Here is a 57,512-nt window from a genome sequence, read left to right on the forward strand (position 1 = left end):
ACACCCTGGACTTCACCGTGCGTGATGAAGCGGCCCTGCTGAGCAAGCTGGCCCACGACCATCAACTGGTCCCGGCACCGGATGTCAGCTACAAATTCGTCGGCCATGCGCCAGAAGGTTTCAACACTCGCCCGCTGGTGATCGGCTTTGGTCCGTGCGGTATCTTCGCCGGTCTGTTGCTGGCGCAGATGGGCTTCAAGCCGATCGTGCTGGAGCGCGGCAAGGAAGTGCGCCAGCGCACCAAGGACACCTGGGGCCTGTGGCGCAAAAGCGTGCTCAACACCGAGTCCAACGTGCAGTTTGGCGAAGGCGGCGCCGGGACGTTCTCCGACGGCAAGCTCTACAGCCAGATCAAGGATCCGCAGTTCCACGGTCGCAAGGTGCTCAACGAGTTCGTCAAGGCCGGCGCCCCGGACGAGATTCTCTACGTCAACAAGCCGCACATCGGCACCTTCCGCCTGACCGGCATGGTCGAGAACATGCGTGCCGAAATCATCGCGCTGGGCGGCGAAGTGCGCTTCGAGCACAAGGTCAGCGATCTGCTGATCGACGACGGCCAGTTGCACGGCGTCGAGCTGGCCAATGGTGAGCGCATCGAATCGCGCCATGTGGTGCTGGCCCTGGGTCACAGCGCCCGTGACACTTTCCGCATGCTCCATGGCCGGGGCGTGTACATGGAGGCCAAGCCGTTTTCGGTGGGTTTCCGTATCGAGCACCCGCAATCGCTGATCGACCAGGCGCGCCTGGGCAAATACGCCGGTCACCCGAAACTGGGCGCTGCCGATTACAAGCTGGTCTACCACGCCAGCAACGGCCGTTCGGTCTACAGCTTCTGCATGTGCCCGGGCGGCACCGTGGTAGCCGCGACCTCGGAACCGGAGCGCGTGGTCACCAACGGCATGAGCCAGTATTCGCGCAACGAGCGCAATGCCAACTCGGGTCTGGTGGTCGGCATCGATCCGGAGCGTGACTATCCAGGCGGCCCGCTGGCCGGCATCGAGTTTCAGGAGCGTCTGGAATCGCTGGCCTATACCCTGGGCGGCAGCAACTACGAGGCGCCGGCGCAATTGGTCGGCGACTTCATTGCCGGGCGGCCGTCCACAGCGCTGGGCAGTGTCGAGCCGTCCTACAAGCCGGGCGTCAAGCTGGTCGATCTGGCCGAAGCCTTGCCGGCCTTTGCCATCGACGCGATTCGTGAGGCACTGCCGGTGTTCGACCGGCAGATCAAAGGCTACGCCCTGCACGACGCGGTGCTGACCGGCCTTGAAACCCGCACCTCGGCCCCGGTGCGCATTACCCGTGGCGCCGACATGCAGAGCCTCAACGTCAAGGGACTGTACCCGGCCGGTGAAGGTGCAGGTTACGCCGGTGGCATTTTGTCGGCCGGCGTGGACGGCATCCGCATCGCCGAAGCGGTGGCGCGGGATCTGCTGGGCATCGAGGGCTGATTACATCGCTGTACGCTGCGCCTCACGGGCCTGACTCGGCGTCATACCGAAGCGGGCCTTGAAGGCGCGGGCAAAATGGGCCTGGCTGGTGAAGCCGTAGCGGTAAGCGACTTCACTGACATCCAGCCCGGCGCTGCGCCGCGCACTCAGTAGCTCACGGGCCTGCATCAGGCGCTGCTCCAGGATGAATCGACTGGGCAGCGTGTCTTCCAGGGCAAACAGCCGGGTCAGGTGGCGCGACGAAATCCCGACCTGTGCGGCCACCCGTTCGCAACTCAGGTCCGAATCGCTCAGTTGCGCCTGAATGCATTTCTTGGCCATCAACAGGTAAGAGGCGCTCAGGGCGTTGACGCGCCCCTGGCCCAGCTGCCCGGCAACGATATTGCCCAACAATTCGAACGCCTGCTCCTTGTACCCACTGGCATGCTCGCTGTCCGGACAGCGAAAAAAGGCATCGGTCTGCTCGCCCAGCGTGCGCAGCAACAGACGTTGCACGCGATTGTCGGCGGTGATTTTCAATGACTTATCAAAGTCACTGAGGCAGCGTTCGGCAAACTGCGCCTGTGGAATGTCGAAGATGAACTGCTCGCAGGGCCCGGAAAATCCGATCAGATAGGGTTTGTCGGTGCGGTAGATGATCAACTCGCCCGGTTCCAGCAACTGACAGTCGCCGTCCTGATAAAAGAATGAGCCGCTGCCCGTCACCAGCGCCACAAACACTGACTCTTTGGGTACCGTGCGGATCATCGAACGGTCGCGCTCGACCACATGCTGGTTGCCGGCAACCCGTGCCAGCCCCAGCTCATCGAGTTGCAGGTTGTCCTGGCGGCCTACAAAGCCACTCTCGCACCAGCTGTTGCATTTGAGCCCGACCAGCGAGGTAGCATTGTAGTTTTCCCAAAACGCCAGCCGCTGTGGCGGCGCGATACTTTGGGTATCGGCGTGTCGGATTTCGAGCAGTGCGCATGACGCCATCATTATTTTTTTCATGGGCGACGAATCTTCCGCAAAAGGTTCAACAAGGCAAAACCGGCAGGCCCTGGCCAATCATTAACATATGAACCTTGTACCTTGTCAACGCTTGGCTTACGGCTGAACGCACACGGTCGACGCGGTCCGAAAAAGGCAAAAAACCGGTCGGATTCGATCAAACCGACCGCCATCCTCCCGCTTAAAGTCGCCTTTGAATCACAACAACAATTCAAAGGAACCTGCCATGACTCACTCTGCCCCACGTGCGTTCGACTACATTGTGGTCGGGGCCGGGTCGGCCGGTTGCGTGCTGGCCAACCGGCTGTCTGCCGACCCGCAGACCACGGTCTGCCTGATCGAAGCCGGCCCCAGCGACCGCAATCTGTTTCCCGGCGCCTATGTGCGTACGCCCGCCGGCATCATTCGCCTGATCGCCAACCCCAAATGGAACTGGATGCACCAGTTCAGCGCCCAGAGCAGCAGCGGCGAGCGGGCGATCCCCTGCCCGCGCGGCCGGCTTTGGGGTGGCTCCAGCGCTATCAACGGCATGATCTACATTCGCGGCCACCGCAACGATTACGACCGCTGGGCCGCCGCCGGCAATCAGGGCTGGAGCTACGACGAACTGCTGCCGTACTTTCTGCGCTCTGAACATTTCGAGCCCGGCGCCTCGGCCTGGCATGGCCGGAACGGCGAACTGAACGTCGCTGACCTGCGCAGCCCAGGCCCGGTCAACCGGGTGTTCTTCGATGCCGCCGCCGAACTGGGCTGGCGCTATAACCCTGATTTCAACGCAGAAGAACAGGAAGGCTACGGCCCGTTTCATGTCACCCAGATCAACGGTGAACGTTGCAGCGCCGCACGGGCCTTTCTCTACCCGGCATTGCAGCGGCCCAACCTTACGGTGCTGAGTTCGACATTGACCCATCGGGTCATACTGCAAGGCCTGCGCGCCACCGGTGTCGAGATCAGCCAGAACGGCGCGGTTTCGCGAGTGCTGGCCAAACGTGAGGTAATCCTCAGTGCCGGCTCGATCAACTCGCCGCAATTGCTGCTGCTTTCCGGCATCGGCCCGGCGCAGGAGCTGGCGCGCCATGGCATTGCCCAGCAGCACGAACTGCCCGGCGTCGGCCAGAACCTGCAGGACCACCAGGATGTGGTGCTGATGTACCGCAGCGACAGCGACCTGAGCTACGGCCTGTCGGCCAAGGGCCTATGGCCGCTGGCGGCCTCGCCCTGGAAATATCTGACCAGGCGCCAGGGGCCGTTGACCTCCAATACCGTGGAATCCGGCGCTTTTCTGCGTCTGGCGCCCGACGATGAAGTGCCGGAGCTGGGCCTGATCGTCGCGCCGGCACTGAAGAACCAGCCGCAGCGGCTGGTGCCGGTCGGTCACGGTATCAGCCTGCACATTGGCGTCATGCATCCGCAGAGTCGTGGCCAGGTGCGCCTCAACTCTGCCGATCCGCACGACAAGCCGATTATCGAGGCCAATTTTCTCAGCCACCCCGAAGACCTGCGCAAGCTGGTGGCCGGCGTGCACCTGGTGCGCCAACTGGCCGATACCCGGGCTTTTTCGGCGCGGCTCCAGGGCGAGCTGGTGCCCGGTCGGCACGTCGACAGCCAGGAGCAGATCGAACAGTGGGTTCGACAGAACCTCGGCACCGTGTTTCATCCGGTCGGCACCTGCAAGATGGGCAACGACCCGTTGGCGGTGGTCGACGATCAGTTGCGCGTTCATGGCCTGCAAGGGCTGCGCGTGGCCGATGCGTCGATCATGCCGACCCTGACCACCGGCAATACCAATGCCGGGGCGATCATGATCGGCGAAAAGGCGGCGGACCTGTTACTGGGCAAGCCGGCACTGGCTCAGATACCTGCGCGCGCGATCCCCTCGGGCAACGGCGCACCGCGCTCGGCACTGGCAGCGACGGCCTTGATCAGCGCGTCCAGCTCAAAGCCCTGCGCCTTGAGCCAGGCTTGATCGTAATAGGTGCTGGCGTAGCGCTCGCCGCCATCGCAAAGAATCGCCACGATCGAACCCTGCTCGCCGGCCCGGACCATTTCCCCGGCCGCTTGCAGGGCACCGATCAGGTTGGTGCCGCTGGAACCGCCGACCTTGCGCCCCAGCCGCTGCGCCAGATAATGCATGGCCGCCAGCGACAAGGCATCCGGGACCTTGACCATGGCATCGATGACATTGGGCAGGAAAGAAGCCTCGACCCGTGGCCGGCCAATGCCCTCGATACGTGAGCCGTGGTCCAGGCGCAGGCTGCTGTCGCCACTGCGATACGCCTCGAAAAACACCGAGCGTTCGGCATCGGCGCACAGCACGCGGGTCGCGTATTGCCGGTAGCAGACATAACGGCCCAGGGTCGCCGTGGTACCACCGGTGCCAGGGCTGGACACCAGCCAGCTTGGCTGCGGGTAGCGCTCAAGGCGCATCTGCTGAAAGATCGACTCGGCGATATTGTTGTTGGCCCGCCAGTCGGTGGCGCGCTCGGCATACGTGAACTGGTCCATGAAATGCCCGCCGGTTTCACGGGCCAGACGCTCGGACTCTTCATGGATACGGGTCGGGTCCTGCACCAGATGGCTCTGCCCGCCATAGAAGGCAATCTGCTCGATCTTGGTTGTTGAGGTGCTGGCCGGCATGACAGCGATAAACGGTATGCCCAGCAGTCGTGCGAAATAAGCCTCCGATACCGCCGTGGAGCCGCTCGACGCCTCGATCACCGGCGCACCCGGCTTGAGCCAACCGTTACACAAGGCATACAGAAACAGCGAACGTGCCAGGCGATGCTTGAGGCTGCCGGTGGGATGGCTGGACTCGTCCTTGAAGTACAGATCGATTCCAGGCAGGCCGGGCAAAGGCAACGGAATCAAGTGGGTATCGGCGCTGCGCTGGAAATCGGCCTCGATAACACGGATCGCATCGCGAACCCACAGGCGGTTATTGCTCATTAATGGCACTCCCAAATGTATTACACATGATTCAAAGTAGCTGGCATGCCATGGCAAAGATTATTTTAGGAATAGTCCTACAACATCTGTAGATACAGCCGCGCAGTAATTAGCCCTGTAATTGTTAGACTTTCTGGCACTTTGGTTAATGCCTCCCAAGTCGGCACTATGGCGGTGCGCAGGAGTTTTAACGCCCTTCGTGTGAGCCAGAGCCTCGATTCCTGTTCATCACCTGCAGAGCGGTCCCATGCGCCATACCATCATTCGTTTTTTCCAGCTCGAAGCGGCAGGCGGCCTGTTGCTGATTGCGGCGGCGGCACTGGCCCTGATCATCAACAACTCGCCTCTGGCGTGGCTGTATAACGCCTTCCTGCAAGTTCCTGTGGTCGTCGGTGTTGGCGCCCTGCAAATCGCCAAGCCCTTGCTGTTATGGATCAATGACGGCCTGATGGCGCTGTTCTTTCTGGTCATCGGCCTGGAGGTAAAACGCGAAATACTCGCCGGTCACCTGTCAAAACCTTCGCAAATCGTTCTGCCCGGTGCTGCGGCCATTGGCGGCATGCTGATTCCGGCGCTGGTCTATGTGCTGCTGAACATGAACAACACCACAGCCTTGGGTGGCTGGGCGATTCCCATGGCCACCGACATTGCCTTTGCCCTTGGGGTGCTGGCCTTGCTCGGCAAGCGCGTACCGCTGTCGCTCAAACTGTTTCTGATGACCCTGGCGATCATCGACGACCTGGGGGCGATCATCGTCATTGCGCTGTTCTATTCCGGCGAGCTGTCGCATCTGGCACTCGGTCTGGCGGCCGCTTCGCTGGTGGCGCTGGTGGCGATGAACCGCCTTGGCGTAGTCCGGCTTGCGCCGTACCTGCTGATGGGTTTGCTGTTATGGGTGTGTGTACTCAAGAGCGGTGTGCATGCAACCCTGGCCGGCGTGGCGCTGGCGTTATGCATACCCCTGCGCAATGCGCGTAATCCTGCACGTGAGGCTTCGCCGCTATTGATTCTGGAACACGGCCTGCACCCGTGGGTCGCGTTTGCGATTCTGCCGCTGTTCGCTTTCGCCAATGCTGGCGTGTCGCTGGCTGGTCTGACACTGCAAAGCTTTACCCATCCAGTCGCCATGGGTATTGCGGCAGGGCTATTGCTGGGCAAGACCGTGGGCGTGTTCGGCCTGACCTGGCTGGCCGTGACCTGCGGGCTGGCCAGGCTGCCGGCGGGCGCCAACTGGGGTCAGGTGCTGGGGGTTTCGATTCTGTGCGGCATCGGCTTCACCATGAGCCTGTTCGTCGGCTCGCTGGCGTTCGAAGCAGGCGTCAGCCCGTATGCCGGCGTAGACCGCATGGGCATCCTGACCGGGTCGGTCCTGGCTGCGGTGCTCGGCTATATCGTAATGGCTCTGGCCGCGGCCAAACGGCAACCGTAACGGTTGCCGCCGACCTTTATCAATGGATGACGCGTATCAATGAGTGACGCGGCTGGTGCCATTGACGGTCATGACCCGAACGCGGTCGCCCACGCGGAAGATTTCGTTCTCTTCAACCTGCTGCACATAGGCACGCATGCCGCCGTCATCCTCACGCACGGTGATTTCCACGCCCTGGGTGCGGGTCAGGCCTTCTTCGGTCATCGAGCCAAGCAAGCCACCGGCCACCGCACCGATCACCGCCGCCACGACGCTACCGCGACCGCCGCCGATGGCGCTGCCGCCGACCCCACCGACCACTGCACCGGCGCCTGCGCCGATCGGGGTCTTGGTGCCTTCGATCTTGACCGGGCGCAGCGACTCAACGGTGCCCAGGCGCACGGTCTGTACCGCACGCGCTTCGCTACGAGAGTAGGAATCACCGGTCAGGTTTGAAGTACAACCGCCCAGAGTCAAGGCCATGGCCGTGAATGAAGCAACCAGCAGTGCAGACTTGCGCATAAGGGTATCTCCAGAAGAACCAGTCACCATTAGACTCCCGACCTGCGGTGCCCGTCACGGTGCTGGCTCGTGCATATCGAATTCATTCAGGCGTCATACAGCACACCCCCACACAGCGTATGACGGCTGCGCAGGTGAATAATTCACACGTCTTGAGCGGCCTGTCAGGGCGCCAGGCGCTCTCGAATCCAGGCATCATCCTGTAAACGATAGTTCAAACGGTCGTGCAGGCGGCTGGGTCGTCCTTGCCAGAACTCGATACGGTCGGGCACCAGACGGTAACCACCCCAATGCTCGGGACAATGCGGCAAGGTGTCGAGAAAACGCTGTTCGGTGTCGTGCAACAGGCCTTGCAGTTGCTCACGATCGGCAATCACCTGGCTTTGCGGCGAAGCCCAGGCACCGAGGCGGCTGCCCATCGGGCGCACTTGATAATAGGCATCGGACTCTTGAGCACTGACCTTGGCCACCCGCCCTTCGATGCGTACCTGACGCTCCAGGGTCGGCCAGAAAAAGGTCATGGCGGCAAACGGCTGCGCGGCCAGTTGCTGGCCCTTGGCGCTGTCGTAGTTGGTGAAGAAGGTGAAACCCTGACTGTCCAGCGCCTTGAGCAGCAGCACGCGGCAATGCGGTCGACCGTCGGCATCGACCGTGGCCAACGTCATTGCGTTAGCCTCCACTGGCGCCTGTTCGGTCTTGACCGCCTCAGCGAACCATTGATGAAACAGGGCAAAGGGTTCGCCCGGAGCCTGGGCTTCGGTCAGGCCATCACGGGCATAATCGCGGCGCATATCGGCCAGGGAGGAAGTCATAGGCAGGGTTCCTTCGAAGCAATCCAAAGCCTGGCAGTTAAGCACAACCGCTTGGCAGCGGGTAGTTCGAACGCAAACAGCCCAGGCCCGCAGCCCTCATGCAGAGAGTGCGGACCTGGGCTGTCTGTCAACTGATAACGGGCTCAGTTACTCGCCTGGGCCTTGGCGGTATCAGTTTTCTTGGCGGTGTCTTTCTTGGCCGGTGTTGCAGCCTTTTTGGCAGGGGTCGCCGCTTTCTTTGCGGTCGTTGCCTTTTTAGCGGTTTCTTTCTTGGCCGGTGTGGCCTTTTTCGCCGCTGGCGCTGGCGCAGCAGCAGGCTTGACGTCCTGCACAGCTACCAGTGTCGGCGCGACCGCCGGCACTTCGTAGCGGCTCATCAGGGCGCGCATGGTGTCTTGCGGGGTCAGCAGAATTTCGACGCGGCGGTTAAGCGCACGGCCCTGAGGGCTGTCGTTGGCGGCACGAGGCATCACCGAACCCATGCCACGGTTGCTCAGGCGGTTACGCTCCAGGCCACTGAGGCGGAAGATCGCGGAGATCGACTGCGCACGTTCCTGGCTGATTTTCTGGTTGGTGGCCGCCGCACCGGTGGTGTCGGCATGGCCCAGAATCAGAACAGCGGTCTTCGGGTCGGCTTCGACAGCCTTGGCCAGACGGGTGATCGGCCCCAGGCTCACCGGCAGCAGCATGGCTGGACGATCAGGGTTGAACGAGCTGTCTACAGGAGCGGTGACGATCAGCAGGTCTTCGCGGCGCTCCATCTGAAAGTTGCTGTCCTTGATTGCCAGGCGCACACGCGGCTCGTATTCGTCGAGCCAGGCCTGAGTGATCTTCGGGTCCGGCATCGGCAGAACCTTGGCTTCCTGCGGCTTCTCGGCGCTGTCGCTGCTGCCGAACGGCCACCACCACTTGCTGTCGGTTTCGGACTTGGCCACCAGGGCCGGTGCAGGTTTGGCGGCAGGCTTGGCCTCAGGTTTTTGCGCAACCTTGTCGGCTGCCTCCTGTGGTTTGGCGTCGGCCGACGCCTCAGAACTGAATGGCCAGTACCAAGGGCCTGCTGCACTGGCGGATCCAGATTCGGTTTTGGGCGTTTGGGCACAGCCGGTAACGGCGATGCACAGGGCAAGAACGAGGTATTTATTCGAGGACATGGCAGACCTACAGCAAAAATTGATCAGACAGAGGGACGCAGGAGCGTCCATATAACACGCAACGGGACCGCGTTGGAAAAAGAAACCGTCCTGCGGTTCAGGTTCGGCCACATTAACTGACAGTCGGTAATTAACAAGCACTTATACGCGATAGTTATTGCAAAGACTCACGCAGCACCGCCACCAGCTTTTGTGCTCGTGGGTCCATCAGCACATAAGGGCCCAATGTGTTGGTGACAAAGCCAAAAGCGACGTCGTAATCCGGGTCGGCAAACCCCACCGAGCCCCCTGCTCCCGGATGACCGAAGGCACGCGGCCCCAGGCCATAGGTGGCATTGGCGACGCTGGGCTGGTCGAGCATGCAGCCCAGGCCAAAGCGGGTCGAGGTCAACAACGTGCGGTCCTGGCCCAGGCTGTGTTCGCGGGTCAGCTCGTTGAGCATGTCCGACTCCAGCAGGCTGCCATCGAGCAGGCCGCTGTAGAAGCCGGCCAGGCTGCGGGCATTACCATGCCCGTTGGCGGCCGGTTGCTGGAAGCGGCGCCATTCGGGTTTGTTGGTGCTGGTCAGGATCGACGGCGGGTTGGTGAAAGCGCGGGCAGTGATCGATTCCGGCTCACGCATCGTGGCATGCAGCAAACGCTGCGCGGCTTCGTCGCCGACATTACCTTTGCCACGGGCGATATGCGCCACCCGATGAAACTCCTCATCGGCCAGACCAATATGAAAATCCAGCCCCAACGGTTTTGCTACGCGCGCCACAATGGCATCGCCCGGCAGACGACCGTCAGCGCGGCGCAGCATCTCACCGACCAGCCAGCCATAAGTGATCGCGGCATAACCGTGACCTTGGCCGGGCGTCCACCACGGGGTTTCGGCGGCAAGAGCGGCAGTCATGGTTTCCCACTGATACAGCGCCTCGGCCGGCAGGCTGTCACGCAGTGCCGGCAGGCCGGCCTGATGGCACAGCAACTGGCGCAAGGTGATCGAGCCTTTGCCGGCAGCGGCGAATTGCGGCCAGAGCCGGGCCACCGGCTCGTCAAGCTCAAGCTTGCCCTCGCTGACCAGTTGCAGGGCGGTCACTGCCGCAAAGGGCTTGGTGCAGGAAAACAGGTTGGCAATGGTATCGCTGTGCCAGACCTCGCTGCCATGCTGGTCGGCGGTGCCGGCCCACAGGTCGAGCACCGTCTGGCCGCCGACCTGGATGCACAAGGCCGCGCCGCGCTCCTGAGGATCGTCGAACAACGCCGCAAACGCTTCGCGAACGGCTTCGAATTCAAGCTCGAAATGACCCTGGATTTGCAACGGCTGGCTCCTGTTGGATAGAAAAAACTGGGCTGCATTGTTCCAGCCTTCACAGGCTTTGTGAACCTCAGGAAATCTCGCGATGAAACGGCGGCAATGCATTGAGAATCGCCTTGCCATAGCGCTGGGTAACCACACGCCGGTCGAGCAAGGTGATCGTGCCGCGGTCGGCTTCGGTGCGCAGCAAACGCCCGCACGCCTGGATCAGGCGCAACGAGGCGTCGGGCACGGCGATTTCCATGAACGGGTTGCCACCACGCGCCTCGATCCATTCGGCCAGCGCCGCTTCGACCGGGTCGTCAGGCACCGCAAACGGAATCTTGGCGATCACCACATGCTCGCAATAGGCTCCCGGCAAGTCGACGCCTTCGGCAAAACTGGCCAGGCCGAACAGCACGCTGGACTCGCCGCTGTCGACCCGCGCCTTGTGCTTGTTCAGCGTCTCTTGTTTGGACAGGTTGCCCTGAATGAACACCTGCTTACGCCAGTCGCGCTCCAGACCGTCGAACACGTCCTGCATTTGCCTGCGCGAAGAGAACAGCACCAGACTGCCGCGCGAACCTTCGACCAGGCTCGGCAAGTCGCGAATGATCGCCGCAGTGTGCGCCGGCGCATCCCGAGGGTCGGCCTTGAGGTCCGGCACGCGCAGCACGCCGGCATCGGCATGGTGGAACGGGCTGGGCACTACGGCCGTAACAGCATCGCGCGGCAAGCCGGCACGCATGCGATAGCGGTCGAACTTGCCCAGTGCAGTCAGGGTTGCCGAGGTCACCAGCGCCGCATAGGCGACGTTCCACAGGTTACGCCGCAGCATCTCGGCGGCCAGGATCGGGCTGGCATTGACTTCGATGTCGAACAGCGCGCCGCTGTCGGCCAGCGTCAGCCAGCGCGCCATGGGCGGGTTGTCTTCGGGGTCTTCGGCGGTGAACGCCGTCCACAGCTCCCAATTGCCCTCGGCGCGGGCCAGCAAGCTGCCGAACAACGGGTACCATTCTTCAGCCTGGTGGCTGGCAATACCAATGCTCACCTCGCCGTCCATGCCTTCTTTAAGCAGGTCGGTCAGACGCGTAAACAGGTCGTTGAGGCGTGAAAAACCCTTTTTGAGCTCGATGCCGATGTCACGAATGTGCTCCGGAATCACCCCACCGATAAAACGATGGCGCGGCCGCTCGCGGCCTTCCATGTCTTCGCCGGCACGGAAATCGGCCAGTTGCTCGCAGGCAGCGAACATGAACTGCTGCTGGCCCTTGATCTCGCGGGCCAGCTCTGGCACCTGTTCGATCAGGCGGCCCAGGTCACCGGGCAGCGTGTGCTGGGCCAGCAACTTGGTGAGGTTCTTGGCGGTCTGCTCCAGCCAGTCGGCGGTGGAGCGCAGCCGTGTGTAATGAGCGAAGTGACCGATGGCCTTGTCCGGCAGGTGATGGCCTTCGTCGAAGACATACATGGTGTCGCGCGGGTCGGGCAACACCGCACCGCCACCCAGTGCCAGGTCGGCCAGCACCATGTCGTGGTTGGTGACGATCACATCGACCTTGCCCATGCCTTCGCGGGCCTTGTAGAAGGCGCACTGCTGAAAGTTGGGGCAATGGCGGGTGGTGCACTGGCTGTGGTCGGTGGTCAGGCGTGCCCAGGTCTGGTCTTCCAGCTCCTGGGGCCAGCTGTCGCGATCACCGTCCCATTTGTTGCCGGCCAGCTTCTGCAGCATGCTGTGAAACAGCTTCTGGCTGACTTCATCGACTTCGATCCTGAAGCCTTCTTCTTCGAAAAGCTGGGCAGTGGCGTTGGTCTGGTCGCCTTCCTGCAACAACATGTCGAGCTTGGACAGGCACATGTAGCGCCCGCGCCCCTTGGCCAGGGCGAAGCTGAAGTTCAGGCCGCTGTTGCGCATCAGGTCGGGCAAATCCTTGTAGACGATCTGCTCTTGCAGGGCCACGGTCGCGGTGGCAATTACCAGCCGCTTGCCCGCCGCCTTCGCCGCCGGAATCGAGGCAATGGCGTAGGCCACGGTCTTGCCGGTACCGGTGCCCGCCTCTACCGCCACGACCGCAGGGTCGCCCAGGCGCCGGCCTTCGTCGTCGGTTTTTACATCACCCAGCACCTTGGCCACCTCGGCGATCATCAGACGCTGGCCATAACGCGGCTTGAGGTTTTTGGCTTCCAGAAAACGCGAGTACGCGCCCTGGATCTGGGATTTGAGTTCTGTGGTGATCATTGGCTCGAATTCAGACGCAGCCTAAAAAGGCTGGATAAATTTTCAGTGCTTGCGAGTGGGCGCTATCATAGCGCGCTATTTTCAATCGCGCAGAACGCGCATTGGTAAAAAACATTACAGCCGACCGAACGGTATCCCTGGAGTTGCGAATGACTGCTTTTGCCTCTGTCTACACCCTGCACGTGCTCGCCGCTCTGGTCTGGGTGGGCGGCATGTTCTTCGCCTGGATGATTCTGCGCCCGGCCATCATTGCCGCCCTGCCTGGCCCGCAACGCCTGCAGCTGTGGGTCGACGTGTTCCCGCGCTTCTTCGTCTGGGTCTGGGCGGCGGTGGTGGTTCTGCCGGTGAGCGGGGTCGGCATGGTCCATCTCACCTACCCCAGTCTTGAGCTGGCGCCGCGCTATGTACAGGCGATGATGGGCCTGTATGTGGTCATGGTCGCGCTGTTTTTGCGCATTCATTCGTTGCAGTTGCCGGAACTGCAAAAAGCCGTGCAAGCCCAGCAATGGGCCGAAGGCGCGGCCGTGCTGGGGCGCATTCGCCGGCTGGTGGGCGTCAACCTGCTGATCGGCCTGGCGGTGGTTGCCATCGCCGCCGCCCGGCCAACGTTTTAAAACCGCTGCACATTCACCGTGCCCGCCGGCCCCGCGACACCTGCCTGGCCGGCCTGACCCGACTCGCCGGCCTTGCCGCCATCGGCGCGATAGACGATACAGCCTTTGGAGTCGCCGCCCTTGCCGGCTTTACCGCCGCTGCCGCCAGGCCCGCCGGCGCCGCCGTCGACATTGACCTTGATCCGCTCGGCGGCAAAGGCCAGTGGCAGCTCCAGGCGCACCTGACCGCCGGGCGCACCGTTATGGCCATTGCCGCCAGCATCGCCGTTATAACCGCTGCCGGCCTGGCCCCAGGTGCAGCCCGGCGCCTGGCCGTTGGCGCCATCGAGGCCGACAAAGCCCGGCGCACCTGCACCGCCGCGCGCATCGACCGACAGCAACTCGGCGTCCAGTTGCTGCACACGCAAGGTCAGGGTGCGGCCCGGCATGGCCGGTTTTTGATAAGTACCCGGCGCACCACGGGCGGTGATCTGACTACCCGCTCCGAATTGCCCATGGGCCACCTGCACGTTCAGCGGCTGGGCGCTGGGCACGATGGCGATGCGCGCTTCGTGGCCGAGCAGCAATTGCCCGACCTTGAGCTCAGTGACACCGCCCGGCACCAGCAACGTGCCGTAATCGGCCACTTCCAGGCGCTCGACCTGCAAACTGGTGCCGTTGGCCGGCAGGCGCATCAACGAGTTGGGTTGAACCTGAATGTTCTGGGCCATGGCCAGAGGGCTGCACAGGGCAGTCAGCAACAGCAATTTACGCATGACGGGTCTCAAGGTGACTGCGGCCGATGGCCTGGATATGAAAGATACCGAACAGGATGATCTTGCCGCGATCGCGCCAGGGATGTTTGCGCCCGCGCAGGCTGCCAGTGAAGAACACGACTTCGAGCACATGCACCGCCAGCAGCAAGGCACCGGCCATGGCGATCAGCACATCGAACGGCGTCGGTGTATCAATGACCGCGTTGCTCAACACCACCGCCCAGAACCCCAGCGTCAGTAGTTTGCCCAGCCCCCACAACAGCTTCATATGCCCTCCTGGATCGTTGTTTTGCATGCAATTACGCGCTTTTCTCAGCACGCACAGTAACGCCAAGCATCAGCACTATGCCAGCGTCGAGAAATGATTGAGTGTTTGCACCAGACCATCGGCCTGGCCATGACGGCCAGACCGACAAGGACAGCAGAGGGATCAGCGGTTGATCTTGATTTCTACGCGACGGTTCTGGGCACGGCCATCGGCGGTTTTGTTATCGGCCACCGGACGGGCTTCGCCTTCACCACTGACCGAGACGAACGAGCTGCGCGGGATGCCCGAGCTGATCAGGTAGTCGGTCACCGAATGGGCGCGACGCTCGGAGAGTTTCTGGTTATAGGCATCGCTGCCGACACTGTCGGTGTGGCCGGTGACGCGCAGTTGCACGTTGGGCGCTTCGTTTTTCAGGCGGCTGGCGACTACGTCCAGACCATTGCGGTCCGAAGGGGTCAGGCGTGCCGAGTCGAACTCGAACAGCACTTCCTTGTTGATCACAATGACTTCTTCGCTCGGTGGTGTCATCGGCGCGACCGGGACCGGCTCAGGTGCTGGCGGTACCAGCGGGCAGCCGGTGGCATCGACTGGCGTACCTTTTGGTGTATCCGGGCATTTGTCGACGCTGTTCATGACGCCGTCGCCATCATCGTCGCCATCGCCGTGCACCCAGCAATACGCGCCGGCCATCACGCCGACCGCGCCACCCAGGCTGGCCGCCACGGCCGCCGTCTGGAACGCACCCGCCGCCGCACCACCCAGGAAGCCGCCAGCGGCACACTTGGGCCAGTCGGTCTTCTGCAAACCGGCACAACCGGTCAATACGCTGGTTACCAGAATCAAAGGTACAGCTGTCCGAAACATGGTCATTATTCTTCACTCCCATGGGGCGGCGGTTCTGCCGCTGATGCGACGGCACTTTGCCATTGCGCTAAGGTTTGTCTGTCGTGAATTCAAGAAGGTTCACCACCCCGAGCATTTAAGTTCACGAACCGGTGATCTGCTTGCCGATTAGGGGTTTGGCCCCGTATTTGCTCAGCGGCTAAGCTGCTTGAGATAGACTGCACAGCCGTTGCATCGGCCTTCACGAGGATTTTTGATGACCGCAGGTTTCTCTACCCGCACGCCCCAGCAAGCGCTGGCCGCCCTGCTCGACCGCTATGCCCCGCAGCGTCTGCTGCTGATCGGCGCCCACGACTTCCCGGCGTTGCAAGCCTTCCGCGAGGCACACCCAGGCACCGAAGTTGCCCTCAGCGCCCCGGGCCTGCTGCCCGCCGAGCTTGCCGCACAGCGTTTCGACCTGGCTGTGGTCATCGATTGCCTGGAACACATTGCGCGCCGTGACGGCTTGCAGTTGCTGGGCGGCATCCGCAACCTCAATGCCAGCCGCATCGCGGTGCTGGCCGACCTGGCTGCGTGCGGCTGGCAGGAAACCGACTTCTTCTCGCTGGCCCTGCAAGCCAGCGAACGCTTCGCCCGCGATGAACAGGTGCTGACGCTGTTCACCTACGATTTGCGCGAATACAAACAGGTGCCCGACTGGCTGAACGCGAAGTTCTGGGCCAACCCGCAAAACTTTGGCAAATACTGGTGGTGATTGAATGAGTAGTACAACTTGCCCCTGTGGCAGCGGGGACCTGTTGCTGGCCTGCTGCGACCGCTACCACGCAGGCCTTGCGGCCCCGTGTGCCGAAAAACTGATGCGCTCGCGCTACAGTGCCTATGTGCTGGGGCGGGTGGATTATTTGCTGGCGACCACGCTGCCGGCGCAGCAACCTGGCCTTGACCGTAATGCCATCGCCCAATGGAGTGCGCAAAGCACCTGGCTGGGGCTGGAGGTGGAAAATACTGAAGTGCTGGGCGGCAAGCCCGAACACGCCTTTGTGACCTTCACCGCCCGCTGGCACGACGAAAGCGGCGAACACAGCCACCGCGAACGCTCGGCCTTTGTGCAGAATCAGGGCCGCTGGTATTTCATTGACCCCACCGTGGCGTTCAAGGCCGGGCGCAACGACAGCTGCCCGTGCGGCAGCGAACAGAAGTTCAAGAAGTGCTGCGCGGGGTATGTGTAAACCAGGCCCGACAGGGTTTTAGGGCCTGGTTCATCCCGAATCAGAACTCCAGTTGCGCCGAGAAAGTCACGGTGCGCGGGTCGCCCAGGTAGCTGCTGTTGAGCCAGTATTCCTTGTTGGTCAGGTTGCTGACGTTCATGCGCAGGGTCAGGTCGTTCTGCGAGATGTTCATGCGATAGCGGGCACCGGCGTCGAAGGTGGTGAAGGCTGGCAGGTCGTAGTCGTTGGCCACGTCGGTGTATTGCTTGCCGGTGTAGAACGCTCCGCCGGTCAGTGCAAGACCCGGTACCGGACTGAGGTCGTACTCGGCGTAGACCTTGGCCAGTTGCTTGGCGACGTTGGTCGGCACATTGCCGTCGTTGGCCGCGACACCGGTTTTCTTGACCTTCGGATCGAGCAAGGTAAAGCCACCGACCACAGTCAGTTCAGGAATCACCTTGCCGGTCACGCTGAATTCCAGACCGTTGTTTTCCTGACGACCATCGACCACATACACATTGCCGCCGGTGGTGTAGCCGTTGGGTTTCTCGATATTGAACAGGGCCAGGGTCAGCAGGGTTTCGCCGAGGGTGGCCTTGGCGCCGATTTCATACTGCTCGCTGACTTCGGGTGCAAAGGTCTGGCCGGCGTTGACCGTGCCGCTGGGTGCCACACCGCCGGTTTCCAGGCCTTCGATATAGGTCACGTAGGTGGTCAGCCACGGCAGCGGCTTGTAGACCAGCGAGATGTTCGGCGAGGTTTCGGTCTTGTTGTAGCGCGTCTCGGTTTCGGCGCTGCCGAAGGCCTTGGCGTACACGAACTCGTTGGCGTAGGTCTTGATCTGGGTGTTGGTCACGCCAAGGATGGTCGACCACTGCTCGTTGAAGGTGATGACATCGCCGATCAGGAAGTTGTTGGTTTCGGTGACGTTGGCCAGACGCTGGTCGCCATGGCCGATGTAATACGACGGCTTGCCGACTTGCGGCCGCTGGCTGAGCGGAATCTCACCGACCGGCGAGGTGTATTGCGGGCCTGGATAGGGAATATGGTCCTCATACTGGCGCTGGCGCGAGGTATTACCCTGATAACCCGCCGTCAGCTTGTGGCCGATAAAACCGGTATCGAACGCTGCATCGACGAACAGATAACCGGATTTTTCTTCGGTATCGATCGGCGCAAAGGCATACAGCGGCTGCGAGTAGCTGCCGGCGCTATAGACCGTCGGGCCGGTGTAGGTGTTTTCGCTGGTGTACTGCGTGGCATAGAACGCACCGCGCAGGGTGAAGGTGTCGTCCAGGCGCCACTTGCCGCGTACACCGGCCTTGTCGCTTTCGAAGTCGGAGAACGACCATTTCTGGCTATACAACTCATCGTTTTTCAGCGACGAAGCACTCGGGCGAAGCCCGCCGTTGCCGAAGTACCAGTAGCTGCTCAGGCCGCGTTGCTCGGTTTTCTTGTGCGAGGCATCGAACTGGATCAACAGGTCGTCGGTGACGTTCCAGTCCAGCGCCAGCGAGAGCATTTCGCGGCGACGCTTGTTCATGTCGATGGCGGTTTCGCCGTCCTGGGTCAGGACGTTGACGCGGTAGGCAAGCTTGCCTTCGCTGTCGATCGGACCGCCAAAGTCGCCGTGCAGGTAGTAGTTTTCGCCACCGGCATTGCCCAGGGTCACGCTGTTGTAGCGCTCGTAGGTCGGGCGCTTGAGCACGTAGTTGACCAGGCCGCCCGGTGAGGCCGGGCCATACAGGAAGCCGGTCAGGCCAGTGATGACCTCAAGCTGCTCCTGCTCTTCCAGGTAGTTGTTGCCGTCGGCGCCAGTGGTAAAGCGCAGACCGTCATTGGCCACGTTAAGGTTGCCGGCGCTGCTGAAACCGCGAATGTTTACCGCACTGGCGTAGCCTGCGCTGGTTGGCGAGTACATCTGGGTGAACGGGTTGTGCTTGATCACATCGTCCAGCGAGGTGGCCTGAATATTCTTCAGCAAGGCCTGGGGCATGACGCTGATCGAGTACGGCGTGTCTTGCAGCTTCATGCCGCCCAGCGCGCCGACGTTGCTGACGTTCTCGCTGCGATAACCGACCGCTTCGCTGCCTTCGCGAGCCACGCTGTTGGCGTTGATATTGACGTCGGAAAGATTGACCGCCCCGTCCTGAATGACCATCAGCGTGTACGTGCCGGCGCCGCTTTGCACCAGTTGCAGGCCGGTGCCGCGCAAGGCTTCTCGCAGTGCTGCGGGTGCATCGAACTGGCCTTGTACTTGCGCACTGCGCTTGCCGGCGACCAGTGCCGGGTCCAGGCTCAGGGCCAGGCCGCTCTGGCTGGCGATCTGGTTCAGAGTGCTGGCCAGGGTGCCGGCCGGAATATCGTAGGCACTGACACCCGCGGCCAGGCTGGCGGCCATTAACGCAGTGCTGGCCAACGGGCTGCCGAGGGCAATGGCGACGGCCAGTAAACCTGGGCGCAGGAAGGTGTCGAGAGAGCGGGACATGGGGACAACTCCGGAAGGGAATGTAAGTCGATGCCCCTTTAGCCGTACGAAAATTCCAAAGTGACAGGGCCTGTTGAAGTTTTTATTCAGGCGACCTGCCGTTGCGCGCCCATCAGTCCAATTGCTGTCAGCTCAACTTGAGATGGGAAGTATCCGGTGGCGGGCCGGCCGGCGGCTTTTTCGCCTGCCCCATGTCACTGCCGGCCGGCGCCAGGCTCAGACCTGTCAGGTCCAGTCGCGGAGCATGGGGGGCGGGTTTGGGGTCCTGCATGTCGCTACCGACCTCGGCCAGCGAAAGGGCCGGCGCATCGACACTGACAAACGCGGCCATGTACACGTCGCGTGGCACCACCTGCAACCGTCCGTCGGCTGGCGTGGCCTTTTTCAGCCAGTTCGGGGCATCGGGCGGCGGCGCCAGCTCGACCTCTTCTATATCCGGGTGCATGTCGAGCATCTCGACCCGAGCACCGGCGCGCTCCAGGGTCGAGCGGTATTTTTCTGCCGCCAGCGCATCGAGGTTGTTCTTGAGCACCAGCCGGCGCCCGGAAAACAGCAGCGCCATGCGCTGGGCATCGGCCTGAAACAACCGCGCCAGGTTGGCTTTGACCTTCGCAGGCTCGGCGCCGTCGACCACCTGGCCGCTGAAGACTATTTCGTAAAGGGTCATTCTGGGCACTCTTGCAACATGTGGCACGAGTATGGCGCAGCCCTTGCCGGCCGAACAAGCTGAGGGGCCAGGCGGTCTAGACTCTGGCAAGATGCCTTGAACGGAGCACATCATGGCCACCCCAAGCGCAATGAACAGAACAGTATTGATCGCCTTTTTACTCTGCGGGCTCAGCGGCTGTTCAAGCTGGTGGAGCCACGCCGACTGGCAGGAACCCCGTGTGCGCCTGCTCAAGGTCGAGGCGGTCAAGGTGCGCCTGTTGCAACAGGACATGCGCCTGTATTTCGAGATCGACAACCCCAACGACTCGCGCCTGCTGGTACGCGCCCTGCGCTATACGGTGGTGCTGGGCGACATTCCGCTGATCGACGACGAAGTCCGTGACTGGTTCTTTGTCGCCGGCCATAGCCATGAAATGCTCGTGGTGCCGGTGCGCACCAACCTGTGGCGCTACGCCAAACCCCTTGCCGAACGCCTCAAGCACCGTGACCAGCCGATCCCCTACCGCCTCGAAGGCAAGCTCAAGACTGGCTTGCTGTTCAGGGACAGCGTGCGTATTGGGCTCGAAGGCGAGATAATGCCCGCCTCAATGACGGAGTACCCCAAATGAACCAGCCCCATGTCCATGGCCCTGATTGCAACCACGACCATGATCATGACCATCATCACCATGACCACGGTCATGTCCATGGTCCGCACTGCAACCACGCCCCTCAGGAGCCGGTGCGCAACACCCTGAAGGATGTCGGTCGCAACGACCCTTGCCCGTGCGGCAGCGACAAGAAGTTCAAGAAGTGCCACGGCGCGTGATACGCCCCGCTTCTATTTGACGGCCTGCCTTGCAGGCCGTTTTCATGTGTACAACTGCATGGAGCCTGCAATGATCGACCTGCACTACTGGATCACCCCCAACGGCCACAAGATCACCCTGTTTCTGGAAGAAGCCGGCCTGCCGTACAGGATATTTCCCGTCAATATCAGCAAGAACGAGCAGTTCAAGCCATCGTTTCTCAGCATCGCTCCCAATAACCGAATTCCGGCCATCGTCGACCACGCGCCCGCCGATGGCGGCGACCCCCTGAGCTTGTTCGAGTCAGGCGCCATCCTGCTGTACCTGGCCGAGAAGACCGGGCGCTTTATCGCCCAGGACCTGCGCGGCCGTCAGGAAACCCTGCAATGGCTGTTCTGGCAGATGGGCGGTCTGGGCCCCATGGCTGGGCAAGCCCACCATTTCAATCGCTTTGCCGCCGAGAAAATTCCTTATGCCATCGACCGCTACGTGAGCGAAACCGCGCGGCTGTACAGCGTGCTCGACAAGCGCCTGGCCGACCGTGCGTTTGTAGCAGGCAATGATTACAGCATTGCCGACATGGCGATTTATCCGTGGATCGCGCGGCACACCTGGCACGAGCAGAAACTGGAGGACTTTGCGAACCTCAAGCGCTGGTATGACAGTATTTCCCGGCGTGACGCGACCCAGCGGGCGTATGCGTGGGTGGACAGGATCGACACTCTGTAGAGCCTTCGCGGCTGAAGCCGCTCCTACGGGGGGTGCGCCGCAGAAATATTCCGCAATAAACCCCGCCTCCACGCTTGCGTGTCGCAGGTCTGCTCTCTAACGTAGCGACCTTTGCAGTTGCCTCGCACGCCGGAGTTTCGCCATGGCCTCGCCCGCCTTTTCTCGTTCGTTTTCCCGTTTCGGTACCGCCGCCCTGGCCACCGGTTTTCTGGGGCTTGTCGGTTGTCAGCTCAACGGTGGCGATAGCTCGACCCTGTTGCCGGACACCGGCACTTTTGCGCTCAAGGGCCTGGCGCAGAACGTCTCGGTGCGGCGCAACCCGCAGGGCATGGCGCTGATCGAGAGCAGTTCGTTCCATGACGCGCTGTTCACGCTGGGCTATGTGCACGCCGGCGACCGCATCGGGCAGATGCTCAATATGCGTTTGCTCGCCCAGGGGCGGCTGGCCGAAGTAGTGGGGGCCGAGGCGCTGCCGGTCGACCGGTTGATGCGCGCGGCCAACCTCAAGCGCAGCGCCAGCGAGCTGTACAAGGCCTCGTCGCCGCGCCTGCAACGCTTCTTCGAGGTTTATGCGCGTGGCGTCAACGCCTACCTGTTCCGTTACCGCGACAAGCTGCCGGGCGATCTGGCCGGCTACCGCCTGGAATACTGGCAGCCCGAAGACTCGGCGCTGATCTTCAGCCTGCTGAGCTTCAATCTGTCGGTCAACCTGCAAGAAGAACTGGCCGCCTTGGTACTGAACCAGAAAGTCGGCGCCGACAAGCTGGCCTGGCTGCTGCCGACCTACCCCGACGAAGCCTTGCCGGTGGCCGAGGCCGAGAAGCTAAAGGGCCTGAACCTGGCAAGCCAGGCGACTGCGCTGAACGATTTGAGTCGGGTGGCAATGCAGCTGTCCGATTTCAACCTGCTGGGCGCGGCGGCGTCGAGCAACTGGGCGGTCGGCCCACAACGCAGCCGCAGCGGCGCCAGCCTGCTGGCCAGCGAGCTGCAAGTGCCAGGCGGCCCGGCGTCGGCCTGGAGCGTGGTGCAGATTCGCGCGCCCAAGTATCAGGTTTCGGGCGTGACCCTGGCCGGTCTGCCGCTGTTCTTGAGCGGTTTCAACGGCAAACTGGCCTGGAGCATGGGCAACCTCAAGGGCGACAACCAGGACCTGTTTCTGGAAAAGCTCGGCCGCGACAACAATCGCTTGATGTATCAGGCCGACGGCAAGTGGCTGCCCGCTGCCAGCCATCAGGAAACCTTCCTGGTCAAGGGCAGCCAGCCGGTGCGTGAAACCGTATACGCCACGCGTCACGGCGTGTTGCTGGATGCCGGCCAGTCGGCCAATGCATTGGGTCTGGCCCTGCAAATGCCTGACTTCAAGGACGACAAAAGCCTGGATGCGTTCTTCGACCTGTCGCGTGCCGGCACGGTCGAAAAAGGCTTCGACAGCACTCGCGAGATCCGCGCCATCGGCTTGAACATGGTCTTCGCCAGTGCCTCGAACATCGCCTGGCAAGTCACCGGCCGCTACCCCAACCGCCGCGACGGCCAGGGCCTGTTGCCGTCGCCGGGCTGGGACAGCCGCTACGACTGGGACGGCTTTGCCGACGCCATGCTGCACCCGTATGACCAGGACCCGCGCCAGGGCTGGCTGGGCACCGCGAACAACCGCGTGATCCCCAAGGGTTACGGCATGCAATTGTCCAACACCTGGGGGGCGCCGGAACGTGCCGAGCGCCTGAGCGAGGTGCTCGCCAACGGCAAGCACGACAGCCGCAGCAGCATTGCCTTGCAGTACGACCAGACCACACCGTTTGCCGCCAGGCTCAAGCAGATGTTCGAGGCACCGGGCATGGGCAAGCCGCTCAAACAGGCCATCGACGCCCTGCCCGAAGCGGACCGCGCCAAGGCCCGTGAAGCCTACAGCCGCCTGATGGCCTTCGATGGCAAGCTGACCGCCACCTCGGCCGATGCCGCGCTGTATGAACTGTTCTTGCAGCAAAGTGCGCAGCAGATCTTTCTCGACGAACTGGGCCCGGCTGACAGCCCGGCCTGGAAAGCCCTGATCAGCCAGTCCCGCTCGGCGTATTCGGCGCAGGCCGATCACCTGTTGGGCCGCGATGACAGCCCGTTCTGGGACGACATCCGCACCCCGCAAAAAGAAGACAAGCCCGCCATTCTGGCGCGCAGCCTGGCGGCCGCGATGACGGCGGGTGAAAGCCAGTTGGGCGGCGACCGCAAGGCCTGGCAATGGGGCAACCTGCACCGCTACGACTGGACGCCATCGCGCGACCCACTGACGCGTTATCTGGGCGGCGAAGGCAACTTCCCGCGCGGCCCGGTCGCGACCGGCGGCGACACCACGACGCTCAACGCCACAGCGTATGCCTGGGGCCAGAGCTTCGACACTCAACCGGTTGCCAGCCTGCGTCTACTGGTCGACTTCAGCCAGGCTGAACCGCTGCAAGCACTGGTCAGCACTGGCCAGTCCGGCAACCCGGCCAGCCCGTATCACGCCAACAGCCTCGACGCCTGGGTCAAGGGCCAGTACACCACCTTGCCGCTGCAGCAGCAAAACTACGAACGCGGCTACGGCAAACAGCGTCTGACCCTGACCCCGGAGAAATAATCCCCAGGCAAAAGCGGCGGGCGTTTCCGAAAACAGGGAACGTCTGCCGTCCTGCAAGGCTCTAACCCGCAGATCCCTTTTGCCAATCGAGCCTACTCAGCCATGAAACTGCTTAGCAGGATGACTTCTGGCGAAGCCGCGTCTTCTCACTGTGACTTTCTTGCCCATGGCGGTGAAGTCGCAGCCTTGCTGCAAAACGGCGCCCTGACCGGCTCGCCGCTGGGCGCACCCGGACGATGGCCGGACACCCTTAAAACCCTCATGACCACTGTGTTTCCGGTGCAGGCGCAAATCGTTGTGTTCTGGGGCCCTGAGTATGTCGCGCTGTACAACGACACCTACGCGCCCACCATCGGCAATAAACACCCGGCAGCGCTGGGGCGTCCGGCCATCGAGCACTGGCGTGAATTGTGGGACGACCTGGAGCCGCTGCTGCGCGGCGTGCGCGAAACCGGCCAGACCTTTTCCGCCAAAGACCGGCCGTTTTATATCGAGCGTCACGGCCGGGGCGAAACCGTCTGGTTCGATGTGTCGTATTCGGCAGTGCGCGAGGCCGACGGTTCGGTCGGCGGCGTGCTGTGCATCGTCACCGAAACCACCGAGCGGGTGCAGTTCGAGCGGCGCCAGGCTTTTCTGCTTGAGCTGGGCAAGCTTCTGCCCTCGATCACCGCCCCCGAGCAGATCGAAGCCACCGTGCTCACCCGGTTATGCGAAACCCTGGGCAATGCCCAGGCCTTTCTTGCCGAAAGCCACAGCGCCGATGACAGCCTGTTCCCGCATAAACCCTCGTCAAACACCGGCCCGTCTTCGCCCTTGCGCCTGGACGCTGCGCAACTCGGGCAATTGCTGGCCGGCAAGAGCGTACTGGCAGACAGTACAGGCACTCCCGTTTCGCGCCTGTTCGTGCCGGTGCTGCGCCACGGCCAGCTGGAAGCGGTGTTGAGCGTGCAGCGCAACGGTTCAGCAGGCTTCGACAACCACGAAGTCCTTCTGGCCGAAGAAGCCGCTCAACAGGCCTGGCAGTGGATCAACCATGCCCGCGCCGAAGCTGCCTTGCGTGCCAGTTCTGCACAGTTGTCGGCAATGTTCGACCAGGCCGGTGCCGGCATCGCCGTGTGCGACACCGCCGGTGCCATCGTGCGCGCCAACGATCGCTACTGCGAGATCGTCGGCCGCAGCCGCGAGGCGCTGTTCGGCCTGCATATCGAAGACATCACCCACCCCGAAGATGCTGCGCTGCATACCCTGAGCGGTGGTCGCAACCTCGACAACATGACGCCCTTCGTCATCACCAAGCGTTATACCCGGCCCGACCGCCGCCTTGTATGGGTACAAAACCACATCACCCCGCTGCGCGACGATCAGCAGCGTTTCAGTGGCCTGCTGTGCGTATGCGTGGACATCACTGCGCGAATCAACGCTGAAGCCAGACTGCGTGAACTCAACGAAAGTCTTGAGCAGCGCGTGGCCGCCACACTGGCCCAGCGCGAACAGGCCATCGTGCAACTGCACGAGTCGCGCAAGCTGGAGATGGTCGGCCAGCTCAGCGGCGGCATCGCCCATGACTTCAATAACCTGCTGACCCCGATCATGGCCTCGCTGGAGCTGATCCGCCGCCGCTCGCCCGACGCGCAGGCCACCCGCTTGCTCGACGGCGCGTTGCAGGCCGCCGACCGGGCGCGCATTCTGGTTGGCCGCTTGCTGACCTTTGGCCGGCGACAGGCGCTCAAGCCGCAGGCAGTGGTTTTGCACACGCTGGTCAGTGACATGAACGAGCTGATCCAGCGTTCGCTAGGGCCGATGTTCGAAGTGGTCATCGATATTCCCGAGCACTTGCCGGCCGTGTTCGTCGACCCGCATCAACTCGAATTGTCAGTGCTCAACCTGGCCGTCAACGCCCGCGATGCCATGCAGGAAGGCGGGCAACTGAGCATTACCGCGCAACGGGCCACGGTTGCTGACGAGCAGATCAACAGCCTGAGCGCAGGAAACTATGTGCAACTGGTGGTGGCCGACAACGGTAGCGGCATGAGCCTCGACACCCTCAAACGCTGCGTCGAGCCGTTTTATTCGACCAAGGGCGTGGGCAAGGGCACCGGGCTTGGGCTGTCGATGGTTCAGGGCCTGGCACTGCAATCGGGCGGCGGTTTCGACATTGCCTCCCAGGAAGGCCAAGGCACACAAGTCATGCTCTGGCTGCCGCTCAGCGACGTGCCCGCTACGGTCGAGACAGATGAACCGACCTGCGCACCTGTCGCGCCCTGCCCGGCGCATGTATTGCTGGTCGATGATGAAGACCTGGCGCGCTACGCGACCGCCCTGCAACTGCGTGACCTGGGCTATCAAGTGACCGACACCGACTCGGCGCACCAGGCGCTGCAGATGATCGCAGCCGGCTTGCGCCCTGACCTGCTGATCACCGACCACGCCATGAGCGACAAGACCGGCGCGCAACTGGCTGCGGAAATCCGCCAGACCATCGCGCACCTGCCGGTGCTGATCATTACCGGCTACGCCAATCTGAAACCCGGACAGGCCGAGGACTTCGTCGTATTGGCCAAACCGTTTCGCCGCGACGATATCGCTGCGCGGGTGGCGCAGTTGGTTCAGCGTACGGATGAATGACGATCTGGCCGGCCATCAATGCGCCAGCCAGTTTCTATAAAACCCAGTGTCGCGATGTTCTTGTCCTTGGTCTCGAACATGATGTTGAAACGCTCGACGGGCTATGAGTCACGACCTCGATCAGTTTTTCACGAGCCACCTGGAGGGTGGCGCTGTTCATCCAGCGCAAGGTGATGGCCAGTGGATTGAATGGCCCTACAGATTTTTCCATAAACCTTGTAAGACTTGCTCGTTAATCCAGCAGAAGCCTTCTGACGCTCGTTGACAGAAAAAACGCCCCATCGTGTAGGCAATCGACACAGGCCAAGCGCCTGCCGACATATCAGGCCGTTACTCGTAAAAAAGACGCTGCATAACGCAAATTGATACCCACTTCAGAAGTGCTCTCGACTTGTTAAGATTCCGCCTTTTTTGCCCCGAACCTGGCACGTCGAAAATGGAATGGCAAGACCTGATCGTCAACGGAAAATCTTACAGCATGGCTCGTTTGCAGCCATTCGTGCGGGTCTACGCCATTGCGGGCGAGCAAGTCACAGTCCGATTCGAGTTTGGGCTTCACTGTTTTACGGACGACAAAGGCAGCGGTGAGCAGATTCATCACAAAGGAGAAATTCGCTATTTTTCCCTGGATCGATACGAATGCAGTCAACAACTAAATAACTACATTGATCGTCGTTTTTTTGAAGGATGTGCAGTGCCGCATAACAGTAAAAAAGGCGGTAGACGCTACTTCTGCCTTGATCTGCATGACTATGCAATTTTCTTTTCCATCAGCAAGCCTCAGGGCACCACCAATCGACTGAGAATTTTCGTCATCTCGGCATATGAAGTTGAACAGTGGGGCAGGCATTCTCTGCCCAAGGGCAGGCCGTTCAACGTGCGATACATATTGGAAAAGAGAAACAAAGGCGAGTCCGTATAACAAAAAAAGCCCCAAGGCTTGCGCCTTGGGGCTTTTTTTTGATTTCTGCATCGGCCTTTTCTTTCAGCTGTCGCTTATCCCGCTCACTGGCTGGGAGGACTTGCGTCCCGAAATTGACACCCCTTCAAGGAAGGTTCCGGTCTGTGTCAACGGCGCCAAGACTATCAAGAACTCCCCTACAGTTCAACGATTGCCTGGAGCCTTTGTGTTTCTCTTGGCACCAATGGGCGTAAAACGCTCGCCCAGCCAGCACTGGATCGCCGGTTTCTGATAAACGCACGTGCATCCGCATGGCTGTAGAAAGGCAACAGGTCGCTGCTCAAGCGCAATTGGGCATCCAGATTATGATATGCACGGTTTAATACAGCGCATTCATCGGGAGGCACCATGTCCATCTCCATCTACTACAGCGCCAAGCGCAAAACACCCCTGAGCCCCGCCGAGATCGCCGAAGCCACGGAGATCATTGGGCGTTTTAGCGTCGATCAGTCAATTCTTGATTATCTGGCCAGCGGCGAAGGCTTGAACTGGGAATCGTTAGACGTTCAGGTCAATCGCATGGCCGACGTTTTCAGCGGCTCGACCAAGCTGCCCGACAATACCGAAGACGCCACCTGGGTCGGCGTGCAGCACTGGTGCCAGTGCCTGAGCCATTTACGCAGCGCACTGCCTGATTGTGAATGGCGCGTGGCGGTCGAGGATCATGAAATCCATTGGGACGCTGCGTTATCGGTGTATGACCCCAGCCGCTAATCGTATTTGAAATCCACGCTGATCTTCGCGCTGTCCAGCGGCAGGCTGACCTGGCACTGGCTCCAGGGCTGGCCGTCGGCGTACAGGCCATTGACCATGAAGTATTCACGCAGCCGGGCCAGCAGCACCAGAATATCGTGGTCGGTGCGGGCATTGGGCGGCATGAACCACTGCAGTTCGCCGTGCTCGTCGAGGTAGTTGAAATGCAGCCTGGCATGGTCGGCTTCATAGGAAACCCAGGCGTCCAGATACGCCACGCGGGCGTTCTTGGGCACTATGGCGAGCAGAATCTCACCCAGTTCCTGATAAATGTCGTCGTCCCTGTTCATGCATCACCCGGTTCATTTTCACGAAACGGTCAGAGGCGGCAAATGCGTAAAAGTTTCCTTCTTTAAACATATCGGCTGATTCACGCCCGGTATTTAGCGAGCATGCACCATTTGATTTGAGAATAATTACCATTTATCTTGCGCACATCTTTAGGGGCCTCTATTAGAGGGAATGCGCCGGTGGGTAACGATCATCTCGGGCTTTTATACGCAGAGCACAACAGCTGGTTCAAGGGCTGGTTGTATCGCCGGCTGGGTTGCGGCGCCCAGGCGGCGGACCTGGCGCAGGATACGTTCGTGCGTATTCTGCAGGCGCAACGCAAGGCCAGCGAGCCCCTGAGCCTGGCTCGGCCACGGGCTTATCTGGCCACCGTCGGACGGCGTCTGGTGTATGACCATTTGCGCCGTCAGTCGCTGGAGCAGGCGTATCTGGACATGCTTGCACTGATGCCCGAAACCCTGGCGCTGTCGCCGCAGGAGCTGTGGCAGATGCGCGAAACCCTGGCCGAGCTGGATGCACTGCTCGACGGCCTCAAGCCCATCGTGCGCACGGTATTTTTGCTCGCCCAGCTTGAAGGGCTGAACTATGTAAAGATCGCCCGCCAGTTGAATATCGGCGAGCGCACGGTCAAGCGTCATATGGCCCAGGCGTTCGAGGCCTGCATTCTGTTCGAGTGGGAACGCTGATGCCCGCCCATGAGTCGCCTATCAGCCGTGAAGTCGCCAAACAGGCCGCGCACTGGCTGATGCTGATGCACGACGGCCCGCTCAGCGCCAGCCAGCAGCAAGCCTGCGAGCGTTGGCGCAGTGCCGAACCCGAACATGAACGCGCCTGGCAGCGGGTGCAGCGAATCCAGCAGCAACTCGGCGTGCTGCCACCGCACATGGCCATGGGCACCCTCAATCGCCAGCGGCGCCAGACCCTCAAGACTTTGCTGGTACTGGCCGCCGTGCTGCCGGCCGGTTACCTGGGGTATCGGGCCACGCCGTGGCGGGAATGGACGGCGGACTACCGCACCGCTGTGGGCGAGCGCCGGCAGATCGAACTGGCCGACGGCAGCCTGCTCGACCTGAACACCGATACCGCCATCGATGTGCAGTTCAGCGCCGATCAACGCTTGATCCGCCTGCTGCGTGGCGAGTTGCTGATCACCAGTGGCGCTGACCGTAACAGTCCCGTGCACCGGCCATTACGGGTGACCAGCCAGCACGGCCAGATGCAGGCGCTGGGCACTCGTTTCAGCGTGCGCCAGCTAGAGGCGCAGACCCGCCTGGCGGTGTTCGAAGGCCAGGTGCGCGTCACGCCGCTAAGCGCTACGCCTGCGGTGATCGGCGCGGGCGAACAGGTCAGCTTCAATGCCAGCGGCATCGGCCCTAAACAGATAGCGTTTGAGCAGGACAACCTGTGGAGCAAGGGCCAGTTGATCGCCGACGACATGCCGCTGGACAACTTTCTGCGTGAGCTGAGCCGCTATCGCCCCGGCCTGTTGCGCTGCGACCCGTCGGCACGCGGGTTGCGCATCAGCGGCGGCTTTCAACTGGACAACACCGACGCCATTCTCGCCGCCCTGCCGACCACCTTGCCGGTGCAGGTCGAAAGCCGCACACGCTATTGGATTACGGTAAATAAAAAATAACTGGCCCCTTTTTCAGGCTCGTCAGTCCTTTGATTTAAATCTGCAAACATAATCGAAGGACACACTTCATGCGTCACCAATCGACCTCATCGCCTACGCCGCCTGGCAAGCACCGCCTGCTCGCCTTGTGCGTATTCGCCGCAGCGCTCAATGGCCTGCCTGCTGCCAGTTGGGCCGCACCACAAGGCAACGCGCATCCGTACAGCATTCAGGCCGGCAGCCTGTCCCGCGCACTGGCGCAGTTTGCCGCCGAGTCCCGGGTGACCGTGCAGTTTGCGCCGGAGCTGACCCGTGGCCTGTCGTCGAGCGGTCTCAATGGCAGCTTCAGCGTCGAGCAAGGCCTGGCCACGCTGCTGGCCGGCTCCGGGCTTGAAGCGGTGCGCTTGAGCGAGGGCGTCTACGGCCTGATCAAGCGTGCGGGCGCAGGCGATGCGCTGACCCTGGGCGCAACGAATATCTCTGGCGCAGCCGTCGAGTCGGCGTGGGGGCCGGTCGATGGCATCGTCGCCAAACGCAGTGCCAGCGGCAGCAAGACCGACAGTGCGCTGAGCGAAATCCCGCAGACCATCAACGTCGTCACTCAGGACGAGATCAGCCTGCGCGGCGCGAAAACCGTGACCGAGGCGCTGCGCTACACGCCGGGCATGACCGTGGGCGGCTTCTCGGACCGGGTGAAGATTTTCGACGAACCGACCTCGCGCGGTTTCTCGCCCACCCCGCTGTACATCGATGGCCTGCACCTGCCCTACGGCGGCGGCAGCACCGGTGGCTCGCTGCAAATCGACCCGTACACGCTGGAGCGCATCGAAGTGCTCAAAGGCCCGGCCTCGGTGTTGTATGGCCAGAACCAGCCCGGCGGCATCGTCAATATGGTCAGCAAACGCCCGACCGCCACGCCGCTGCATGAAATCAAGCTGGGCGGCGGCAGCTATGACCGCAAGTACGGCGCCTTCGATATCGCAGGTCCGCTTGATGATCAGGGCGAGTGGCTGTATCGCTTGACCGGTGTGGTCAACGACAGCGGCTCGTCGATCGACTACGCCGATCAGAATCGCCTGCTGCTGGCGCCGAGCCTGACCTGGCAGCCTGACGAGCGCACCAGCATTACCCTGTTCGCCCAGTACCAGAAAGACCGCGACACCCCCGAAGCCCAGGGCTTGCCGGCCTACGGTACGCTGTACAACACCCCCAACGGACGGATCAGCCGCTCGTTGTTCATCGGCGAACCGGGCGTCAACAAATACGACCGCGAGCAGTTCGTGGTCGGCTATGAAGCTGCCTTTGAGCTCAACGATATCTGGACCCTCAGGCAGAACGCCCGCTACGCCTACGTCGACGACCGCTATACCGCGCCGCTGCATGGTTATGCGTTCCCGACCAACCCGGTCACCGGCCTCAACGACCGCAGCTACCAGACCCGCTACGGCGTCGACTGGGCGCAGACCAACAAGGTCTACGGCATCGATAACATCGCCCAGGCGAAATTCAACACCGGCGCGCTGGAACACACCGTGCTGCTGGGCCTGGATTACTACCATTTCAACTCGCAGTTTCTGGGCCGCTACGACCGCAGCGGTGCCGGCATCGACCTGTACAACCCGGTATACGGCAGCGCGTTCAACTTCACCGCGCCTTACCGCTGGGACAACACCATCCGGCAGACCGGCCTGTATGTGCAGGATCAACTGCGCTGGAACAACTGGTTCCTGACCCTGGGCGGTCGTTACGACGTCGCCGAAACCGATAACAAGGCGCCGCTGGCCGGCACCCACAGCAACGTCAAGGACGAGAAATTCACTGGCCGCGCAGGCCTGGGCTATCAGTTCGACAATGGCCTGACGCCGTACATCAGCTACGCCGAGTCGTTCTTGCCACAAACCGGCACCGACGCCGGCGGCAGCCCGTTCGAGCCCACCAGCGGCAAGCAATACGAAGCCGGGATCAAGTACGAACCCAAGGCTATCGATGGCTTTATCCAGTTGTCGGTGTACCAGATCGATCAGGAAAACATGCTGACCAACGACCTCAGCAACCCGATGTTCAGCATCCAGAGCGGCGCGGTACGCTCACGCGGCGTCGAGCTGGAAGGCAAGCTCAACGTCACTAATAACCTGCGCCTGATGGCGGCGGTGTCGCGCAACCAGAATAAATGGCACAGCAGCAACGACGGCCGCGAAGGCCGCACCGTGGCCTCGCGTCCACCGCTGACCACCTCGGCGTGGGTTGATTACAGCTTCGACGCCAGTGCGCTGGCAGGTCTTGGTGCCGGACTGGGCGTGCGCTATGTGCGCGGTAACTACGGCTCCGATTACGCCGAAGATGCGTTCCAGATTCCGTCGTATACCGTCTACGACGCGATGCTGTCCTACGACCTGGAAAAATCCCCGCTGCATGTCAAAGGCGTCGCCGTTAAGCTCAATCTGGAGAACCTGACCGACAAGAAATACGTCAGCAGTTGCGGCAGTGACCTGGACTGTTACTACGGCGAGAGCCGTACGTTGACGGCGGATGTGACTTACAACTGGTGATCGGCCGGCAAACCGGAAATCATCACAAAACATAACGATTCCTATTTACTTCATGCGCGCCGCCTCCCTATCATCCACCGTCTTGCGTCGTACCGGCGCTGATCGATAACCATGGAGGCGTGCTCATGGAGTGGAACGGCATCAATCTGCGCTGGGCCTACACCGACCTGTTGCTGGGCCTGAGCCGCCGGACCCAATGCGTGCAGCGCGCCATGGATGTGCTGCACGACGCCTTTATCCGCTTTGTGCTGGTCAGCCAGCGCACCGCCATCGAGCAGCCCCACGCTTACCTGCGCAAGGTCGCGCATTCGGTGCTGACCGATCACTATCGCGAGGCGGCACGCTATTACCCGTTGCCTGAAGGCGAAGGCCTGCTGGAACCGTGGATTGAACAGAGCGGTGATGCCGGTTTTGCGCCGTCGCCCGAGCACCTGGCCGATCTGCAACAACGCCTGAGCGCCTTACAGCGCATTCTCGACTGCCTGCCGCCACGCTGCCGCGAGGTTTTCTGGCTGGTGCGCATCGAAGGTCATAAACAGGCAGATGTCGCCCGCATGCTGGATATTTCCCTGTCGATGGTCGAACACCACCTGATCCGCGCCCTGCTCGACCTGCGCAAGGCCAAGGCGCTGCTGCAACCATGAACGACCGCAGTCACCAGGCCGCACGCTGGTTTACCCGTCTGCTCGACCTGCCCGCCGACCACCCCGAGCGACTGGCCTTCGCCCGCTGGTTGGCCGAAGACCCGCGTAACACGACCGAGTATCAGAGTTTCAGTGAGCTCTGGAGCGACTTTTCCAGCACCGGGCAAACCCACACGCTGGCCGGTGCCATGGAACGTGTGGGCCGCCGACGCTTCATGCGTGGTGGCCTGCTGGGCCTGTTGCTGATGGGCAGCGCGGCCGGCTGGCTGACGTGGCGTCAGCGCTACGGTGTGCAGCAGCGTTATTTCACCGGCATCGCCGAGCAACAGCGCCTGGCCCTCGACGACGGCAGCCAGGTATTGCTCGACGCCGACAGTCGCCTGCACGTGCGCTACAACGCCAGCACCCGGCAGTTGTACCTGCTGCGTGGGCGGGCGATTTTCGATGTGCGCCGCGACACCGGCCGGCCCTTCACGGTGGACGCGGGGCTGGCGCAGATCACCGTGCTGGGCACCCGCTTTGTGGTCGAGCGCTTTGCCGATCAGGTACAGGTCAGTGTCGAGCATGGCCAGGTAAGGCTGAGCAACGAACACACAGCGTTGCTGCTGGGCACCGGCCAGGTCGGGCGCTGCACGGCCAATGGCGAACTGCAACGCTTGAGCCGTTCAGCAGCGGCAGCGTTCAGTTTTGCCGAGGGCAGCCTGAGTTTCGAGGCCGCCTCGCTGAGTGAAGTGGCCGCCGTGCTGTCGCGCTATCGTCGCCAGCCCTTGCAGGTTAAGGGTCAGCCGGCGCAGCGCCTGAACGCCGTGGTGCGCCTCAACGACATCGAAACGTTTGTGCAGGCGCTGCCGGAACTGGCGCAAGTGCAGTTGCAAACCCGTGACGGAGTGACCTGGCTGGTGCCACGTTAAACGTGTCGTTATAAAAATCTGCGACACGGCATCAGGGTTTTTCTCGCGGTGGCGTCAATGAGTATCAGCCCACTAAAACGAGAAACACCTGCCATGCTTCACGCTCCGTTCAAGGCCCTGGCGGTCGCCAGTACACTCATGTTCGTGGTCCAGGCCCAGGCCGCCAGTCTCGACATCGACTTGCCAGCCCAGGCATTGAGCCAGTCGTTGCACCAGTTCAGTCAGCAAGCCGGTATCAGCCTGGCCGCCGATGAACAACTGGTCGCCAACCGCCGCGCGCCGGCCCTCAAGGGCAATTTTGAAGTCGAGACCGCGCTGCGCCAGTTACTGGGCGGCAGCGGTCTGATCCTCAAGCGCCAGGGCGACCTGTGGCTGGTGCTGGCACCGGCCTCCTCCAGCGCGGTACAACTGGATGCAACGACTATTTCCGGGCTTGCCGGTGAGTCGGCGTATGGGCCGGTGGACGGTTATGTGGCGACCCGCAGTGCGACCGGCACCAAAACCGACACGCCGATTCTGGAGATCCCGCAGGCGATCAACGTGGTGACGGCCGATCAGGTCGAGACGCAAGGCGCGCGTAATCTGTCGCAAGCGTTGCGTTATACACCGGGCCTGGACACCGGTGGTTTTACCGAACGCAATGTGATTGCCGATGAAATCTCCAGTCGTGGCTTTGCACCTACGCCGCTGTATCTGGACGGCGCCTACCTGGCGTATGCCGGCAGTCTCGGCGGCGCGCCGCAGATCGATCCCTACACGCTGGAGCGCATTGAAGTGCTCAAGGGCCCTGCTTCCGTTCTGTATGGCCAGAACCAGCCGGGTGGCCTGATCAATCTGGTCTCCAAGCGCCCGGCCACCGAACAGCGCACTCAGGTCAAACTGGGCACCGGCAGTTACAGCCGGGTCAATGGTGCTGTCGATACGCGCGGGCCGCTCAATGACGCGAGGGAATTCTCGTATCGGCTGATCGGCGTGGTCAAAAAGGGCAATGAGCAGGTCGAGCACGCGCACAGCGAGCGCATGCTGCTGGCGCCGAGCCTGACCTGGGCGCCCAATGAAGAGACCTCGCTGACCGTGCTCGCTCACGTTCAGCGTGATGACGGCGCGGCCGATTATCAGGCCGTGCCGCGCATCGGCGCGCTGGAGCGTGGCCCCAACGGCCAGCGCATCGACCGCGACTTTTTCTCCGGTGATTCGGCCTGGAACGACTACAAGCGTGATCAATGGATGGTCGGCTACGACTTTAGTCATCGCTTCAATGATGAGCTGAAGTTTCGCTCCAGCGCGCGCTACATCGACCTGAACGACCGTTACAAAGGCTTCTACCTGCGCAGCTTTGTCAGCGAAGGCGACGTGACCGATTACACCCAGGCCAATCGCGTCAAACTCGACTGGCAACAGCACAACACCACCTACACCGTCGATAACAACCTGGAGTACACCTTCAACACCGGCGCCCTGCAACATACCGCGCTGGCCGGTGTGGACTACCGCGAGTTCACCCGCAAGTACCACGGCTACAACGCTTACAACGTCTTGCCGATCAACCTGTACGGTGCCAACAATAACTACGACACCAGCAGCCTGCTGCCCACGCTGGACACGCGCTGGGACAACAGCGTCAAACAGGTCGGCGTGTACCTGCAGGACCAGATCAAACTGGACAACTGGATACTGACCCTGGGCGGCCGGCATGACTGGGCCGAAATCGACAACAAGGACCTGGTCGCCAGTACCGTCACCGAACAGCGTGATCACAAGTTCACCGGCCGTGCGGGACTGACCTATGTCACCACGTTTGGTCTGGCGCCCTATGTCAGTTTTTCGCAGTCCTTCGTGCCGACGCTCGGCACCCAGGCGCCAGAACGCGGCGGCAAAGCCTTCGACCCCACCGAAGGCGAGCAATACGAAGCGGGTGTGAAATACCAGCCGCTGGAACGGACGCTGATCACCGCCTCCGTGTTTCAACTCAAGCAGAAGAACGTCCTGACCGGCGACACCCTCTACCCGCAGTACTCGGCAGCGTCTGGAGAGGTGCGCACGCGCGGCGTCGAACTGGAAGTCAAATCCAGTATTGCCAACGTTGATGTACTGGCGTCGGCCAGTTACCTCGACTCGTTCTACACCAAGACCACTGACGACACGAAGGGCAACCGCAACGAGACACAAGCACCGGTTTCAGCGGCCTTGTGGATCGACTACCACTTCACCCAGGCCGTCATCAACGGCCTGACCTTTGGCGCCGGCGCCCGCTACACAGGACGTAAACAGGGCGACGCCGCCAACAGCTTCGAAGTGCCGGGCTTTGTGGTCTATGACACGACGGTGAGCTATGACCTGGGCAAAGCGTCCCCCGACTTGCGCGGCATGCAAGCTCGCCTGAACGTGCAGAACGTGTTTGATCGTGAGTACGTATCAAGCTGCAATTACTCGTTCGGCTGCTATTACGGCCAGGAACGCGTGGCCGCGCTGGAAGTGTCGTACGACTGGTAACATGCCCCGCTGCGATCATCGATAAGGATTCTTCAATGCGCCTGACCATGAACTGGCAAGCTCTTGAACATCAGTTGTTCGACTCGGCGCGGCAGGTTCTACAAGCGCATCTCGATCAAGGCGAAGGCCCGCTGTATGCCGCCGCCTTTCATGCCAGCTATCGCGAAGAGGATGCAGTGCTGTCACTGCCCTCCTTCGCCGCCAACAGCCTGCAAGCCCTCGAAGAAAACGATCCTGACCCGCAGGATCAAAGCTTCAGTTCGGTGAAATGGAACCCGGCGGACTGGCAGTGGGACTGGGATGTCGATGACTACGCCAGCGCAGAACTGATCGCGCTGGATGAGCCGCTGCAAGCCTTTGCCACTCGCGCGGGCGCTGGCGAGTGGCGCAGCGCCGAGCGGCGTTTCCTGGTGACTGTGGCACGGGCCGCGCGGGCGCTGGGCAAGCATTTCAGCGGGCATCCGGGCGTGACCGAACACTTCGTGGTGATCTTTCACGATTTTGGCGGCGATATCGCGCTGGCCAAACGCAGTATCAGCCGTGAGCAGTTTGAAGCATTGTTCCCGGTTGAACTGGACATCGAGAACACGCTTAAACACGTCAGTACGCTGCCGTTGCCTGAGCAGGCGGCGTTCTATTTAAGCCGCTTGCACCGCTTTGACGGCGTCTCCTGCGAAGTCGCCGAGCCTTGGCTGATTGCACATGGCAGCGTGGCGCAAGCGGGTTTGCTCGAGCAATTGAAGCACCACAAAGAGGCTACATCCGCCGCCCGTATTCTGGGCCTGGCAGGCTGTGCCGATCCGATCGTGATCGATGCCCTGCGTCAACAAGCCCTGCACACCGACCAGCCGCCGTTGCGCAACTGGTGCGCTACATCTTTGGGGTATCTGGGCGATTACGACTGGCTGATCGAGCAAGCGGCGGACATTGCTGTCAGCGGCTTTTGCGCCAACTTCGGCAGTTTCCGCTCGCGAGGTGCACACCCGGTGGTGCTGGACCCAGCGCCACTGCAACGTTTGCTGGAACAACGCCCGGAACTGAGGCTGGCGATTGAAGAGGCACAGGCACAGACCTGAGAAGCGCCTGGCTTCTCAGGTTTGCAACCCTGCCTTACCAGCGATACCCCACCGTGCCATACACCGTGCGTTGTTGCCCGTACTGACAGCCCACGTCGCTATAGCAGCCGGTCACATAGCGTTTGTCGAACAGGTTGCTGGCGTTGAGCGAGAGTTCGGCGCCATCGAGCCTGGCGTCGAGCTTGCCCAGCTTATAGCTGGCTTGTGCGTCGACCACCGTGAAGCTGTCGACCTTGAAGCTGTTGGCCGTGTCGCCATAGGTGCTGCCGACATAGCGCGTGCCGGCGCCCAGGCTCAAGCCATTGAGCGGGCTGCTCTGGAAGGTATAGATGCCCCACAACGAGGCCATGTGCTCGGGAACCCGGAACGGTGTATTGCCTTTGTTGCCGGCCTCGGAGCGGGTGACTTCGACGTCATTCCAGGTGTAGCTGCCGATCAGGCTCAGGCCCTGAACAGGCTCGGTACGCGCTTCCAGCTCGATACCGCGTGAGCGCACTTCGCCTTCCTGGCGGCTGAAACCGGCGACGGTTTCGGTGTAGTTCTGGCGGGTCAGGTCGAATGCGGCAAGGGTGTACAGGCTGTTAGCGCCGGGCGGTTCGTATTTCAGGCCGATCTCGTACTGGCGACCCTGCTCGGGTTTGAGCGGGGAGCTGTCAGCGGTAAATCCGGCCACCGGCAAGAAGGACTCGCTGTAGCTGATGTACGGCGCCAGGCCGTTATCGAACAGATAAAGCAGGCCAGCACGGCCGCTGAAGGCTTCGTCGGTGAGGGTCTGCGGCGAGCGGGCGTCGTTCTGGTCCACGGCCTGGTCGTAGCGACCACCGAGCAACAGCACCCACTGGTCAAACCTGAACTGGTTCTGCAGATAAACACCGGTCTGCTTCATCTTCTGTTCGTAATCGGCAGAGCTGAACGGCAGGAACGTCAGTGGCTGGCCATAGACCGGGTTGAACAGGTCAAAGGTTTGCAGCACGAAATCCAGCGTCTGCTTTTGCTTGAACACGCCGTCGTTGTAGTCGACACCTGCCAGCAGCGTGTGCTCGATGGGGCCGGTGGAGAAGTTGGCCTGGATCTGGTTGTCCAGCGTGAACAGCCGGCCATTGCCACTGCGCTGATCGTTATAGCGCGAGAACTGATCGCCGGCCGGGCCAAAGATCGCCAATTCAGAACTGGCCTGGCGATAGTCGCTGTAGCGCAGGTTCTGGCGCACCGTCCACACCTCATCGAAACGATGCTCGAACACATAACCCAGCGAGGTCTTCTCGTTGGTCATGAAGTCATAGGCGCTGTCGCCCACATAGGTGTCGCGGCCCAACCGGCCCCGTGCATCACGATTGAGCGTACCGGCAGCCGGCAAGGCGTTGGCGAAGTTGCCGGTCTGTTTCTGATACTCGGCCAGCAGGGTCAGTTCGGTGTTCTCGTCGGGCCGATAGCTCAGCGACGGTGCCAGAAACTGCCGGCGATTGGTGATGTGCCCGGTCTGCGCATCGCCTTCACGCAACAGCCCGGTCAGCCGATAGCTCCAGACGCCTTCGTCGTCGATGGCATCTCCCAGATCCAGCGCGCCCTGGCGGTAATCATGATTGCCGCCTTGCAGTTGCACCTCATGCAGCGGTTGCACGGTGGGACGCTTGGAGATCAGGTTGATCTGCCCGCCCGGATCGGCCGCGCCGTACAACACCGAACTGGCGCCACGCAGCACTTCGATGCGCTCCAGGCCGTAAGGCTCCGGCGCGTCCCAACCGAGAAAGTTGGGCAAAAACGTGCGCGTGCCGTCGCGCAGCATGCGCCCGGTGCCTTGCTGAAAACCGCGGATGGTCATCTGGTCGGTGACGAACTGCGGCCCGGCCAGCTCGGTATTGATGCCGGGCGTATAGCGCAGTGCCTGGGAAACGGTCTTGGGCTGCTGGGCCTCGATCTGCTGGCGGGTCACCACCGAGACCGAATACGGCGTTTCGACCAGTGCGGTGTCGGTCTTGGTGCCGGCGGTACCGCGCTTGGCCACATAGCCGTCTTCGGCGGTCACGGCACTGTAGGCCTGGCCACCGATGGTGGTGACCGGCAATTGCAGGGTCGAATCTTCGCTGACGGCCAGCAAGGTCACGTACGGCCCGTCGATGCTGTAACGAATCCGGGTACCGGCCAGCAACTGGCGCAGCGCTTGCTCCGGTTCCATCTGCCCGGCCACCTGACGGCTGCTCAGGCCGATGACCAGGTCCTGGTTATAGATGATTTGCAGGCTGGCCTGATTGCTCAGCAGGCTCAGGGCCGAGGCCAGGGACTGGGCCGGAATGTTCAGCGCCAGAGGTTGCGCCAGCGCCGGCGTGGCGGCGGCCAGCATACTGCCCAGCAAGGTTGCGCCCAGGCTTGCCGACCAGCGCCGCTTGAATGTTTGCTTGTCCATGATGCTCCGAAGGTCTTGTCGTTATGCAGATGCCGGACCGACGAATGGAGGAGCAAAACGTTCAGAAAATAGTGGGTAGATCTGTAGGAGTCGCTTTAGCGGCGAACAGGCCCGACAAGCCGCACGCCTTCATGCTCGCGGATGCTGAGCGGCAGGATGCGTGGCAATTCGCTGATCAGCCGCTCCAGGTCGGCTGTCTTGTACGTGCCGCCCAGGCGTAACTCACCCAGGGCATCGTCGTTCAACTGCAAGGGCCGCGTCAGGTAGCGGTTCATCATGGGCACGGCATCACGCAATGCCGTGGCGTCGAACATCAACCGGTCGCTGCGCCAGGCCTGGGATGCGACAGGGTCGACCCGGCTGACCTGCGCGGCGGCTCCCTGGCTGAAACGGGCATGCAGCCCCGCCGTCAATTCCACCGGGGGCTCGGCGGCTGCGGAGTGAGGCGTGACCAGGACCCGGCCTTCGCTGACCGTGACCGTGGTGGCCTGTGCTGCACTCCAGATATTGAAATGGGTGCCGGTGACCCGCACCTCGGCGTTGTCGGTGTCGATCACAAAGGGCCGTTGCGCATCGCGTGCGACATCGAAGAATGCCTCGGCATCGTGCAACTGCACACGCCGCTCCTGCCGGTAGGCCAGATAAATCAGCGAGCTATGACGGTTCAGCTCCACACGGCTGTCGTCCGGCAGCACGACAGGACGGCGGGCGTCTGAGGCTGCGTAGTAACGTGCATTGCCCGGCAACCAGCCGGCAGACCAGCCAGCGGCCCAGCACACGCCGAGCACCAGCACCGCCGCTGCGGCCTGAGCCGCCTGCACAAAACGCCGGCGCCGCACTGGCCGGGCGGCCTGCGTCGCGAACGGCAGTTGCTCGCTGACCGACCAGATCCGGCAGATCAGCGCATATTCGGCAGCGTGTCGTTCGTGCTCGTGGTACCAGCGCAGGAAGGCCTTGCGGTCAGCCTCGGAACACTCCTCGAAATGCAGACGCACACACCAGTCGGCAGCGGCCTTGCTGACCGGATCGGGTTGTCGTGGAAGTTCGGACATCGTGGCAGGAGTCAGAATAAATATGCCGGCAGTCTATCCCATGCACCGGTGTTGCGGCGATGCGGCGCGGTGAGCAAGGATAGTTGTTGAAAATCGTTATTATTCAGCATAAATTCTGCGTCCACCGGGGCTCTTCGGCCCTCTCACAGCACCACACGGGATCACAGGTGTCGCATGCGCAAGCCGGGCACGACCGGAGCAGGAACTTCGCTGCTTGACATGTTCTTCACGCAACGATATCGCCTGATCGGCCTGGCCCTGCGGATCACCGGCTGTCGCAGCCAGGCCGAAGACGTGGTGCATGAGGCCTTCATGAAAATGGACGATGCCGGTCAGGACAGCCAGATCCGCTCACAGGCGTCGTACCTGTCGCGCATCGTGCGCAACCTGTCGATCGACCATTACCGGCGCCGACAACTTGAAGAGCGGCTGCTGGAGCAGATCCATGCAACCACGTGCGCAACCCCGAGCAGCACACGCTCTCCCGAAGAACAGATAGCCGACCGGCAATTGCTCGAGCGTATCTGCGAGGCCCTGGCCGACCTGCCCGAACGCACCCGCCAGGTGTTCGAGATGAGTCGTATCCATGGCATGAAACAACGCGAAATTGCCGACGCCCTGGGCATTTCCCCGGCGCTGGTCAGTGCATTGGTCAACGAGGCAGTGCTGCATTGCCGCGAAGTGCTCTAGACCCGAAAATACCTCCCCGCTCACCAGGCGGCTGATATAGGATGCCGGGCCTGCCACTGCCTGACCATCCTTTACCGGCCCTTCTTTGCCCGCAGCGACCTGGGGAACTGCTTGTCTGAAACACAGCCCATTCTGCAACGCGTCGTAACCTTCGCGGCCTTGCTGCGCAACCGCGTGTGGCTTGCCTATGCGACCAGCCTCGGCGTGTTCATCGTCAGTGTGTACGCACGCATTCTGTTGATGGACGACTTGCCGGTCGGCTTTCCTTACCTGACGTTTTTCCCGGCGGTGATTCTGACCGCGTTTTTTTGCGGCACCCGCCCCGGTATTCTGTGCGCGGTGCTGTCGGGAATCGCGGCATGGGGCTGGTTTATCTCGCCGGGCGAGCCGTTCTCGACCAAGGGCGGCGATCTGCTGGCTTTAGGCTTTTATGCCTTTATCGTCAGCGTCGATATTGCCCTGATTCATTACATGCAACGCAGCAGCACACGCCTGCGTCGCGACAAGCAGGTCATCAGCCAGCTTTACGAACAACAAAACGTCATGTTTACCGAACTGCAACACCGGGTCGCCAATAACATGCAGTTCATTTCCAGCATCCTGTACATCGGCAAGCAGAACGTACAACGCGGCGCCAATGCCCTGGACGTGCTCAACGATGCGCAACAGCGCCTGCAAAACATCTCGCGTATTCACCGGCGCCTGTACGACCCCAGCCGCGCCGATCTGCCAGCCAGTGCCAGCCTGGCAGAGTTGTGTGAAGACCTGCTCAGCGTCAGCGGCCAGCACCACATCCAGTGCCTGGTCGAACCCAGCGATGTGCGCCTGGACCTGACCCGCCTGACCACCCTGTCGATGCTGGTCGCCGAACTGGTGACCAACGCCCTCAAGCACGCCTTCAACGCCGGCCGGCCGGGCATTATTCGCGTATCGCTGGAGCACTTGCCAACCGACGGCTTTCGCCTGCGCGTGACCGACGACGGCAAGGGTTTCGCAGGACCCGACGCGGCAGCGGGCCGGCAAAGCCTGGGGCTGAAAATCATCGGCAGCTTCGCCGCCCAACTGGGCGCCACACCGACCTGGCGCGATGAGAACGGCACGGTGGTCGAGGTGTCGTTCAGTTAGACGGCGCGCTGAACGGCGACTGCCATGAATCAGAAATCCCAGCGCGTGGTCAACATCACGTTACGCGGGTCGCCGTACGACACCGAGGTGTAGAAGCCGACGTTGGTGTAGTACTTCTTGTCGAACACGTTGTTGACGTTGACCGTGGCCGAGAGGTTGTCGGTGATCTTGTAGCGGGCCATCAGGTCCACCAGCCAGAAGTCGTCCTGAGCGAATTTTTCCATCGTGCCTTTGGCGCGGTTGTTGACGATTTGCCAGGCCTGGCCCTGCCAGCGGGCACCACCACCGACGGTCAGGCGCTCCAGCGGACCTTGCAGTTTGTAGGTGGTGTAGAAATTGAGCTGGTCCTGTGGCTCCCAGGTCGAAACCTTGTCGCCGTGCTGGTCACGCACGATCTTGTGGGTGTAGCCGCTCAGCAGGTTCCAGCCGGGCACCAGTTCGCCAGACAGCTCGGCCTCGAAGCCTTTGGTGGTGGCGGTGATGCCGTAATAGGCGTCATACAGGTCCGGGTTGGTCGGGTTGGCGTTGTAGGCATCGTCCGATTCAGGACGGTTGTCCTGGTGTACTTCGAAGTACGCCAGGCTGGCATTCAGGCGGCCGTTGAGGAACTCGCCCTTGATGCCCAGCTCGTAGTTCTGGCCTTCATCGGGTTCGAGAATCTTGTTGGTGCGGTCGCGGTAGTAGGTTTGCGGCAGGAAGATATCGGTGTAGCTGGCGTACAGCGACAGCTGTTCATTGAGGTCGTAGATGGCCCCCACATACGGCACCAGCCGGCCGGTCTCGCGGGTGTCGTCGGTGCCGGTGATCTTGTAGTTGGCCAGGCGCGTACCGAGCATCAGGGTCAGGTCATCGGTAAGGCTGAAACGCGAAGTGATGTAGCCGCCGGTCTGCCAGGTGGTCTGGTCGGTGTAGCCGTTGGGCTGGCCCCAGTCGGGCTCGATGCTGTCGCCATCCCAGCTCCAGAAGTCGTGGACGTTGTTGGTGTAGACCGGGCTCCAGTACGACTTGCCCTTCCAGTGCGCCTTGGAGGCCGCACCGCCAATCACCAATTCATGCTCGCGACCGAACAGCGAGAACGGGCCACTGAAATACACGTCTGCCGAGTCAGTGGTGGTTTCGCCGGTGTACTTGTTGCCATATACCGAGGTCAGGCCGGTGGCGGCGTTGGGACGCCCCTGAATCGAACCCAGCGGTGCGTAGTAACCATTGATCTGGTGGTTGAACTGCGCCTTGCCGACCCAGCCGTTGGCGAAGCTGTGTTCCAGGGTGGCGAACGCGGTGCGGGTGTATTGCTCCCAGCGGCTCCATTCGGCGCCATTGTTGAACGAGCGCGAGGTGCTGATGCGATTGCCCTGGCTGTCGTAGATCGGGCTGCTGCCCGACCAGCTCGAACCTTTCGGGTCGTTGTCCTGATAATCGGCACCGACGCTGAGCAATGTGTCGGGGGTCAGGTCGATTTCCAGAATGCCGTAGTAAACGCTGGATTTACGCTGGTAGTGATCGATGAACGAGTGCTTGTCCTGATACGCCGCCACCGCACGGCCGCGCACGTTGCCGGTGTCGGTCAGCGGACCGCTGACGTCCAGTTCGGAACGGTAGTTGTCCCAACTGCCAGCCCCCAGTTCGGCGTGGCCCTTGAACTCGGCGGTGGGCTTTTTGCGGATCAGGTTGATGGTGCCGCCAGGACCACCGGCGCCGGTCAACAGGCCGGTGGCGCCCTTGAGCACTTCGATGCGGTCGTAGATGGCAGTGTCGCTCAGCGTCTGCCCGGCCGAGTAGGCCGAGTTGCGCGTGGTGGGAATGCCGTCGTACTGGAAGTTCTCGATCGAGAAGCCGCGGGCATAGTAGTTATTGCGGTCGGTGTCGAAGGCCGAGACGGTAATGCCCGGCGTGTGGCGCATCACGTCATCGAGGTTTTCCAGGCCCAGATCGTCCATCACCTGGCGGGTGACCACGGTGATCGACTGCGGCGTTTCGCGCGGCGTCAGTACCAGACGCGTTGCCGTGGCGATGGTGCCCGGTGTGTAGGAACCGCTGTCTTCGGTGATGGTGCCGAGCTGGTTGGAGGTAATGTTGGTCGCCTCCAGGTGCATCGAGCCGTCGTTGACCGGCTGGCTTTCAAGCTGGAAGCCATCCTCGTTGTTGCGCGCCTGCAATGCCGTACCGCGCAGCACCTGGGCAAAGCCTTCGGCCACCGAGTACTGACCTTTGACACCGGGGCTGGTCAGCCCGGCCACCTGACGCGACTCGAAGGAAATCGGTGCGCCAGCGGCCTGGGCATAGCGGCTCAGCACGTCGCCAAGCGGGCCGGGGGCAATGTCGAAGGCTTGCACTTGCTGTTGCGCAATCGCCAGCGCCGGTACGCTCAGTGGCAGGCTGGCGATGATGATGCGCGTGGCCAACAGCAGGCTGGCAGGGCGTGAGGATGAAGCCATGATTGCGGGTCTCCTTGATGGGTGGGCCAAAGGAGGACGCTTCAGATTCGCAAACACGCAGAAAATTTATCGAGGCGTTTTGTCGGGCTTCAACGACACTCGCGTCACCCACGGCGTGTACTGCCGGACCTCGATAGGCAAGGTGCGCGCCAGCAGGCGCAAGGCGCGTTCGCTGTCGTCGGTGGGCAGCATCACGGTGACGCGCAGCGCGGCCAGCGAGTCCTTGTCGAACAGCATCAGGCCCGGCCGATGCCGCGCCAGGCGCTCAAGCACCTCGGCCAGAGGCTGGTCGCTGGCGATCAACTGGTGTTCGTCCCAGGCCTTCTGCACCGCCTGGCCGTCCACTGTTTTGACCTCTTGCGGGCCACTGGCGTCGAAGCGTACCTGCTGCCCGGCCTTGAGGGTCAGGCTGCGCCCGGCGCTGTCGATCTGGGTAGCCGATTCGAGCATGGTCACTTGTGTGGCATCGCCCAGGCGCTCGACGGTAAAGCGCGTGCCCAGGGCGCGGATGCTGCCTTGCGGGGTGCGCACATAGAACGGTCGCTGCGCGTCCTTGGCCACCTCGACCAGAATTTCGCCGTGCAGCAGGTTCAGCACTCGCTGCCGGGCATCGAACTGCACATCCACCGCCGAGTTTCCTTCAAGACCCAGCCGGCTGCCGTCGGCCAGTTGCTCGTTGCGCCACTCGCCGGTGGCAGTGTGCAGGTCGGCCAGCAGATAACCCTGCTGGCTCAATTGCCAGGCCGGCACGGCCGCGCCGACCAACAACGCCGCCAGCGCCAGTGACTTCAAGGTCCGCGCACCGGCACGTGGCCGGGCGGCCTGGCGCAGTGCAGTACCGCCCGATTGCGCCGGCAATTGGCGCAGTGGCTCAAGGTGACCTTGCAAACGCGCAATGGCAGCGACATGCCGTGGGTCGGCCTCCAGCCATGCCTCGAACGCCTGGCGCGTGGCCGGGTCGCGTTGATGATCCAGTTGCACCAGCCATTCAGCGGCCTGGCGCAGCAGTGAAGTCGGCAGCGAAGTATTGAGGCTCATGGGTTGGCCGCGCGATCACAGGCCAGCAGCGCCTCGACCAGATCGACCTGCACGGTACGGATCGAGACGCCAAGACGCTGGGCGATCTGCTCCTGACTCAGGCCGTCCAGATGCCGCAGGATAAAGGTCTCGCGCACCCGCGGTTTCATGCGCGCCAGTGCCCGGTCGATACGCTCCAGAATCTGCACCGCCTGCAGAATCTGCTCCGGCGACGGTGCCTGTTCCAGGTGCTCGATGCCGCGCTCCAGTTCTTCGCGGTAGGCCTCTTCCAGCCGTCGACGCCGGCCCTTGTCCATCAGCAAACGCCGCGCCACGGTGGCCAGATACGCCTGCGGCTCACGCGGTGCAACATAAGGGCCTGCCGACAGCAAGCGCAAGAATGTGTCTTGCGCCACATCGGCGGCACTGTGCGAGCACTGCATGCGCCGCCGCAACCAGCCCAATAGCCAGCCGTGATAGCCACGGTAAAGCGCGTCGAGGGTCTCGGCTTGGGCGTGAGGATTGGGTTTCATGACGATCGGCGCAATTGAGAATCATTAGATATTACTGTGATGGCGTCTTGGCTTGCAATCGTGCAATCGGTTTGACGCGTTGACTCAACAGCGCCCGGCCTTTAAAAACATGGCTTGATCTGGCTGGAAGCCCTGACCGATGAACCGCAGCGAATTCTTCAAACTGCTGGCGCAGAAACTCTACCCCGTGCTGCGTGCCGAGGGCTTCAAAGGCTCGGGGCAAACCTTGCGGCGCATCGATGGGCCGTTGATCCATGTGTTCAATGTGCAGGGTTCACGAGGCGGCGAGCAGTGCTACCTGAACCTGGGCGCGCACCTGGACTTTCTGCCGGCCGAGGGTGGGCTGGCGGTGCAGCCCCAGAAACTGGAAGAAGCGCATTGCGTATTTCGTGGGCGGATAGACTCACCCGCCGGCGCGGCGTTTGGCTGGGCGTATGGAGACAGCGAGGAACAGGCCGAAGAAACCATCGCGTTCATAGTGAGTGAATGGCAGCGGGTGGGCCGGGCGTTCTTTGCGCAGCACGCTTTCTACCCGCAGAGCTATGAGGCGCTGCTGTTGCGTGAGGTCGATGCGGATGCCATTCATGCCCGCAGCGCTTTGCATCTGGCGCGGATTGCCGCGCACCTTGGCCAGCATGAACGTGCTCGCTCGCTGGTTGAAATCGGCCTGGCCCGAGCACCGGAGCGCGCCACGATATTGAAGGCCGAGCTGGCGCAGGTGTTGGCCGGATAGAGCTTGTGCCAACTACTACGTACCCACAGAAGAACCACCCATGCGCAACCTGATTATCGACCATTGACCAAACACGTCTTCGCCCCCTTCGACGACGTGATCAAAACCGAAGGCAGCGCGCACTTTGCAATCAACAACGGCCCGACCCAGCGCTACCACCGCCTGGCCGAGCTACAAACTGCTACGCCCGACGATCCGGAGATCATCAGCATCTTCCGCGCCTGGACACTGAAGTGGCCGTTGACCATCACCACGCTCGAACGCCATCCGCTGGACAGCCAAGCGTTTATCCTACTGCAGTAAAATCACTTTATGATTGTGGTCGCGCCTGTGGGTGAAGAACCAGACCCGGCGTTGATTCGCGCTTTTATTACCAATGGCAAACAAGGTATCAACTACCATCACGGCGTCTGGCACCACCCGGTCCTGAGCTTGCAAGCACAGGAGGATTTTCTGGTTGTGGATCGCAGTGGTGAGGGGAATAACTGCGATGAGTTTTTATTTGTTGAGCAGCAGTGCTGGGAGTTGGAGCCTGATTTGAATTGGCAGGTTTGAGAGCCTTGATCGCACTGATCTGGCTTAATCAAAAAATCTCGGCGAGTATTTCACTCACCGAGGTTATTTGCAAGAAAGATCACTCCTTACCACGCTGATTATATTTATCATTCCGCACAAATGCTGGCTCTTTCCAGTTAGGCCCCCTCACCAGATGCGGTTCTCCACCATAAGCCAGCACACCTTCACTTATAAGCCGCTGATACACCGAAAACAACTCACCACTTAAAACAACACCTCTATTATATCTAATGTACATCCCATCAATTGTTTGAAATCCAAATTTCAAAGAAAATGCAGTCAACACATCTTCCACAGGTTCACCCTTTACTATTTCCTCTATAACATTCATTTAAATAGCCCTCTTTGAAAATCCTCCAACTCCTTTTGCTCATGCTTTTCATGAGCAGCATTCGCCTCATTTGTATAAAAAAGTCCTGAATCATCCTTCAACTTAAAATCCTCTAATGTGGCTGCATGGGCGTTATTCCAAACCTCACCTTTTATTTCTTGTGGCACAGGACCATCCAACACCCCAATTGCCCGGTACCGCTCCAACTCTCGAATCTCGTGGGTATAATAACGCTTATCCGTATCTGTGATTTGCAGTTCACCTTTCAGAATTTTTTCAAGCCGCGTAATCATCACGTCGTTCGCTGCTGAATAATCCAAACGCCCAGTATGTAATTTCACAAGCGCAATACCCTCTTGAGTCACTGTCGCACCCACCCAGCTCAAACTCAATATCGGCCCACCTGCCTTCTTGGGATTATAGTACCGACCACTGTATATACCTTTGAAGGTTGCCCCCGGATACGGACTGTTGAACACCGTAAACAACGGCGGCAGCCCGGAATCAGCCGGAAACACCGTAATCAGACCTTGCAGGCCGGGCGGTGCTGCCGGCAGCGGCGAGATCACCGGCTCGACGGGAGATAGCGGTTTCCCAATGTAGGGGGCTTCTGACAGAGGTGATCCTGGCAGCGCAGTGGAGCTGTCGATCGGAGGCGCGATGGGCGTCCAGATCAAGGTGGCGCCAGGGTTGCCGGGAAACGCGACACTCCAGGTTTTGTTGCGCTCATTAAAAGTGGCGCTGCGCACCTCGACAGGCGCTGCGGCCGTGACGTCAGAAGACGCCAATTCAATGCTGCCGATTATCGTGTTGCTACCCAGCAGGCTGGCCCAGCCGGGCACATCGATAGAGCCGCCTTGTGCGGCAATCTGCGACAGCTCGGGCGAGCTTTGGGGTACGACCTCCGATGCGGGGATGCTTCCCGAAAAGAACTCGCCATAGTCCTGAAAAGTGGTCCGCAGCGACGCCAGCATTCTGGTGGACTGCCTGACAAGGTCGTTGCCAAGTTCGTCCGCCGACCGACCGAAGCCTTCAATGGCTTTGGTAAGCGAATTTACCGCCCGCACGGCCGCCGCTCTGCCTGCCGGTGAATTCAGGATGGTGGAAACGGCGGTACGTGCAATACCCACCGGATTAGGGAGCCCAGGAGACGATCCTTCAACCGCCGCCATGGCATGGATGAGACGGGCCCTTAGAAGCTGATCTTTCTCTCCAGCTTCTTTCTGCTCTGCAAGCTGCCGGGCTTTTTCTTCGGTTGCCTTCTGCGCGGCAAGCTGTCGGGCTTTCTCTTCAGCTGCCTTCTGCGCGGCAAGCTGCCGAGCTTTTTCTTCAGCCGCCTTCTGCGCGGCAAGCTGCCGGGCTTTCTCTTCAACTGCCTTCTGCGCGGCGAGCTGTCGGGCTTTCTCTTCAGCCGCCTTCTGTGCGGCGAGCTGTCGGGCTTTCTCTTCAGCCGCCTTCTGTGCGGCGAGCTGTCGGGCTTTCTCTTCAGCCGCCTTCTGCGCGGCAAGCTGTCGGGCTTTCTCTTCAGCCGCCTTCTGCGCGGCAAGCTGTCGGGCTTTCTCTTCAGCCGCCTTCTGTGCGGCAAGCTGTCGGGCTTTCTCTTCGGCCGCCTTTTGCTCCGCAAGGCGAACAGCTTTAGCATGCTCCTCACGCAGTAGCGCCTCATGTACCAAAAGCGCTTTCGCATGCTCCACACGCAGTATTTCTTGATCTCTTAACAAGGCTTGCGCATGTTCCACGCGAAGTCGTTCTTCATGCACCAATACGGCTTGTGCATGCTCCAAACGATGCGCTTCTATAAACGCCGCGTGCATACGTTGGGATTCGGCAGTGACTATCTGGACAATTTTTTCCTGAGTCTGAGCCGCCAGTGCTGCTCTATAGGAGGACTCCCAAAGAGTGTAAGGATGAGGATGTACCTCAGACGGAGAGTGCGCAGATCGAGCAATATGCCTGTTTTTATACTCCTGCCCCCCTTTGCCTAGCGGACTCTCACCATAATAAGCATAAGACCTTTCTTTACTGGCTTGATACTCGACTGTTTTACGGTGCAACAAAGCCTCGACAGCTGTCTTTTGATGATCAGCTCTGGTCAGCGCGGTTGCATTACCAGGAAGAACTATATTTCTTTCAACCGATTCAATTTCCTCAGCAATTGTATCTAATTGACTTTCCTCAAAGAGCACAGACTCGTAATGGAGCTGTACTCTAGCCTCATCGAATGTCGGTGACTCACCGGCGTACCCAGAATGAGTAGGCATCCCCCACATAGAGGATCCCCACCCAGCACCTCCTCCTGGAGAACCCTGGGACGAACGATATTCCGTTTCAGTGACATAACTGGGTGGAAGCTGCATCGGACCTTGTGGCCCTTTCTTGTTACTCATACAGAACTCCTTTCTGTTGTATGGCAACAACTTACAAAGTTTGAAACAGGCCTTGGTAATACATAGTTACCGCAATCTAAAATCCGCAAAAAATTTCACACCCAAGAAGTCTTACCCACTACTTCAATCAGTAAATCCACTGCTTGCGGCATTCAAAAACACATTGCACTTTCGAAAAAGCACTCGACTGATCAAGAAACGAGCTGCACTTCAAAAAACAATAAAAAGGACGGTCGCCAATTCCATTGCGCAAGGACCATGGCGTCATAATCAAGAACAGTAGGTGAGCACGCAAAGAGCGGGATGCCGGGGCCGGTATCCAGTGGTAGAAGGTGTGTCCGATCATTTAAATCATGGTCGCCGAACTGGCCGCTTGCGTGTTCATTGCGTGTAGTACCTCGACCGCTCAACCCCAAGGGCAACAGGGAAACCGCCTGCCGCCGCACACCGGGCAATGATTGGGCCATCCTCGCCTTCGGACATCCGGGCGTCATCAAGCAAGTGATCGTCTACACCCAGCACTTCAAAGGCAACTACCCCCGACAGTTACTCGATCCAAGGCGCATTCGTCAAAGGCGGCACCGACAGCCAGATCGAAACCCAGAGCCTGTTCTAGCGCGAACTGCTGCCCAGCCAGAAACTGAGCGTAGGAGCCGCTTGCCCGCAACCAAGCGTGTTAGCACTCGCAGAAATCGTCGAAACGCTGAGAATGTACGACTGCTAATGCAGCCGGTCGTCCCAGAATATGCGACCTAGACCAAGCGCGCTCATGTCTATGTTCGCGACGATTCAGGTATACGCCTCGACCACCCACTTCACCTTCTCCAGGGCCGTGCGCAAGGTCACCAGATCTACCGACCCCAGCGCCAGCCGCAGCGCATGCGGTACATGGCTGGATACGGCGAACGGTTCGGCGCTGGACACCGCCACCTGCTCGCGGCTAAGCGCGGCGACGATCCGGTCGGCGCGGGCATCTTCGTATAACGGCAGCCAGAGAAAATACGACGCCGGATGGCTGAGGTAATGCAGCCCTTGCAGCGCCTCGGCGGCGATGCGCTGGCGGGCTTGTGCGTCCTCGCGTTTGTGTTCTTCCAGACGCATCACCGTACCGTCTTCCAGCCACTGGCAGGCGATGGCGGTCAAGACGCCCGGCGTGTTCCAGGTGGTCGCGCGGATGATTCGCTCCAACGCCGGCACCGTGTCCGGCGGCGCGCTGATAAAGCCGACGCGTAATCCGGTGGCCACGCTCTTGGACAAGCCGCAGACGTGCACCGTACGTTCCGGCGCCAGGCTGGCCAGTGGCACAGGCGCGTCTTCGACCAGAAACGCGTAGGCGGCATCTTCGATGATCCAAAGGTCATGACGGCGAGCAATGGCGACCAGTTCAACACGCTGTTCGATGTTCATCACCCACCCCAGCGGGTTATGCAGGGTCGGCATGCTGTACACCGCCCTCACCCGCCGGTTGCGGCACAGAGTGTCCAGCGCGTGCAGATCCGGCCCGTGTTCAAGCACCGGGATGGCGACGATTTCCAGGTGCAGCGCTTCGCCCAGCACTTTGAACCCGGAATAGGTCAAGGCGTCCGCCGCGATCACATCGCCCGGTTGCAACAGCGCCATCAACGTCACCGCCAAACCTTGTTGCGCGCCGTTGACCAGCAATACCTGTTCGGCCTGCACCGTCAGCCCGCGCGCGGCCAGATGCCGCGCGACACAGGCTCGTTCATGCGGCCGACCGGCATGCGGCTGGTAACGCAGCAGCGCCTCAAGATCACCGGTCGCCGCCAGTTGGCGCAGACCCGTACGCAGCAACTCGGCCTGTTCGGGCAGGGCCGGGTAATTGAAATTCAGATCGGCCATGCCGACGGCTACGTTTTTCTGGTCGATGCCCAGCCCTGGTGGCAACGAAGTGTCACGCACGAATGTTCCGCGCCCGGTCTCGCAACTGACCAGGCCCATGCATTGCAGCTCGCTGTACACCTTTGAGGCGGTGACCAGCGCCAGTCCTTCGCGAGCCGCCAGCTGGCGATGGGTCGGCAGGCGCGAACCGGGCAGCAAGCGACCGGCGCGAATATCGGCGGCCAAGGCATCGACCAGGGTTTTATAGCGCGCGCGTGGCATCGTTAAATGTATCCATGACAATTTTTTGATTGTGCTGATAGTGGCTCCTAGCATGGGGTTCTCGCAACCCGCTATGAGTCAGCCCCGATGGAAAATACCTCCGCCTTGCAACAGACCCACTCATTGAACGGCTGGCTCAATGGCCTGATCGGCGTGGTGATTTTCAGCGGCTCGCTACCGGCTACACGCCTGGCTGTGGCGCAGTTCGACCCGCTATTTCTGACCTTCGCCCGCGCCAGCATCGCCGGGGCCCTGGCGCTGGGCCTGCTGTTGCTGTTACGCCAGCCGCGACCGACGCGCTCGCAACTGCTGTCGCTGGGCATCGTCGCTGCCGGCGTGGTGGTCGGTTTTCCTTTGCTGACCGCCCTGGCCCTGCAACACGTGACTTCCGCGCACAGCATCGTTTTTGTCGGCCTGTTGCCGCTGGCCACCGCAATCTTCGGCGTGCTGCGTTGTGGCGAACGTCCGCGTGCGGTGTTCTGGCTGTTCTCGACACTGGGCAGCCTGATGGTTGCAGGCTTTGCGCTGAGCCAGGGACTGACGGCAGCGCCCTTGGGTGACGGGCTGATGCTGCTGGCCATTCTTGCTTGCGGGCTGGGTTATGCCGAAGGCGCGCGGCTGTCCAAAACGTTGGGCGGCTGGCAGGTGATCTGCTGGGCCTTGCTGCTGGCACTGCCGTTGATGCTGGTTCTCAGCCTGTGGACGGCGCCGGTTTCATTCGCGGCCATCACCCTGCCGGCGTGGATCAGCCTGGGGTATGTCTCGGTGTTCAGCATGCTGGTGGGCTTTGTGTTCTGGTATCGCGGGCTGGCGCAAGGCGGCGTGGCGGCGGTGGGTCAGTTGCAGCTCTTGCAGCCGTTTTTTGGCCTGGCGCTGGCAGCCACATTACTGGGTGAACAGGTCAGTGTCGGCATGCTCGGCGTGACCGTGGCGGTGATTGGTTGCGTGGTCGGCGCGAAGCGTTTTTCAAGGTGAAACGGGCTCGGAATCAGAAGAAAAGGCCCTTTCGTTTGTAAGAATATTGTCAGTTTTGTGTAAGGGAAAACCAACAACCCACTTCTAAATGATATTCATTTGCGTTAGTGTCCCGCTCCGTTTGAATTCTTCCGCATGAATCCAACTGATCGACAAGGACCGTTACGCAATGAAATGCCCTCCGTTTTCCCGTTGCCTGCTCACCGTAGCGCTGCTGTCAGCCACTGCCGTCCAGGCCGAGGAAATCCTCGAAGCCGACACTACTGCTACCAGCGCCACCGAGCTGGATGCTTCGTTCGTGACCGCCAGCGGTGGCGGCACCGATCTGCGCGATGCGCCGGCCAGTGTCAGCGTGATCACCCGCGAAGAGATCGAGCGCCAGCCGGTTTACGACCTCAATACCCTGCTACGGCGCATTCCGGGCGTGACCGGCGGCTTTGGCCCGGTCGGTGAGCAATCGAAGATCAAGCTGCGTGGCCTGGACGACAAGTACACGCTGATTCTGGTCGACGGCAAACGCATCGGCAGTTCGGCCGACACTAACTACCGCCGTGATCTGGGCCGTCAGGACCTGAACTGGATTTCGCCGAACATGATCGAGCGCATCGAGATCGTTCGGGGGCCGATGTCGTCGCTGTATGGCTCGGACGCCATGGGCGGCGTGATCAATATCATTACCCGCAAGGTCTCTCGTGAATGGAGCGGCTCGCTCAACGTCAACACCACGATCCCCGAGGACTCCGATCGCGGCCAGACCAACCAGACCAGCGTCAACCTGTCCGGTCCTTTGACCGAGTCGGTCGGCCTGCGCCTGGGTGCCAACCTGACCCGCCGCGCCAGCGATGAAGCCGAGCCGCGCCTGGATGCATTCGGCGATTACAAATACAACGATGGCGCTGGCGGCTCGAAGGATCACAGCGTCAATGCGTTGCTGGACTGGAAGATCAACGACAACCACAGCCTGTCGTTCGAAGCGACCCAGGGCGTTGAGCGCTCATGGTCGTCGAAGAAGACCTTCGGCGACTGGGGCGACACGGTGGGTGAAGGCTTTGGCGCCGGGCGCCTGACCCGCGACAGCTTCGTGCTTTCGCACCACGGCGACTGGGGCTTTGGTACCTCGCGGGTGGATGCGTACCTGAACAAGTTCAACAACGACATCAGCGTCGGCAAGGCCAGTTCCGAGGAGAAGATCGTCGAAGGCAGCCTCAATGTGCCGTTCGAGCTGCTGTTCAATCAGCGCCTGACCGTGGGCGGGCAATGGAAGCGTGAACAGCTGACCAACACCGATACCCTCGGTACGGTACCAGTGGATTATCAGGGTGTGGCCGTGGCCGGCTCGGATCTGGAAGGCGATTATTCGGCGGCATTCATCGAAGATGAAATCTTCCTGCTCGACAACCTGTCGCTGACCCTGGGCAACCGTTTCGACCACAGCGAGGAATACGGCAACCACAACAGTCCGCGCGCCTATGTGGTGTATCACCCGCACCCGGACTGGACCGTACGTGGCGGCGTTTCCCGTGGTTTCCGCGCGCCGAGCCTGAAAGAAGGCAGCGCGGGCGCGGCGACCAACTCCGGCGGCCGCGGCTGTACCTCGTTGCGCCCGCTGGGCTATGTAACCGGCGCGTGCTGGATGGCCGGCAACCCTAACCTGCGCCCGGAAATCAGCACCAACAAGGAAGTCGGCGTGGCCTTCGATCACGATGGCTGGGAAGCCGGGCTGACCTACTTCCACACCGACTTCACCGACAAGATCGAATACGCGCCGCTGGGTTACTTCGAGGGCCGCTGGTGGACCATGCTCGAAAACGCCGACAAGGCGCGCACCCGTGGCTGGGAAGGCAGCCTGCGCGTGCCCGTGGCCACTCACGTCAACTGGCGCACCAACGCGACCTACATGCTCGAAAGCCGCAATCTGTCGACAGGCCGCGACCTGATCAGCTCGCCGAAACTGTCGTTGTACAGTGCCATCGACTGGCAAGTGACCGAGCGCTTTGGCACTGAACTCTCAGCGCAGCATGTCGGCAAACAGCGCGGCGTGGGCACCGACTTCGTCAAGTCCTACACCACCTACGACCTGACGGCCAACTGGGCGGCAAACAAGTGGCTGACCCTGAATGTCGGCGTGCAGAACCTGCTCGACGAAGACCCACGCGACGACTCGACCGCCTTCTATGTGCCAGGCCGCGCGTTCTTTGCAGGGGCCACGACGTATTTCTGATTGACGCCGCTCAATGCATGACCCGGGTCACCAGGTAATTGACCAGTTCCGGGTCATCGTCCAGCTCGATGGCGCGGGCCGGACGGGGCAGGTCTTGCATGACCTTGTTCCAGAACGCATCGGCGACCTCATCCTGGGGGTAGTAGCGCACCAGCCAGTTTTCATGACCGCCCATCAATACCTGGCCCATCAACGCCCGGCCGATGCCTTTGCGCCGGTAGCGCTTGAGAATGAAGATATCGGCCAGCTCCAGCGCGTCGATGCCTGGTACTTCGCTGCGCTCGATCAGCACGAAACCTGCTATTTCACCGTTGACCCGCAACAGGTTGGCGCTCCAGTCCGGATCCTGCCAGTAACGCACCAGGTGATCTTCATGGACATAAAAACGGCCATCTTCCTCGACATCCTGAAACTCCCAGTCCGACGACTCGTACGCGTAGAACTGGTAGAGGTTGGCGATCACTTCGATATCATCCGGCCCGGTCTGGATCAGTTCGAGGGTGAGTTCAGTCATGAAAGGGCCTTCGGACGCTGTGCTGCATCTATATAAAGAAGAGAATCGTAAAACCTTGGCATGCACATCTCGATAGCAGAGAAATCAAGGGCGCTATTGTTTACAAAACGCAGCGAATGGCAACTCTGACGCTGCGTCAATGTGTGCCAGTGCCGGCCACCTCGAACAGCACATGGCGTAACCAGCGGTGCGCCGCACTCTGGTGGGTGCGCTCATGCCAGACTGCCAGTTTACTGAAACCGGTAATGGCCAGCGGCGGTTCGAGCCGTTGCAGGTCATCGTGCTCGACCACCAGACGCCGGGGCACCACGGCGATCAGGTCACTGCGGCGCACGGCGTCCAGCAACAGCAGAAAGCTGGTCACTGACAGGCTGACCCGACGCTTTCTGCCAAGCAGTGCCAAGGCCTGATCGGTCACGCCGCGAAAGGCGCCGCCGCTGTAGGAAACGATGCCGTGATCAAGGTTGCAGAACGTGTCCAGATCCAGTGCCTGCGCGGCAGGGTGCGCCTGGCGCAGCACGACCACATAGTCTTCTTCATACAGATGCCGCGCATGCAGCCCTTCAAAGGTGGTTTCCGGGGTCAGGATCGCCAGGTCGACCTCACCGCTTTCCAGTTGACTGGTCACCCGCTCGTCTTCCACCGGCCGCACCGCCAGACGAATGCCCGGCGCCTGTTGGCGCAAGCGGGCCAGTAGCGGCAGCACCAGTGTGCG

Annotated in this window: 48 protein-coding genes and 2 pseudogenes (1 of these 50 cut by a window edge); 27 read left to right on the top strand and 23 right to left on the bottom strand. The window is 61.3% G+C overall.

Annotated elements, in window-relative coordinates; all coding sequences use genetic code 11:
* Nucleotides 1–1,448 (top strand): NAD(P)/FAD-dependent oxidoreductase (locus ACYP2A_RS29165; protein ID WP_459749391.1); only part of this gene is annotated, 1,448 nt, incomplete at its 5' end.
* On the opposite strand, the gene ACYP2A_RS29170 is transcribed toward ACYP2A_RS29165, so the two are convergent.
* Nucleotides 1,449–2,423: a helix-turn-helix domain-containing protein gene (locus ACYP2A_RS29170; RefSeq protein ID WP_459749837.1), complete on the bottom strand. Its 975-nt coding sequence runs from the start codon at nt 2,421–2,423 to the stop codon at nt 1,449–1,451.
* A 241-nt stretch (nt 2,424–2,664) separates the two neighbouring features.
* Here ACYP2A_RS29170 and ACYP2A_RS29175 point away from each other — a divergent pair.
* Nucleotides 2,665–4,305, top strand: a pseudogene (locus tag ACYP2A_RS29175) (GMC family oxidoreductase); the annotation flags it as partial.
* Here ACYP2A_RS29175 and ACYP2A_RS29180 read toward each other — a convergent pair.
* Complete coding sequence (locus ACYP2A_RS29180) at nt 4,290–5,384, bottom strand: PLP-dependent cysteine synthase family protein (RefSeq protein ID WP_459749392.1); 1,095 nt, start codon at nt 5,382–5,384, stop codon at nt 4,290–4,292. The pseudogene ACYP2A_RS29175 and the gene ACYP2A_RS29180 overlap by 16 nt on opposite strands.
* A gap of 247 nt (nt 5,385–5,631) precedes the next feature.
* Between ACYP2A_RS29180 and nhaA the strand changes: the two genes are divergently transcribed.
* Nucleotides 5,632–6,813: a Na+/H+ antiporter NhaA gene (nhaA, locus tag ACYP2A_RS29185; RefSeq protein ID WP_459749393.1), complete on the top strand. Its 1,182-nt coding sequence runs from the start codon at nt 5,632–5,634 to the stop codon at nt 6,811–6,813.
* 36 nt (nt 6,814–6,849) lie between these two features.
* Here nhaA and ACYP2A_RS29190 read toward each other — a convergent pair whose 3' ends face one another.
* From ACYP2A_RS29190 to dinG, 5 genes are all read right to left on the bottom strand, one after another.
* A complete protein-coding gene (locus ACYP2A_RS29190) occupies nt 6,850–7,314 on the bottom strand; it encodes an outer membrane lipoprotein (protein ID WP_056834771.1) in 465 nt (154 codons plus the stop codon).
* A gap of 164 nt (nt 7,315–7,478) precedes the next feature.
* A complete protein-coding gene (gene pdxH, locus ACYP2A_RS29195) occupies nt 7,479–8,126 on the bottom strand; it encodes a pyridoxamine 5'-phosphate oxidase (RefSeq protein WP_459749394.1) in 648 nt (215 codons plus the stop codon).
* Between the two features lie 143 nt (nt 8,127–8,269).
* Nucleotides 8,270–9,277, bottom strand: coding sequence for an OmpA family protein (locus ACYP2A_RS29200; protein WP_459749395.1), 1,008 nt, complete (start codon nt 9,275–9,277; stop codon nt 8,270–8,272).
* A gap of 154 nt (nt 9,278–9,431) precedes the next feature.
* Complete coding sequence (locus tag ACYP2A_RS29205; RefSeq protein WP_459749396.1) at nt 9,432–10,580, bottom strand: serine hydrolase domain-containing protein; 1,149 nt, start codon at nt 10,578–10,580, stop codon at nt 9,432–9,434.
* 67 nt (nt 10,581–10,647) lie between these two features.
* Nucleotides 10,648–12,792, bottom strand: a complete 2,145-nt coding sequence (gene dinG, locus ACYP2A_RS29210) for an ATP-dependent DNA helicase DinG (protein WP_459749397.1) — start codon at nt 12,790–12,792, stop codon at nt 10,648–10,650.
* Nucleotides 12,793–12,941: 149 nt separating this feature from the next.
* Here dinG and ACYP2A_RS29215 point away from each other — a divergent pair, with 149 nt between their 5' ends.
* Nucleotides 12,942–13,406: a CopD family protein gene (locus ACYP2A_RS29215; protein WP_459749398.1), complete on the top strand. Its 465-nt coding sequence runs from the start codon at nt 12,942–12,944 to the stop codon at nt 13,404–13,406.
* Here the strand turns inward: ACYP2A_RS29215 and ACYP2A_RS29220 are convergent.
* The 3 genes from ACYP2A_RS29220 to ACYP2A_RS29230 all read right to left on the bottom strand — a co-directional run bounded on the left by ACYP2A_RS29220 (nt 13,403) and on the right by ACYP2A_RS29230 (nt 15,299).
* On the bottom strand, nt 13,403–14,161 hold the full coding sequence (locus ACYP2A_RS29220) for a collagen-like protein (RefSeq protein ID WP_459749399.1): 759 nt from the start codon (nt 14,159–14,161) through the stop codon (nt 13,403–13,405). The two genes, ACYP2A_RS29215 and ACYP2A_RS29220, sit on opposite strands and share 4 nt — an antisense overlap.
* Nucleotides 14,154–14,429, bottom strand: a complete 276-nt coding sequence (locus tag ACYP2A_RS29225; RefSeq protein ID WP_459749400.1) for a DUF1145 domain-containing protein — start codon at nt 14,427–14,429, stop codon at nt 14,154–14,156. The genes ACYP2A_RS29220 and ACYP2A_RS29225 overlap by 8 nt, the downstream gene beginning before the upstream one ends.
* A gap of 162 nt (nt 14,430–14,591) precedes the next feature.
* Entirely contained in the window at nt 14,592–15,299 is a 708-nt protein-coding gene (locus ACYP2A_RS29230) for an OmpA family protein (protein WP_459749401.1), read from the bottom strand.
* Between the two features lie 229 nt (nt 15,300–15,528).
* Between ACYP2A_RS29230 and ACYP2A_RS29235 the strand changes: the two genes are divergently transcribed.
* Together ACYP2A_RS29235 and ACYP2A_RS29240 are read left to right on the top strand one after the other, a co-directional pair.
* A complete protein-coding gene (locus ACYP2A_RS29235; RefSeq protein WP_459749402.1) occupies nt 15,529–16,026 on the top strand; it encodes a DUF6231 family protein in 498 nt (165 codons plus the stop codon).
* A gap of 4 nt (nt 16,027–16,030) precedes the next feature.
* A complete protein-coding gene (locus tag ACYP2A_RS29240) occupies nt 16,031–16,501 on the top strand; it encodes a YchJ family protein (protein WP_459749403.1) in 471 nt (156 codons plus the stop codon).
* Nucleotides 16,502–16,541: 40 nt separating this feature from the next.
* On the opposite strand, the gene ACYP2A_RS29245 is transcribed toward ACYP2A_RS29240, so the two are convergent.
* Nucleotides 16,542–18,968, bottom strand: coding sequence for a TonB-dependent siderophore receptor (locus tag ACYP2A_RS29245; protein ID WP_459749404.1), 2,427 nt, complete (start codon nt 18,966–18,968; stop codon nt 16,542–16,544).
* Nucleotides 18,969–19,095: 127 nt separating this feature from the next.
* Nucleotides 19,096–19,635 (bottom strand): hypothetical protein, encoded by a 540-nt coding sequence (locus ACYP2A_RS29250; RefSeq protein WP_459749405.1) that lies wholly within the window; start codon nt 19,633–19,635, stop codon nt 19,096–19,098.
* Nucleotides 19,636–19,747: 112 nt separating this feature from the next.
* Between ACYP2A_RS29250 and ACYP2A_RS29255 the strand changes: the two genes are divergently transcribed.
* The 7 genes from ACYP2A_RS29255 (at nt 19,748) to ACYP2A_RS29285 (ending at nt 28,065) form a co-directional block, all read left to right on the top strand.
* The gene (locus ACYP2A_RS29255; protein ID WP_459749406.1) at nt 19,748–20,245 is read left to right on the top strand and encodes an LEA/WHy family protein; all 498 of its coding nucleotides are present in this window, start codon (nt 19,748–19,750) and stop codon (nt 20,243–20,245) included.
* On the top strand, nt 20,242–20,445 hold the full coding sequence (locus ACYP2A_RS29260; protein ID WP_459749407.1) for an SEC-C metal-binding domain-containing protein: 204 nt from the start codon (nt 20,242–20,244) through the stop codon (nt 20,443–20,445). Before ACYP2A_RS29255 ends, ACYP2A_RS29260 begins: the two co-directional genes overlap by 4 nt.
* 70 nt (nt 20,446–20,515) lie before the next feature.
* Nucleotides 20,516–21,154, top strand: a complete 639-nt coding sequence (locus ACYP2A_RS29265; protein ID WP_459749408.1) for a glutathione binding-like protein — start codon at nt 20,516–20,518, stop codon at nt 21,152–21,154.
* Between the two features lie 142 nt (nt 21,155–21,296).
* A complete protein-coding gene (locus tag ACYP2A_RS29270) occupies nt 21,297–23,765 on the top strand; it encodes a penicillin acylase family protein (RefSeq protein ID WP_459749409.1) in 2,469 nt (822 codons plus the stop codon).
* Nucleotides 23,766–23,867: 102 nt separating this feature from the next.
* On the top strand, nt 23,868–26,390 hold the full coding sequence (locus tag ACYP2A_RS29275; protein WP_459749410.1) for a PAS domain S-box protein: 2,523 nt from the start codon (nt 23,868–23,870) through the stop codon (nt 26,388–26,390).
* Between the two features lie 436 nt (nt 26,391–26,826).
* On the top strand, nt 26,827–27,312 hold the full coding sequence (locus ACYP2A_RS29280) for a hypothetical protein (RefSeq protein WP_459749411.1): 486 nt from the start codon (nt 26,827–26,829) through the stop codon (nt 27,310–27,312).
* 387 nt (nt 27,313–27,699) lie between these two features.
* Entirely contained in the window at nt 27,700–28,065 is a 366-nt protein-coding gene (locus ACYP2A_RS29285) for a hypothetical protein (protein WP_459749412.1), read from the top strand.
* Here ACYP2A_RS29285 and ACYP2A_RS29290 read toward each other — a convergent pair.
* Nucleotides 28,062–28,394: an antitoxin YezG family protein gene (locus ACYP2A_RS29290; protein WP_459749413.1), complete on the bottom strand. Its 333-nt coding sequence runs from the start codon at nt 28,392–28,394 to the stop codon at nt 28,062–28,064. The genes ACYP2A_RS29285 and ACYP2A_RS29290 overlap by 4 nt on opposite strands.
* Nucleotides 28,395–28,574: 180 nt before the next feature.
* On the opposite strand from ACYP2A_RS29290, the gene ACYP2A_RS29295 reads away from it, so the two are divergent.
* From ACYP2A_RS29295 to ACYP2A_RS29325, 7 genes are all read left to right on the top strand, one after another.
* Nucleotides 28,575–29,081 carry a sigma-70 family RNA polymerase sigma factor gene (locus ACYP2A_RS29295; protein WP_459749414.1) on the top strand — a complete coding sequence of 169 codons (507 nt, stop codon included), beginning with the start codon at nt 28,575–28,577 and terminating at the stop codon, nt 29,079–29,081.
* Nucleotides 29,081–30,031: a FecR domain-containing protein gene (locus ACYP2A_RS29300; RefSeq protein WP_459749415.1), complete on the top strand. Its 951-nt coding sequence runs from the start codon at nt 29,081–29,083 to the stop codon at nt 30,029–30,031. Before ACYP2A_RS29295 ends, ACYP2A_RS29300 begins: the two co-directional genes overlap by 1 nt.
* Nucleotides 30,032–30,099: 68 nt before the next feature.
* Nucleotides 30,100–32,559, top strand: coding sequence for a TonB-dependent siderophore receptor (locus tag ACYP2A_RS29305; protein WP_459749416.1), 2,460 nt, complete (start codon nt 30,100–30,102; stop codon nt 32,557–32,559).
* Between the two features lie 125 nt (nt 32,560–32,684).
* Nucleotides 32,685–33,203, top strand: coding sequence for a sigma-70 family RNA polymerase sigma factor (locus ACYP2A_RS29310; RefSeq protein ID WP_459749417.1), 519 nt, complete (start codon nt 32,685–32,687; stop codon nt 33,201–33,203).
* Entirely contained in the window at nt 33,200–34,114 is a 915-nt protein-coding gene (locus ACYP2A_RS29315; protein ID WP_459749418.1) for a FecR family protein, read from the top strand. Before ACYP2A_RS29310 ends, ACYP2A_RS29315 begins: the two co-directional genes overlap by 4 nt.
* 93 nt (nt 34,115–34,207) lie before the next feature.
* Nucleotides 34,208–36,607: a TonB-dependent siderophore receptor gene (locus ACYP2A_RS29320; protein WP_459749419.1), complete on the top strand. Its 2,400-nt coding sequence runs from the start codon at nt 34,208–34,210 to the stop codon at nt 36,605–36,607.
* Nucleotides 36,608–36,642: 35 nt separating this feature from the next.
* The gene (locus ACYP2A_RS29325; protein WP_459749420.1) at nt 36,643–37,683 is read left to right on the top strand and encodes a DUF4303 domain-containing protein; all 1,041 of its coding nucleotides are present in this window, start codon (nt 36,643–36,645) and stop codon (nt 37,681–37,683) included.
* Nucleotides 37,684–37,717: 34 nt separating this feature from the next.
* Here ACYP2A_RS29325 and ACYP2A_RS29330 read toward each other — a convergent pair whose 3' ends face one another.
* Nucleotides 37,718–40,087, bottom strand: a complete 2,370-nt coding sequence (locus ACYP2A_RS29330) for a TonB-dependent siderophore receptor (protein WP_459749421.1) — start codon at nt 40,085–40,087, stop codon at nt 37,718–37,720.
* 95 nt (nt 40,088–40,182) lie between these two features.
* Nucleotides 40,183–41,139, bottom strand: a complete 957-nt coding sequence (locus tag ACYP2A_RS29335; RefSeq protein ID WP_459749422.1) for a FecR family protein — start codon at nt 41,137–41,139, stop codon at nt 40,183–40,185.
* Nucleotides 41,140–41,313: 174 nt separating this feature from the next.
* On the opposite strand from ACYP2A_RS29335, the gene ACYP2A_RS29340 reads away from it, so the two are divergent.
* Entirely contained in the window at nt 41,314–41,829 is a 516-nt protein-coding gene (locus tag ACYP2A_RS29340) for a sigma-70 family RNA polymerase sigma factor (protein ID WP_459749423.1), read from the top strand.
* Nucleotides 41,830–41,940: 111 nt separating this feature from the next.
* Complete coding sequence (locus ACYP2A_RS29345; RefSeq protein ID WP_459749424.1) at nt 41,941–42,954, top strand: sensor histidine kinase; 1,014 nt, start codon at nt 41,941–41,943, stop codon at nt 42,952–42,954.
* Between the two features lie 29 nt (nt 42,955–42,983).
* On the opposite strand, the gene ACYP2A_RS29350 is transcribed toward ACYP2A_RS29345, so the two are convergent.
* From ACYP2A_RS29350 to ACYP2A_RS29360, 3 genes are all read right to left on the bottom strand, one after another.
* The gene (locus tag ACYP2A_RS29350; RefSeq protein WP_459749425.1) at nt 42,984–45,389 is read right to left on the bottom strand and encodes a TonB-dependent siderophore receptor; all 2,406 of its coding nucleotides are present in this window, start codon (nt 45,387–45,389) and stop codon (nt 42,984–42,986) included.
* A 66-nt stretch (nt 45,390–45,455) separates the two neighbouring features.
* Nucleotides 45,456–46,427 (bottom strand): FecR family protein, encoded by a 972-nt coding sequence (locus tag ACYP2A_RS29355; protein WP_459749426.1) that lies wholly within the window; start codon nt 46,425–46,427, stop codon nt 45,456–45,458.
* On the bottom strand, nt 46,424–46,939 hold the full coding sequence (locus ACYP2A_RS29360) for a sigma-70 family RNA polymerase sigma factor (protein WP_459749427.1): 516 nt from the start codon (nt 46,937–46,939) through the stop codon (nt 46,424–46,426). The genes ACYP2A_RS29355 and ACYP2A_RS29360 overlap by 4 nt, the downstream gene beginning before the upstream one ends.
* 139 nt (nt 46,940–47,078) lie before the next feature.
* Between ACYP2A_RS29360 and ACYP2A_RS29365 the strand changes: the two genes are divergently transcribed.
* The gene (locus ACYP2A_RS29365) at nt 47,079–47,672 is read left to right on the top strand and encodes a DUF4304 domain-containing protein (protein ID WP_459749428.1); all 594 of its coding nucleotides are present in this window, start codon (nt 47,079–47,081) and stop codon (nt 47,670–47,672) included.
* 3 nt (nt 47,673–47,675) lie between these two features.
* Nucleotides 47,676–48,227 (top strand): annotated as a pseudogene (locus ACYP2A_RS29370) (ureidoglycolate lyase).
* A 79-nt stretch (nt 48,228–48,306) separates the two neighbouring features.
* Here the strand turns inward: ACYP2A_RS29370 and ACYP2A_RS29375 are convergent.
* The gene (locus tag ACYP2A_RS29375; RefSeq protein WP_459749429.1) at nt 48,307–48,579 is read right to left on the bottom strand and encodes an immunity protein; all 273 of its coding nucleotides are present in this window, start codon (nt 48,577–48,579) and stop codon (nt 48,307–48,309) included.
* Entirely contained in the window at nt 48,576–50,966 is a 2,391-nt protein-coding gene (locus ACYP2A_RS29380; RefSeq protein ID WP_459749430.1) for an S-type pyocin domain-containing protein, read from the bottom strand. The genes ACYP2A_RS29375 and ACYP2A_RS29380 overlap by 4 nt, the downstream gene beginning before the upstream one ends.
* 303 nt (nt 50,967–51,269) lie before the next feature.
* Here ACYP2A_RS29380 and ACYP2A_RS29385 point away from each other — a divergent pair, with 303 nt between their 5' ends.
* Nucleotides 51,270–51,722 carry a hypothetical protein gene (locus ACYP2A_RS29385; RefSeq protein WP_459749431.1) on the top strand — a complete coding sequence of 151 codons (453 nt, stop codon included), beginning with the start codon at nt 51,270–51,272 and terminating at the stop codon, nt 51,720–51,722.
* 33 nt (nt 51,723–51,755) lie between these two features.
* Here the strand turns inward: ACYP2A_RS29385 and ACYP2A_RS29390 are convergent, their stop codons facing one another.
* On the bottom strand, nt 51,756–53,087 hold the full coding sequence (locus ACYP2A_RS29390; protein ID WP_459749432.1) for an aminotransferase-like domain-containing protein: 1,332 nt from the start codon (nt 53,085–53,087) through the stop codon (nt 51,756–51,758).
* An 87-nt stretch (nt 53,088–53,174) separates the two neighbouring features.
* Between ACYP2A_RS29390 and ACYP2A_RS29395 the strand changes: the two genes are divergently transcribed.
* Nucleotides 53,175–54,062, top strand: a complete 888-nt coding sequence (locus tag ACYP2A_RS29395) for a DMT family transporter (protein WP_459749433.1) — start codon at nt 53,175–53,177, stop codon at nt 54,060–54,062.
* A gap of 169 nt (nt 54,063–54,231) precedes the next feature.
* Nucleotides 54,232–56,283, top strand: a complete 2,052-nt coding sequence (locus ACYP2A_RS29400) for a TonB-dependent receptor domain-containing protein (RefSeq protein WP_459749434.1) — start codon at nt 54,232–54,234, stop codon at nt 56,281–56,283.
* A gap of 10 nt (nt 56,284–56,293) precedes the next feature.
* Here the strand turns inward: ACYP2A_RS29400 and ACYP2A_RS29405 are convergent, their stop codons facing one another.
* Both ACYP2A_RS29405 and ACYP2A_RS29410 read right to left on the bottom strand, forming a co-directional pair.
* Complete coding sequence (locus ACYP2A_RS29405) at nt 56,294–56,797, bottom strand: GNAT family N-acetyltransferase (RefSeq protein WP_459749435.1); 504 nt, start codon at nt 56,795–56,797, stop codon at nt 56,294–56,296.
* 136 nt (nt 56,798–56,933) lie between these two features.
* A protein-coding gene (locus ACYP2A_RS29410; protein ID WP_459749436.1) for a LysR substrate-binding domain-containing protein crosses the window boundary here: on the bottom strand, nt 56,934–57,512 show its 3' portion. Its footprint extends 96 nt past the window's final position; 579 of the gene's 675 nt are visible here — the last part of the coding sequence; its start codon lies beyond the right edge, outside the window — the gene reads right to left on this strand; it ends in the stop codon at nt 56,934–56,936.

The organism is Pseudomonas sp. 3A(2025) (assembly GCF_054589175.1).

Coding starts and splice junctions, on each gene's coding strand:
- ACYP2A_RS29170 (WP_459749837.1), bottom strand. CDS start 2,423: ATGGCGTCATGCGCACTGCTCGAAATCCGACACGCCGATACCCAAAGT.
- ACYP2A_RS29180 (WP_459749392.1), bottom strand. CDS start 5,384: ATGAGCAATAACCGCCTGTGGGTTCGCGATGCGATCCGTGTTATCGAG.
- nhaA (WP_459749393.1), top strand. CDS start 5,632: ATGCGCCATACCATCATTCGTTTTTTCCAGCTCGAAGCGGCAGGCGGC.
- ACYP2A_RS29190 (WP_056834771.1), bottom strand. CDS start 7,314: ATGCGCAAGTCTGCACTGCTGGTTGCTTCATTCACGGCCATGGCCTTG.
- pdxH (WP_459749394.1), bottom strand. CDS start 8,126: ATGACTTCCTCCCTGGCCGATATGCGCCGCGATTATGCCCGTGATGGC.
- ACYP2A_RS29200 (WP_459749395.1), bottom strand. CDS start 9,277: ATGTCCTCGAATAAATACCTCGTTCTTGCCCTGTGCATCGCCGTTACC.
- dinG (WP_459749397.1), bottom strand. CDS start 12,792: ATGATCACCACAGAACTCAAATCCCAGATCCAGGGCGCGTACTCGCGT.
- ACYP2A_RS29215 (WP_459749398.1), top strand. CDS start 12,942: ATGACTGCTTTTGCCTCTGTCTACACCCTGCACGTGCTCGCCGCTCTG.
- ACYP2A_RS29220 (WP_459749399.1), bottom strand. CDS start 14,161: ATGCGTAAATTGCTGTTGCTGACTGCCCTGTGCAGCCCTCTGGCCATG.
- ACYP2A_RS29225 (WP_459749400.1), bottom strand. CDS start 14,429: ATGAAGCTGTTGTGGGGGCTGGGCAAACTACTGACGCTGGGGTTCTGG.
- ACYP2A_RS29230 (WP_459749401.1), bottom strand. CDS start 15,299: ATGACCATGTTTCGGACAGCTGTACCTTTGATTCTGGTAACCAGCGTA.
- ACYP2A_RS29235 (WP_459749402.1), top strand. CDS start 15,529: ATGACCGCAGGTTTCTCTACCCGCACGCCCCAGCAAGCGCTGGCCGCC.
- ACYP2A_RS29240 (WP_459749403.1), top strand. CDS start 16,031: ATGAGTAGTACAACTTGCCCCTGTGGCAGCGGGGACCTGTTGCTGGCC.
- ACYP2A_RS29245 (WP_459749404.1), bottom strand. CDS start 18,968: ATGTCCCGCTCTCTCGACACCTTCCTGCGCCCAGGTTTACTGGCCGTC.
- ACYP2A_RS29250 (WP_459749405.1), bottom strand. CDS start 19,635: ATGACCCTTTACGAAATAGTCTTCAGCGGCCAGGTGGTCGACGGCGCC.
- ACYP2A_RS29255 (WP_459749406.1), top strand. CDS start 19,748: ATGGCCACCCCAAGCGCAATGAACAGAACAGTATTGATCGCCTTTTTA.
- ACYP2A_RS29260 (WP_459749407.1), top strand. CDS start 20,242: ATGAACCAGCCCCATGTCCATGGCCCTGATTGCAACCACGACCATGAT.
- ACYP2A_RS29265 (WP_459749408.1), top strand. CDS start 20,516: ATGATCGACCTGCACTACTGGATCACCCCCAACGGCCACAAGATCACC.
- ACYP2A_RS29270 (WP_459749409.1), top strand. CDS start 21,297: ATGGCCTCGCCCGCCTTTTCTCGTTCGTTTTCCCGTTTCGGTACCGCC.
- ACYP2A_RS29275 (WP_459749410.1), top strand. CDS start 23,868: ATGAAACTGCTTAGCAGGATGACTTCTGGCGAAGCCGCGTCTTCTCAC.
- ACYP2A_RS29280 (WP_459749411.1), top strand. CDS start 26,827: ATGGAATGGCAAGACCTGATCGTCAACGGAAAATCTTACAGCATGGCT.
- ACYP2A_RS29285 (WP_459749412.1), top strand. CDS start 27,700: ATGTCCATCTCCATCTACTACAGCGCCAAGCGCAAAACACCCCTGAGC.
- ACYP2A_RS29290 (WP_459749413.1), bottom strand. CDS start 28,394: ATGAACAGGGACGACGACATTTATCAGGAACTGGGTGAGATTCTGCTC.
- ACYP2A_RS29300 (WP_459749415.1), top strand. CDS start 29,081: ATGCCCGCCCATGAGTCGCCTATCAGCCGTGAAGTCGCCAAACAGGCC.
- ACYP2A_RS29305 (WP_459749416.1), top strand. CDS start 30,100: ATGCGTCACCAATCGACCTCATCGCCTACGCCGCCTGGCAAGCACCGC.
- ACYP2A_RS29310 (WP_459749417.1), top strand. CDS start 32,685: ATGGAGTGGAACGGCATCAATCTGCGCTGGGCCTACACCGACCTGTTG.
- ACYP2A_RS29315 (WP_459749418.1), top strand. CDS start 33,200: ATGAACGACCGCAGTCACCAGGCCGCACGCTGGTTTACCCGTCTGCTC.
- ACYP2A_RS29320 (WP_459749419.1), top strand. CDS start 34,208: ATGCTTCACGCTCCGTTCAAGGCCCTGGCGGTCGCCAGTACACTCATG.
- ACYP2A_RS29325 (WP_459749420.1), top strand. CDS start 36,643: ATGCGCCTGACCATGAACTGGCAAGCTCTTGAACATCAGTTGTTCGAC.
- ACYP2A_RS29330 (WP_459749421.1), bottom strand. CDS start 40,087: ATGGACAAGCAAACATTCAAGCGGCGCTGGTCGGCAAGCCTGGGCGCA.
- ACYP2A_RS29335 (WP_459749422.1), bottom strand. CDS start 41,139: ATGTCCGAACTTCCACGACAACCCGATCCGGTCAGCAAGGCCGCTGCC.
- ACYP2A_RS29340 (WP_459749423.1), top strand. CDS start 41,314: ATGCGCAAGCCGGGCACGACCGGAGCAGGAACTTCGCTGCTTGACATG.
- ACYP2A_RS29350 (WP_459749425.1), bottom strand. CDS start 45,389: ATGGCTTCATCCTCACGCCCTGCCAGCCTGCTGTTGGCCACGCGCATC.
- ACYP2A_RS29355 (WP_459749426.1), bottom strand. CDS start 46,427: ATGAGCCTCAATACTTCGCTGCCGACTTCACTGCTGCGCCAGGCCGCT.
- ACYP2A_RS29360 (WP_459749427.1), bottom strand. CDS start 46,939: ATGAAACCCAATCCTCACGCCCAAGCCGAGACCCTCGACGCGCTTTAC.
- ACYP2A_RS29365 (WP_459749428.1), top strand. CDS start 47,079: ATGAACCGCAGCGAATTCTTCAAACTGCTGGCGCAGAAACTCTACCCC.
- ACYP2A_RS29375 (WP_459749429.1), bottom strand. CDS start 48,579: ATGAATGTTATAGAGGAAATAGTAAAGGGTGAACCTGTGGAAGATGTG.
- ACYP2A_RS29380 (WP_459749430.1), bottom strand. CDS start 50,966: ATGAGTAACAAGAAAGGGCCACAAGGTCCGATGCAGCTTCCACCCAGT.
- ACYP2A_RS29385 (WP_459749431.1), top strand. CDS start 51,270: ATGCCGGGGCCGGTATCCAGTGGTAGAAGGTGTGTCCGATCATTTAAA.
- ACYP2A_RS29390 (WP_459749432.1), bottom strand. CDS start 53,087: ATGCCACGCGCGCGCTATAAAACCCTGGTCGATGCCTTGGCCGCCGAT.
- ACYP2A_RS29395 (WP_459749433.1), top strand. CDS start 53,175: ATGGAAAATACCTCCGCCTTGCAACAGACCCACTCATTGAACGGCTGG.
- ACYP2A_RS29400 (WP_459749434.1), top strand. CDS start 54,232: ATGAAATGCCCTCCGTTTTCCCGTTGCCTGCTCACCGTAGCGCTGCTG.
- ACYP2A_RS29405 (WP_459749435.1), bottom strand. CDS start 56,797: ATGACTGAACTCACCCTCGAACTGATCCAGACCGGGCCGGATGATATC.